This is a genomic window from Streptomyces sp. NPDC006393, from assembly GCF_040628575.1.
Lineage (GTDB): Bacteria > Actinomycetota > Actinomycetes > Streptomycetales > Streptomycetaceae > Streptomyces.
Window position 1 is genome coordinate 1 of the sequence record NZ_JBEXZD010000052.1, and the last position, 41,299, is coordinate 41,299.

33 protein-coding genes are annotated in these 41,299 nt (G+C 72.8%); 23 read left to right on the plus strand and 10 right to left on the minus strand.

The window, feature by feature from the left end:
* The 9 genes from ABZ484_RS21680 to ABZ484_RS21720 all read left to right on the plus strand — a co-directional run.
* Nucleotides 1-895 (plus strand): aminotransferase class V-fold PLP-dependent enzyme (locus ABZ484_RS21680; RefSeq protein ID WP_358867537.1); only part of this gene is annotated, 895 nt, incomplete at its 5' end.
* Between the two features lie 199 nt (nt 896-1,094).
* Nucleotides 1,095-1,976, plus strand: coding sequence for an alpha/beta hydrolase (locus tag ABZ484_RS21685; RefSeq protein ID WP_358867538.1), 882 nt, complete (start codon nt 1,095-1,097; stop codon nt 1,974-1,976).
* Between the two features lie 149 nt (nt 1,977-2,125).
* Nucleotides 2,126-3,274, plus strand: a complete 1,149-nt coding sequence (locus tag ABZ484_RS21690; RefSeq protein WP_358867539.1) for an alpha/beta hydrolase — start codon at nt 2,126-2,128, stop codon at nt 3,272-3,274.
* Between the two features lies 1 nt (nt 3,275).
* The gene (locus ABZ484_RS21695) at nt 3,276-4,472 is read left to right on the plus strand and encodes an acyltransferase (protein ID WP_358867572.1); all 1,197 of its coding nucleotides are present in this window, start codon (nt 3,276-3,278) and stop codon (nt 4,470-4,472) included.
* Nucleotides 4,472-5,962, plus strand: coding sequence for a sensor histidine kinase (locus ABZ484_RS21700; RefSeq protein ID WP_358867573.1), 1,491 nt, complete (start codon nt 4,472-4,474; stop codon nt 5,960-5,962). Before ABZ484_RS21695 ends, ABZ484_RS21700 begins: the two co-directional genes overlap by 1 nt.
* The gene (locus ABZ484_RS21705; RefSeq protein ID WP_189898304.1) at nt 5,959-6,633 is read left to right on the plus strand and encodes a response regulator transcription factor; all 675 of its coding nucleotides are present in this window, start codon (nt 5,959-5,961) and stop codon (nt 6,631-6,633) included. The genes ABZ484_RS21700 and ABZ484_RS21705 overlap by 4 nt, the downstream gene beginning before the upstream one ends.
* A gap of 127 nt (nt 6,634-6,760) precedes the next feature.
* Nucleotides 6,761-8,107 (plus strand): histidine kinase, encoded by a 1,347-nt coding sequence (locus tag ABZ484_RS21710; RefSeq protein WP_358867540.1) that lies wholly within the window; start codon nt 6,761-6,763, stop codon nt 8,105-8,107.
* The gene (locus ABZ484_RS21715; RefSeq protein ID WP_358867541.1) at nt 8,104-8,769 is read left to right on the plus strand and encodes a response regulator transcription factor; all 666 of its coding nucleotides are present in this window, start codon (nt 8,104-8,106) and stop codon (nt 8,767-8,769) included. The genes ABZ484_RS21710 and ABZ484_RS21715 overlap by 4 nt, the downstream gene beginning before the upstream one ends.
* Nucleotides 8,770-8,874: 105 nt before the next feature.
* Entirely contained in the window at nt 8,875-10,113 is a 1,239-nt protein-coding gene (locus ABZ484_RS21720) for a cytochrome P450 (protein WP_358867542.1), read from the plus strand.
* A gap of 23 nt (nt 10,114-10,136) precedes the next feature.
* On the opposite strand, the gene ABZ484_RS21725 is transcribed toward ABZ484_RS21720, so the two are convergent.
* Nucleotides 10,137-11,738, minus strand: coding sequence for an ABC transporter permease (locus ABZ484_RS21725; RefSeq protein ID WP_358867543.1), 1,602 nt, complete (start codon nt 11,736-11,738; stop codon nt 10,137-10,139).
* A complete protein-coding gene (locus tag ABZ484_RS21730) occupies nt 11,735-12,637 on the minus strand; it encodes an ABC transporter ATP-binding protein (protein WP_358867544.1) in 903 nt (300 codons plus the stop codon). Before ABZ484_RS21730 ends, ABZ484_RS21725 begins: the two co-directional genes overlap by 4 nt.
* 92 nt (nt 12,638-12,729) lie before the next feature.
* On the opposite strand from ABZ484_RS21730, the gene ABZ484_RS21735 reads away from it, so the two are divergent.
* Nucleotides 12,730-13,227 (plus strand): MarR family transcriptional regulator, encoded by a 498-nt coding sequence (locus ABZ484_RS21735; protein WP_358867545.1) that lies wholly within the window; start codon nt 12,730-12,732, stop codon nt 13,225-13,227.
* A gap of 73 nt (nt 13,228-13,300) precedes the next feature.
* The gene (locus tag ABZ484_RS21740; RefSeq protein ID WP_358867546.1) at nt 13,301-13,912 is read left to right on the plus strand and encodes a Uma2 family endonuclease; all 612 of its coding nucleotides are present in this window, start codon (nt 13,301-13,303) and stop codon (nt 13,910-13,912) included.
* Nucleotide 13,913: 1 nt separating this feature from the next.
* On the opposite strand, the gene ABZ484_RS21745 is transcribed toward ABZ484_RS21740, so the two are convergent.
* Nucleotides 13,914-14,783 carry a diacylglycerol kinase family protein gene (locus ABZ484_RS21745; RefSeq protein WP_358867547.1) on the minus strand — a complete coding sequence of 290 codons (870 nt, stop codon included), beginning with the start codon at nt 14,781-14,783 and terminating at the stop codon, nt 13,914-13,916.
* Nucleotides 14,784-14,979: 196 nt separating this feature from the next.
* On the opposite strand from ABZ484_RS21745, the gene ABZ484_RS21750 reads away from it, so the two are divergent.
* The 3 genes from ABZ484_RS21750 to ABZ484_RS21760 all read left to right on the plus strand — a co-directional run bounded on the left by ABZ484_RS21750 (nt 14,980) and on the right by ABZ484_RS21760 (nt 19,593).
* Nucleotides 14,980-16,263: an adenylosuccinate synthase gene (locus ABZ484_RS21750; RefSeq protein ID WP_358867548.1), complete on the plus strand. Its 1,284-nt coding sequence runs from the start codon at nt 14,980-14,982 to the stop codon at nt 16,261-16,263.
* A gap of 234 nt (nt 16,264-16,497) precedes the next feature.
* Complete coding sequence (locus ABZ484_RS21755; RefSeq protein WP_358867549.1) at nt 16,498-17,604, plus strand: hypothetical protein; 1,107 nt, start codon at nt 16,498-16,500, stop codon at nt 17,602-17,604.
* Between the two features lie 153 nt (nt 17,605-17,757).
* Complete coding sequence (locus ABZ484_RS21760; protein WP_358867550.1) at nt 17,758-19,593, plus strand: 5'-nucleotidase C-terminal domain-containing protein; 1,836 nt, start codon at nt 17,758-17,760, stop codon at nt 19,591-19,593.
* A 46-nt stretch (nt 19,594-19,639) separates the two neighbouring features.
* Here the strand turns inward: ABZ484_RS21760 and ABZ484_RS21765 are convergent, their stop codons facing one another.
* The 4 genes from ABZ484_RS21765 to ABZ484_RS21780 all read right to left on the minus strand — a co-directional run bounded on the left by ABZ484_RS21765 (nt 19,640) and on the right by ABZ484_RS21780 (nt 25,137).
* Nucleotides 19,640-20,290 (minus strand): hypothetical protein, encoded by a 651-nt coding sequence (locus ABZ484_RS21765; protein WP_358867551.1) that lies wholly within the window; start codon nt 20,288-20,290, stop codon nt 19,640-19,642.
* A gap of 80 nt (nt 20,291-20,370) precedes the next feature.
* Entirely contained in the window at nt 20,371-22,920 is a 2,550-nt protein-coding gene (locus tag ABZ484_RS21770) for a dolichyl-phosphate beta-glucosyltransferase (RefSeq protein ID WP_358867552.1), read from the minus strand.
* On the minus strand, nt 22,917-23,618 hold the full coding sequence (locus ABZ484_RS21775) for a GntR family transcriptional regulator (protein ID WP_358867553.1): 702 nt from the start codon (nt 23,616-23,618) through the stop codon (nt 22,917-22,919). The genes ABZ484_RS21770 and ABZ484_RS21775 overlap by 4 nt, the downstream gene beginning before the upstream one ends.
* 163 nt (nt 23,619-23,781) lie before the next feature.
* Nucleotides 23,782-25,137 carry an aspartate aminotransferase family protein gene (locus ABZ484_RS21780; protein ID WP_358867574.1) on the minus strand — a complete coding sequence of 452 codons (1,356 nt, stop codon included), beginning with the start codon at nt 25,135-25,137 and terminating at the stop codon, nt 23,782-23,784.
* A 296-nt stretch (nt 25,138-25,433) separates the two neighbouring features.
* Between ABZ484_RS21780 and ABZ484_RS21785 the strand changes: the two genes are divergently transcribed.
* Nucleotides 25,434-28,286, plus strand: coding sequence for a serine/threonine-protein kinase (locus ABZ484_RS21785; RefSeq protein ID WP_358867554.1), 2,853 nt, complete (start codon nt 25,434-25,436; stop codon nt 28,284-28,286).
* 28 nt (nt 28,287-28,314) lie between these two features.
* Here the strand turns inward: ABZ484_RS21785 and ABZ484_RS21790 are convergent, their stop codons facing one another.
* On the minus strand, nt 28,315-29,064 hold the full coding sequence (locus ABZ484_RS21790; RefSeq protein WP_358867555.1) for an SLATT domain-containing protein: 750 nt from the start codon (nt 29,062-29,064) through the stop codon (nt 28,315-28,317).
* 265 nt (nt 29,065-29,329) lie between these two features.
* Between ABZ484_RS21790 and ABZ484_RS21795 the strand changes: the two genes are divergently transcribed.
* The 7 genes from ABZ484_RS21795 to ABZ484_RS21825 all read left to right on the plus strand — a co-directional run bounded on the left by ABZ484_RS21795 (nt 29,330) and on the right by ABZ484_RS21825 (nt 35,971).
* Nucleotides 29,330-29,674, plus strand: a complete 345-nt coding sequence (locus ABZ484_RS21795) for a YbaB/EbfC family nucleoid-associated protein (protein ID WP_358867556.1) — start codon at nt 29,330-29,332, stop codon at nt 29,672-29,674.
* Nucleotides 29,675-29,754: 80 nt separating this feature from the next.
* The gene (gene recR, locus ABZ484_RS21800; protein WP_306188751.1) at nt 29,755-30,354 is read left to right on the plus strand and encodes a recombination mediator RecR; all 600 of its coding nucleotides are present in this window, start codon (nt 29,755-29,757) and stop codon (nt 30,352-30,354) included.
* Nucleotides 30,347-31,006 carry a DUF5063 domain-containing protein gene (locus tag ABZ484_RS21805; RefSeq protein ID WP_358867557.1) on the plus strand — a complete coding sequence of 220 codons (660 nt, stop codon included), beginning with the start codon at nt 30,347-30,349 and terminating at the stop codon, nt 31,004-31,006. Before recR ends, ABZ484_RS21805 begins: the two co-directional genes overlap by 8 nt.
* 315 nt (nt 31,007-31,321) lie before the next feature.
* Nucleotides 31,322-32,599: an aspartate kinase gene (locus tag ABZ484_RS21810; RefSeq protein ID WP_358867558.1), complete on the plus strand. Its 1,278-nt coding sequence runs from the start codon at nt 31,322-31,324 to the stop codon at nt 32,597-32,599.
* Between the two features lie 52 nt (nt 32,600-32,651).
* Nucleotides 32,652-33,704, plus strand: a complete 1,053-nt coding sequence (locus tag ABZ484_RS21815; RefSeq protein ID WP_030180202.1) for an aspartate-semialdehyde dehydrogenase — start codon at nt 32,652-32,654, stop codon at nt 33,702-33,704.
* A gap of 480 nt (nt 33,705-34,184) precedes the next feature.
* Entirely contained in the window at nt 34,185-34,790 is a 606-nt protein-coding gene (locus ABZ484_RS21820; RefSeq protein ID WP_306188746.1) for a SigE family RNA polymerase sigma factor, read from the plus strand.
* The gene (locus ABZ484_RS21825; RefSeq protein ID WP_358867559.1) at nt 34,787-35,971 is read left to right on the plus strand and encodes a hypothetical protein; all 1,185 of its coding nucleotides are present in this window, start codon (nt 34,787-34,789) and stop codon (nt 35,969-35,971) included. Before ABZ484_RS21820 ends, ABZ484_RS21825 begins: the two co-directional genes overlap by 4 nt.
* Nucleotides 35,972-36,014: 43 nt before the next feature.
* On the opposite strand, the gene ABZ484_RS21830 is transcribed toward ABZ484_RS21825, so the two are convergent.
* Nucleotides 36,015-36,803: an SURF1 family protein gene (locus ABZ484_RS21830; protein WP_358867560.1), complete on the minus strand. Its 789-nt coding sequence runs from the start codon at nt 36,801-36,803 to the stop codon at nt 36,015-36,017.
* 155 nt (nt 36,804-36,958) lie between these two features.
* Between ABZ484_RS21830 and ABZ484_RS21835 the strand changes: the two genes are divergently transcribed.
* A complete protein-coding gene (locus tag ABZ484_RS21835) occupies nt 36,959-38,821 on the plus strand; it encodes a prolyl oligopeptidase family serine peptidase (RefSeq protein WP_358867561.1) in 1,863 nt (620 codons plus the stop codon).
* Between the two features lie 332 nt (nt 38,822-39,153).
* On the opposite strand, the gene ABZ484_RS21840 is transcribed toward ABZ484_RS21835, so the two are convergent.
* The gene (locus ABZ484_RS21840) at nt 39,154-41,175 is read right to left on the minus strand and encodes an NAD-binding protein (protein ID WP_358867575.1); all 2,022 of its coding nucleotides are present in this window, start codon (nt 41,173-41,175) and stop codon (nt 39,154-39,156) included.
* Nucleotides 41,176-41,299 lie beyond the last annotated feature (124 nt).

Consider the following 41,299-nt stretch of genomic DNA (forward strand, 5'->3'; position numbering starts at 1 on the left):
CAACGTCTTCAAGGCACTCGTGGGCGCCGTACGGCTCGCGGGCGAGGGCCGGGACGAGATCCTGGTGGACGCGACGACGTTCCCCACGGACGGATACATCGCCGAGTCGGCGGCCCGGATGACGGGGTGCGCGCTGCGCCCGGTGACGCCCGCCGAGGTACCGGACGCGGTGAGCGACCGCACGGCGGCCGTGCTGCTCAACCACGCCGACTACCGCACCGGCCGGCTGCACGACCTGCCGTCGCTCACGGCGGCGGTGCGGGCGGCGGGCGCCGTGTCGGTGTGGGACCTGTGCCATACGGCGGGCGCGCTGCCGGTGGGGCTGGACGAGCACGGGGTCGACCTCGCGGTGGGCTGCACCTACAAGTACCTCAACGGGGGCCCGGGTTCACCGGCGTACCTCTACGTCCGCCGCGGCCTTCAGGACCGCTTCGACTCCCCGCTGCCGGGCTGGAACTCGCACGTGGAGCCCTTCGGGATGCGGCCGTCCTACGAACCGGCGGAGGGCGCGCTCCGCGGCCGGGTCGGCACCCCGGACATTCTCTCCATGCTCGCCCTGGAGGCGGCGCTGGAGGTCTGGGAGGGCGTGACGGTGACGGCGGTCCGCGCCAAGTCCCTCGCGCTGACGGACTTCTTCCTCGAGTGCGTCGGGGCGTACGTCCCGGAGGGTCTCGTCGAGTCCCTGACCCCGCGGGCGCACGCGGAGCGCGGCAGTCAGGTGGCGCTGCGCTGCCCGAACGCGGGCGAGGTGATGAAGCGCCTGATCGAGCGGGGGGTGGTGGGCGACTTCCGACACCCGGACGTGCTCCGGTTCGGCTTCACCCCGCTGTACGTGGGCTTCGGGGACGCGGAGAGGGCGGCTCGGGTGCTGGGGGAGGTGCTGGACTCGGCGTGACCGCGTGACCGCGTGACCGCGTGACCGCGTGACCGCGTGACCGCGTGACGGTGTGAAGGCGTGAAGACGTGAAGGCGCGTGGGGGTGCCGCCGAGGCAGCGGCACCCCCACGGCCGAACACCCACGTCACCGTCCTGATACCGTCACCGCCATCTCACCTGGTCCGCCGAACCCCGTTACGTCCCTGAGAGGTTGGAGCATGCCGGACGACGCCGCCGCCGCAGCCAGAGCCGCCGCCGAAGAGGAGTCCGCCTTCTCGCACGCGCCCGTGGACCCCGACGGCACCGCCGCGTACGGCGACCACCCCGACCAGGTGATCGACTTCTACGCCCCGCGCACCACCGAACCCGCCCCGTCCCCGCTGGTCGTCGTCCTCCACGGCGGAGCTTGGCGGGCACCGTACGACCGCCGGCACATCACCCCGTTCGCGGCCTTCCTGGCCCGCCGGGGCTTCGCCGTGGCCAACGTCGAGTACCGGCGTGGCGGTGCCGGCCCGGACGGCGAGGAGGAGACCGCGGTCGCGGGCCGCTGGCCGGAGACGTTCGACGACGTGGCGGCCGCGCTGGACGCCCTGCCCGCGCTCGTACGGGAGGTGCTGCCGCAGGCCGACACGCGGCGTACGGTGATCACCGGCCACTCCGCGGGCGGCCACCTGGCGCTCTGGGCGGCGGCCCGGCACGTCCTGCCCGCCGACGCGCCCTGGCGCACCGACCGGCCCGCGCCGCTGCGAGGCGTGGTGGCGCTCGCCCCGATCGCGGACTTCGCGGTCGCCGGGAAGCTGAACGTGTGCGGTGGTGCGGCCCTGCAACTGCTGGGCGGCGCCGATGAGTTCGACGTACGGCGGCCGTATGCCGACCCGGCCCTGCTGCTGCCGACGGGTATCGCGACGACGCTGGTGCAGGGGCGTGCGGACGTTGACGTTCCACAGGCGGTGGCCGAGTCGTACACGGAGGCGGCGGCCAAGGCCGGCGAGGTGGTCGGGCTGACCTTGCTGGAGGACGTCGGCCACTTCCCCCTGATCGACCCGGCGGCGGACGCGTGCGCGGTGGTGGCGGAGGAGATCGCGCAGCTGGCGTGGTGAGCCGCCGAACCCCTGGGTGTCAGACCCGTAGTACCTGAGAGCTACGGCGCCAAACAGCTCTCGGGCGGGACGCGGACGACGCGGCCGGATCCGTAATTTCCCCTCTGGACGAGCCCGACGGGCGGGCGGAGCGGAGGGGGAGACGGGCCATGGGGCTTGGGCGGACGACCGTCGTCGGGCAGGAGCAGGAGCAGGAGCGGGATCAGGCGCTGGAGGGGGAGCAGGGGGAAGAGCGGGAGCAGGAGCCGTCGGCGCTGAAGGCCTGGGAGCGCGGGGACGGTTCCGCGGGCCGGGCTCTTGACCCTGCCCCGGGTTCCGCCCGGCGGTGGCGCCGGGGGCTCCGTGCCCTCCGTGTCCTCCGTGTCTTCCTCGCGGTCCTCGTCGCCGCCGCCGTGGTGGTGCCGCTCTCGGCCGCGGCCCGCCCCCGGATCCCCGCCCCGGCCCCCGCCGTCCTCGCCGCCCCGACGCGGGCCGGCCTGGGCGCGGTCTACACGGCCAACCGCGCGAACGCCGAGCAGGCGGCCCGCATGGCCGCGGCGCACGGGGACGCGCACCGCGCGGCCGTGGACCGGGAGCTGGCGGCCCCCTCGCACCGGCTGCTCTCCTTCGACGGACGCGGCTCGGGCCGTGCCGTGGAGGTGATCGGCGACCTGGCGCACGCCGACCGCGTGGCGGTCCTCGTCCCCGGCTCGGACACCTCGCTGGACACCTACGACCGCTTCCGGGCGGGCGCGTCGGCGCTCTCCCGCGAGCTGACCCGCGAGGCCCCCGCCGCGACGCGCACGGCGGTCGTCGCCTGGCTCGGCTACGAGACGCCGGGCACGATCAGCACCACGGTCCTCACCACGGGCCGTGCCGAGCAGGCCGCCCCGCACCTGCGGCAGTTCATCCATGACCTGCGGGGCGTGACGGGCCGCGGCCCGCACATCACGCTGGTGTGCCACTCCTACGGCTCGGTGGTGTGCGGACGAGCCGCCGCCGGCCTGGACGTGAACGACATCGCCCTCCTCGGCAGCCCCGGCACCGGCGCCGACTCCGTGCGGGCGCTGCACACCCGGGCCCGGGTCTGGGCGGCCCGAGGCGCCGACGACTGGGTGGCGCACGTCCCGCACGTCCATGCGGATCTCTTCGGTACGACCGTCGGCTTCGGCACCGACCCCATGGCTCCGGCCTTCGGCGCCCGTACCTTCCCGGCCGGACAGGGCGGTCACAGCGCCTACTTCACCCCCGGCTCCCGATCCCTGACCAACCTGGCCCGGATCGTCCTGGGCGCCACGAAGGAGGTGCCGGGTGACTGACGTGCTGACCCGTGTACGAGCGGCGGCCCGGCACATCGACACCGCCACTCCCGCGCACCGGGACCGGGCCGTGGACGCGCTGCGGGCGCTGGCGATCCTCGGCGTGGTCCTGGGCCACTGGCTGGTCACGGCACTGGTCGCGGACACCGGCGGCGGAGCGCACCGCGCACTCCACACCGCCAGTCCCCTCCAGCACATGCCCTGGCTGGCCCCCATCTCCTGGGTCTTCCAGACCCTCGCCGTGTTCTTCCTGGTCGGCGGGCACGTGGCGACCCGGGGATACGCCTCGGCGCGCGCCCGGGGCACCGGCTATCGGCAATGGCTCCGCGCCCGCCTGTCCCGCCTGTTCAAACCGGTCGCCGCCGTCCTGACCCTCTGGACGGCCGCCGCGGTCGCCCTCCTCCTGACCGGCGCGGACCCGGGCACGGTGCGCACCCTCGTCAAGCTGGCCCTGTCCCCCATGTGGTTCCTCCTGGTCTTCGCCGTACTGACGGCGGCGACCCCGCTGCTGACCCGGCTCAACCCGCTGTGGCCTTTGGTGGTCGTTCTGCATGTGGACCTTCTCCGTTTCGGCCTCGGCGCGCCCGGCTGGCTCGGCTGGGTGAACCTGCCCGCCGGCTGGCTCGTGCCGTACACCCTCGGCGCGGCCTGGACCCGTGGTGAACTCCGGCGCCGCCGCGCCGGCTGGCTCCTGCTGACCGGCGGGGCGGCGGCCACCGCGGGCCTCGTCGCCTGGGCGGGCTATCCGGCGTCGATGGTCGGCGTCCCGGGCGCCACGGTCTCCAACCTCGACCCGCCGACCCTGGCCGCCGTCACCTTCGGGCTGGCCCAGTGCGGTCTGGCGCTGCTGGTGCGCGAGCGGCTGGGCCGTGCGATGCGGCGTCCGCTCGCCTGGGCGGCCGTGGCCCTGGTCAACCTCTCCGCGATGACGATCTTCCTGTGGCACCAGACGGCGCTGATGGCGACCACGGCCACGGGCCTGCTCGCGGGCCGCCTCCCCGGCTTGCACACCCTTCCCGACGGCCTGGGCTGGGTGGCAGCCCGGCTCGCCTGGCTCCCGGTGTTCGCGCTGGTCCTGACCGTGTGCTGGGCGGCGTTCCGCGGATTCGAGCAGGGCGGCGGCCGGCGCCGCTCCCTGGTGGTGCGCTCCCGTCGCCCCGGGACGGCTCCCACGTCCGGCCCTAGGGTGGACGTGTGATGCGAAGGGGGAGCCCCGTCCGGCGAGGGCTGCGGGTGCTGCGTGACGACCTGTGGACGGTACGGGCCGATCCGCTGCCTGCCTCGGTGTGGCTGCGCTGGCTGCCGCACGGGATCGTGTGGGTGGCCGCGCTCGGCGTCCTGATCGGTGCCATGGCGCAGCTCCAGGACAACGGTCATGTGGGCTCCGGGACGGCGTTCCTGATCGCGCTCGGCCAGGGTGGTGCGATGGCGCTGGCCCTGTGGCGGCCCATTCCGGCGTGGTGGCTGTCGATGGCGGCCATGCTGCTGGGAGCGATCGCGGTCCACGGCCCGTTGTTGTCCGGGCGGGCGAAGGACTTCCAGTGGCCGTGGACCGCCGCCGGGATCGTCGCCCACCTGTTCGTCCTGCTGCTGCTCTCCCTTCGGGTCCGCACCCGCGTCGCCGCGGAGGCGCTGGGGTTGACCGTGCTGGTCACCTACGCCCTCCAGGGCCTGTGGGGGGCGGCGAACTACGCGTCCACCGGCGTGCTCGGCGTGGTTCTGTCCGCGGTCGTGGTGGTGCTGGGCACCGCACTGCGCGGCCGCCGTGTGGCCCGCGCGGAACTGCTGCAGCAGACCACGCTCACCGCCGAGGAACGGGCCCGCCGCACCCTGCTGGAGGAACGCAGCCGCATCGCCCGCGAGCTGCACGACGTGGTCGCCCATCACATGTCGGTCATCTCCATCCAGGCGCAAGTGGCCCCGCATCTGACGGAGGACCCCTCCGAGGAACTGAAGGAGAACCTCGCCGGCATCCGGCAGAACGCCCTGGAGGCACTGGCCGAACTGAGACGGGTGCTCGGCGTGCTGCGCTCGGAGAACCCCGAGGACCCCTACGGCCTCGGCGAGTCCGGCGGACGGGCCGCGCCGCAGGCCCCGCAGCCCACCCTCGACCGCCTGGACGCCCTCGTCGAGAACACCCGCACCGCCGGACTCACGGTCGCCCTGGACGTCGAGGACACCCGGCGGGAGCCTCAGCCGTACCCGCCCGGCGTGGAGCTGTCGGCGTACCGCATCGTCCAGGAGGCGCTCAGCAACGCCCTGCGGCACGCCCCGGGCTCGGCGGTCCGCGTGGAGGTCACCCACATCCCCGACGGCCTGTTCCTGACCGTGGTCAACTCCCGTCCGCGGCACCCCGTACCGCCGTCCCCGGGCGCCGGGCACGGGCTGCTCGGGATGCGCGAGCGGGCGGCGATGCTGGGCGGCCACGTCACCGCCGCCAGGACACTGCACGGCGGCTTCGCGGTGTCGGCCTTCCTGCCCCGCGACGGCACCGCCCCGCTCACCACCGCGTCCGACGCGCGCGCCCTGCCCGTCCTGCACACCGACTTCACCGCCCTGGACGCCGCACCCGTCGTCGACGTCGAACCACCGGACGTGCCCCGGGCCCCCGAGGACCCGCCGGGCCCGCCGGCTCCCGGACCGCGCGCTCCCGGTTCACCACACTCGACAGGAGAAGACCACCCATGACGAGCGGCAGCATCCGCGTACTCATCGCCGACGACCAGCAGATGGTCCGGCAGGGCTTCACCGTGCTGCTCAACACCCAGCCGGACATCGAGGTGGTCGGCCAGGCCGTGCACGGTCTGGACGCCGTCGCCAAGGTCGCCGAACTCACCCCGGACGTCGTCCTGATGGACATCCGCATGCCCGAGCTCAGCGGCATCGAGGCCACCCGCCGCGTCACCACCGAGACGCCCGGGACCAGGGTCCTGGTGCTCACCACCTTCGACCTCGACGAGTACGTGTACGACGCACTGTGCGCCGGAGCCTCCGGCTTTCTGCTGAAGGACGCCTCCGCCGACCAGCTGGCGGAGGCCGTGCGGGTGGTCGCGGCCGGTGACGCCCTGCTGGCGCCGGCGATCACCCGCAAGCTGATCGCCGAGTTCTCCCGGATGAACGACAGACCCCGCGCCCCGCTGAAGGAGCGGGTCGGCGACCTGACCGAGCGGGAGACGGAGGTGCTGACGCTGATCGCGCACGGCCTGTCGAACGCGGAGATCGCCGAGCATCTCGTCGTCGCCGAGCAGACCGTGAAGACGCACGTCGGGCGCATCCTGGTGAAGCTGGGCCTGAGGGACCGCACCCAGGCGGCGGTGTTCGCCTACGAGTCGGGACTGGTGCGTCCCTCCGGGTACTGAGCAAGGGGCGGATGCGGGCGGGCGGACACGGACGGGCTCGGGCGTACCCGTAGTACCTGAGAGGGAGGCCGAAGGACCCCCCTCACTGGGGACGACCGCGACGCCGCCGGCGCCTACCGTTTTCAGCGTGACCGAGACGACGCACACGCAGACGACGCCGGACGGCGCGTTCGGCCCGCACGAGGGGCGCAGCCCCGAGTACCGGCTGGCCGTGAACGCGCTGCGCGGGCTGCGGCAGGACCTGTTCCACGACGCCTTCGCCTACCGCCCTCTGCACCGCAGGGGCGTCGACGGCCCCTTGGCCGGGCGGCTGCCCGGCCGCACCCGGGAGTACGCGGCCTGGGCTCCGCACCTGCTGGTCGCGGGGGCCGGCGTGCTGGCCATGTTCGCCGCCTGGTCCAGCGCCTACGACGGCCTGTGGGCACCGATGACCGCCCTGCTGGCCCTGGCGCCGGTGCTCCTCACCCTGGTCCGGCCGGTCGGTGCGTTCTGGCTGTCCCTGGCGGCGAGCGCCGTCACGTCGATGGCCGCCGGCACCTTCGGCGACTGGCCGTGGCAGCCCGGCAGCTTCCTCTCGCACCTGACGGTGCTCACAGTCGTGGCGATACGCACCCGGCCGCGCACGGCGGGATGGATGTGGGTGCTCACCGCCCTGTACGCCTTCGTCGTGGAGTCCGTGTTCGGCTACCACTTCAGCAACAACTCCGCGCCGATGCTGGTCGTGTCCGCCCTGGCCCTGCTGGCGGTCACCGTCTGGCACATACGCCGGGAGGCCGAGCAGACGGTGACGGCCCAGCAGACCGTGACCGCTCACGAGCGTTCCCGGCGCACCCTGCTGGAGGAGCGCACCACGATCGCCCGCGAGCTGCATGACGTCGTGGCCCACCACATGTCCGTGGTCGCCATCCAGGCCGAGGCGGCGCCCTACCGGGTTCAGGATCCTCCGCCGGAGCTGGAGAAGGCGTTCGCCACGATCCGGGAGAACGCGGTGGCGGCCCTCACCGAGCTGCGCCGTGTCCTCGGAGTCGTCCGAGCGGAGGACTACGAGGCCCCGGAGGCCCCGCAGCCCACCCTCGCCGACCTCGACATGCTGCTGGCCAACGTCCGGGAGGCCGGCCTGGCGGTGGAGAAGGTGGTGACCGGTGCGGTGCGGGAGCTCCCGCAGGGTGTGGAGCTGTCGGCGTACCGGATCGTCCAGGAGGCCCTGAGCAACAGCCTGCGGCACGCACCCGGCGCGAGCGCCCGGGTCGAGATCGGCTATGTGCTCGGCGGCCTCGGCCTGCGCATAGTCAACGGTCCGCCGCCCGAGCCGTCCCGGATCCAGCCCTCGCCCGGAGCGGGGCACGGCATCACCGGCATGCGGGAGCGGGTCTCGATGCTGAACGGTGAGATGACGGCCGGCCCGGCGGACGACGGGGGGTACGAAGTGGCGGTGTTCCTGCCGGTCCCGACGGTGATCGAGGGCGAGGCATGACCATCCGCGTCCTGATCGCGGACGACCAGATGATGGTGCGCGAGGGATTCTCGGTCCTGCTGAACGCGATGCCGGGCATCGAGGTCGTCGGCGAGGCGGTCAACGGCCGTCAGGCGGTGGACCGCGTCCGCGAACTGGCTCCGGACGTCGTCCTGATGGACATCCGCATGCCGGAGCTGAACGGTATCGAGGCGACGAGGGAGATCGTGGCCGCGGACGGGGCGGCGAAGGTGCTGGTGCTCACCACCTTCGATCTGGACGAGTACGTCTACCAGGCCCTGCGCGCGGGTGCCTCCGGCTTCCTGCTGAAGGACGCCTCCGCACGCCAACTGGCCGAGGGGGTGCGGGTGGTGGCGTCCGGCGAGGCGCTTCTCGCGCCCTCGGTGACCAAGCGGCTGATCACGGAGTTCTCGAAGCTGTCCGAGGCCCCGCGGCTCATGCCGTCCGCGCAGGCGGCGTACGGCGATCTGACCGAGAGGGAGACGGAGGTGCTGGTGCTCATCGCGCAGGGCCTGTCCAACGCGGAGATAGCCGGGCGCCTGGTGGTGGCCGAGTCGACGATCAAGACCCACGTCAGCCGGGTCCTGGTGAAGCTGGGCCTCAGGGACCGGACGCAGGCGGCGGTGTTCGCCTACGAGGCGAGACTGGTGACGCCGGGATAGGGCCCGGGGGAGAGGGACACATCTGGTCAGGGGGCGCCGCCGGTCAGGAGTCCCTGGTCACGGGACCTCTGGTCAGGCCGGGGGATGCCGGGCTAGCGTCCGTGCATGGCCGCTCCTTCCGCCCCCTCCGCTTCTTCCGGTCTCCCGTTCCACCCCTGGGACCCGGCGTTCGTCGCGGACCCCTATCCCGCCTACGCCGAACTGCGTGCCCGGGGCCGCGTGCTGTACTACGAGCCGAGCGACCAGTGGCTCGTGCCGCACCACGCGGACGTGTCGGCGCTGCTGCGGGACCGCCGGCTGGGCCGGACCTACCAGCACCGGTTCACGCACGAGGACTTCGGCCGTACGCCGCCCCCGCCGGAGCACGAGCCGTTCCATGTCCTCAACGACCACGGGATGCTCGACCTGGAGCCGCCGGACCACACCCGGATCCGGCGCCTGGTGTCGAAGGCGTTCACGCCGCGGACGGTGGAGCGCCTGAAGCCGTACGTCCACCGGCTGGCGAACGACCTGGTCGCCGGGCTGGTGGAGGCGGGCGGCGGTGATCTGCTGACGGATGTCGCCGAACCGCTGCCCGTCGCGGTGATCGCCGAGATGCTGGGCATCCCCGAGTCGGACCGCTCGCAGTTGCGGCCGTGGTCGGCGGACATCTGCGGGATGTACGAGCTGAACCCGTCCGAGGAGACGGCGAGAAGGGCGGTGCGGGCCTCGGTGGAGTTCTCGGACTACCTCCGGGAGCTGATCGCGGTCCGCCGCCGGGAGCCGGGCGAGGACCTGATCTCCGGGCTGATCGCCGCCCATGACGAGGGCGACCGGCTCACGGAGCAGGAGATGATCTCCACGGCCGTGCTGCTCCTCAACGCCGGCCACGAGGCCACGGTGAACGCGACGGTCAACGGCTGGTGGGCGCTGTTCCGCAACCCGGCCCAGCTGGCCGCCCTGCGCGCGGACCACGCCCTGATCCCGTCCGCCGTCGAGGAGCTGATGCGCTACGACACTCCGCTCCAGCTCTTCGAGCGGTGGGTGCTGGACGGGATCGAGATCGACGGCACCACGATCCCGCGGGGCGCGGAGGTCGCCATGCTGTTCGGTTCGGCCAACCACGACCCCGAGGTCTTCACCGATCCCGGGCGGCTGGACCTGACCCGGCGGGACAACCCGCACATCTCCTTCAGCGCGGGCATCCACTACTGCATCGGCGCCCCGCTGGCCCGGATCGAGCTGGCGGCCTCCATGGCGGCCCTGCTGGAGCGGGCCCCGGCCCTGACCCTGGCGGCCGAGCCGGAGCGGAAGCCGAACTTCGTGATCCGGGGGCTGAAGGGGCTGAGCGTGGCGGTGCGCTGACAACAGGGCCCGGCTGAGGAAGATCAGGTCGTCATGTCCCGCCGCCGCAGTCCCGCCAGTCCCGCCGCCACCAGGGCGACCGCGATCCCGGTCAGTGCCGCCACCGGCCCCCAGGCCATCCCCGCGCCGGGCAGCTTCGGGAGGTGGCCGAAGGGAGAGATGTCCAGGACCGGCTGCGGCACGTTCAGGGCCGGGCCGACCCAGCCCAGCAGCAGCACGGCGCCGGCCACTCCCCACGCCGCCGTCGCGCCCCGCGGGAGGACGCCGTACAGCAGGACGGCGATGCCGCCGATCACCCAGATCGCGGGGATCTGGACCAGGCAGGCACCCAGGATCGGGCCGATCTGCTTGCCGTAGCCGACGGCGAAGCCGAGGCCGGCGAGAAGCATGATCCACACCGAGCCGCCGAAGGCGACGGCGAGATGGCCGGCGGCCCAGCGAAGACGGCCGACCGCGTTCGCGAGGAGGGGTTCCGCCCGGCCGGAGGACTCCTCGCCGGACAGCCGCAGCACCGAGGCCACGACGTACAGCGCGGCGATCAGCCCGAGCATCCCCACCATCGAGGCGAGGAAGGCGTCCGTCAGCCCCGACTGGCCGCCCATCCGCTGGAAGATCTCACGGGCGCTGTCGTTGTCGCGGACCAGGTCGGCCGCCCCGTCCGTCAGCCCGCCGTAGACGATCCCCGCCACGAAGAAGCCGATGCTCCAGCCGAGGACGCCGCCGCGCTGGAGCCGCCAGGCCAGCGCGGCGGCGGTGCCGAGGCGGCCGGCGGCCGGTCCGGGCCGGGTGGGCAGGAAGCTCATGCCCACGTCCCGGCGGCCCGCCAGCGCGTACGCCAGCCCGCCCTGCGCCGCCGTCGCCGCCGCGAACAGCAGCAGCACCCACCAGCGTTCGTCGGCGAAGGACCGCTGGTTCTCCACCCAGCCCAGCGGCGACAGCCAGGTCAGCACCGATGATCTGTCGTCGGTGGCCGAGTCGCCGGCCGCGCGCAGCACGAAGGCCGCTCCCAGGACCGCCGCCGTCAGGCCGCGGGCCAGGCGCGCGCTCTCGGTCAGCTGGGCGGCGATCGCCGCCATCGTGGCGAAGACCATGCCGACCCCGGCGAGGCCGAGCCCGAAGGACAGGGCGCCCGCAGCCCCCTGAACGGCCAGGCCCGCCGTGACCAGCAGGGCCAGCACGGCGTTCGCCACGGCCGCCGACAGCAGCGCGGCCGTGAGGGAGGCGCGGCGGCCGACCATGCCCGAGGCCACCAGTTCCTGGCGGCCGCTCTCCTCCTCGTCGCGGGTGTGCCGCACGACGACCAGCAGGCTCGTCACGGCGGCGAGCGCGGCGGCGAACACGCCCACCCGCCAGGCGGTCAGCGCGCCGATCGAAGTGTCGAAGACCGGGCCGATCAGGGCGCGGAAGGAGGCGTTGGTCTCCATCTGGCGCACCAGGTCGGCGCGTTCGGCCGCGGTGCCGTACAGGCTCTTCAGGGTGCTCGGCATGGAGAGCACCATGAGCACGTTCACCGCGGTCCAGACCGGGATCATCACCCGGTCGCGGCGCAGGGCGAAGCGCAACAGGGTGCCGGTGCCCGCGAGGTGGCGGGAGCCGCGCGGTGCGGCGGTCGCGAGGGCGGTCATCGGGACACCTCGTCGAGGTCGTCCTGGTAGTGCCGCAGGAACAGTTCCTCCAGCGTCGGGGGTGTCGATGTCAGCGAGCGCACGCCGGACTCGCTCAACTGCCGCAGTACGGCGTCGAGTTTGTCGGTGTCCACCTGGAGGCGGACGCGGCGGCCCTGCACGTCGAGGTCGTGCACGCCGGGCAGGTGGGCCAGGCCGTTGGGCGGGCCCGCGAGTTCGGCGGTGACGCTGGTGCGGGTGAGGTGGCGCAGGTCGGCCAGCGAACCGCTCTCGACGGTGCGGCCCTTGCGGATGATGCTCACCCGGTCGCACAGCTCCTCCACCTCGCTGAGGATGTGGGAGGAGAGCAGGACGGTGCGGCCGCGCTCGCGTTCCTCGGCCACGCAGCGCTGGAAGACCTCCTCCATCAGCGGGTCGAGGCCCGAGGTGGGCTCGTCCAGGATGAGCAGGTCGACGTCGGAGGCGAAGGCGGCGACCAGGGCCACCTTCTGCCGGTTGCCCTTGGAGTAGGTCCGGCCCTTCTTGGTCGGGTCCAGTTCGAACCGTTCGATCAGTTCGGCGCGGCGCCGCTGGTCGAGGCCCCCGCGCAGCCGGCCGTACAGGTCGATGACCTCGCCGCCGGAGAGGTTGCGCCACAGGGTGACGTCGCCGGGGACGTACGCGATCCGGCGGTGCACCTCGACCGCGTCGCTCCAGGGGTCCCGGCCCAGCACCTGGGCGGCGCCGGAGTCGGCGCGCAGCAGCCCGAGCAGGACCCGGATGGTGGTGGACTTCCCGGCGCCGTTGGGGCCGAGGAAGCCGTGGACCTCGCCCCGCTCCACGTCCAGGTCGAGTCCGTCCAGCGCGTGGGTGGCGCCGAACGCCTTGTGGAGGCCGGAGACGGTGATTGCCTTCGTCATGCTTCGGAAGTTACGCTTCTTTCAGAAAATTGTGAAGTTAAGGAAGCGTATAAACTCGGGAGCGCGTCGGGACGAGGGGAGAGGATGCGGGCATGACGGACGAGAAGGCGCCTGAGCGTGACCCGGAGGCGGTGTCGAAGTTCGTGGAGAGCTTCGCGGCCCAACTGGTCGAGGCCGGGTTGCAGCGCATGCCGGCCCGCGTCTTCGCCGCACTGCTCTCCTCCGACACCGGCACGCTCACCTCCAGTGAACTGAGCGAGCAACTGAAGATCAGCCCGGCCGCGGTCTCCGGCGCGGTCCGCTACCTGGCGCAGGTCCACATGGTCTCGCGCGAGCGGGAGCCGGGCTCGCGGCGGGAGCGTTACCGGGTGCACGCCGACCAGTGGTACGAGGCGCTCACCAACCGCGAGGCGGTCATCAAGCGCTGGGAGTACGCCCTGCGCGAGGGCGTCGACAGCCTCGGCGCCGACACCCCCGCCGGGCGGCGGCTGGCCGAGACGCTGGCCTTCTTCGAGTTCATCGACGGTGAGGTCGTGGCGATGATGGAGCGCTGGCGGGTGCGCCGGGAGGAGCTCTTCGGATCTTCGTGATCAGACGTTGAGGGTGTAGCTGATCCGCTACTCTGAGTGGCGGGCTGGTCCGCATGCCAGGGGAGGGCGCATCATGACGTTGATGACTGAGCGACCGACGATGAGCGGCATCGAGCCCGATGGCTTCGAGGCGTTGCTGGACGCACTCGTTGCGGTGGATGAAGCCGTCGCGCCCACGGGCTTCAGGGCCGAGATCGTCAGGGGGAGCATCGTCTTGTCGCCGTGGTCGAAGGGCTGTTACACCCGCATCATGCGCATGGTTTCCGAACAGTTGACGCCGCACCTCCCCGAAGGGCACGTCATCGACCGGACTCCGAACCTGTTCGTATTTCCTGGAGACGAGAGCGCGTACGGCCCGGACATCTGGGCGGCGCATGAGCGAGTCCTTGAGTCGGACAGCTATCACCTGGACGGCGAAGCCCTGTCCTTCGTCGCCGAGCTGACGTCTCCCTCCACCCGCAAGGACGACCTGATCGGCAAGGTCGAGGTGTACAACAGGGCCGGCGTCCCCGTGTACCTGGTGCTCGACATGCAGAAGCAGCAGGCCACGGTGTACGGGTGCCCGGCGCCGGCGGGGTACCGGTTCCGGGCCAGCAAACCCTTCGGCGAGAAGCTCCCCATCCCGGAACCCTTCGACTGCATCCTCGACACGAGCGGGTTCCGTCCCCCCGAGGACCAGGCCTGACTCACCCCGCCGCGGGTACCACCAGCCCCCAGGCCCCCTCTCGCACCGTCCACGTCCGGGTCCGCACCGGCCCGGACACCACCGCGTCCGCCCGGTAGCGGAAGTGCGCTCCTGAGACGGTCACCGTGCGGCCCTCCGCCCGCACCGGGGATCCCGCGGCGCCCACGGAGAGCGGCCGCACCTCCACCTCGGCCACTCCGGCGGCCCCCGGCACGACCGACACCGCCTCCACGGGCTGGTCCAGGTCCACCACGAGTTCCCCGTCGACCTCCACCCGGAGCCGGGAAGGCTCGGGACCGGCGTCGGACGCCGTCCGGGGCGGGCGGGTCACCAGGGTCCGTACGAGCGACTGGCAGGTCCGCAGCCAGGGGTGGCCCGGCGCGGAGGGCACCTCGGCGGGCAGGGCCGTCGCGCCCGCAGGCGCCTCGTGCGGGCCGAGCGGCGGGATGCGCAGCGTGCCCAGCACCACCCCGTCGCTGTCGTCGACGAGCAGGTCCAGGCGCCGTACGACCCCGTCCAGCACGGCCCGCGCCGCCGCCACCGGCCCCGCGGGCACACCCAGCGAACGGGCCAGGGACATGACATCTCCGACCGGTACGACCGACAGCGCGCACGCGGTCAGCTCCCGCTGCCGGTGCAGCAGGGACACCGCCCGCAGCAGCGCCCGGTCGTCACCGACCACCACCGGCCGCCGCGAGCCGCGCCGCGCCAGTGCCCGGGCGAACTCCTCCGGGCCGTCCGGCAGGCACACCTTGGTGGCCGCACCCGCGCTGAGCACGTCTTTCGCGATCCGTACGGACTCCCCGTCCGTCCGCCGGGCGACCGGGTCGATGACCACCAGCAGCTGATCGGACGTCGCGAAGGTTGCCACCTCGGTCCTGCCTCACTTCCTCGGGTAGCATCTTTGTGCAAGAGCCCCTTGCGCTATTGCGCCAGGGGCTTCGTCTATTCCGGGGCATCCGGTCCGACGGTTTGTGCGGCCGACGACGGTCGCGCGGTGTACGCGGCGGTGAACCCGCGTACGCCCCTGACCTTGGACATGCCCCGCCCGGAAGGGGTGTACGCGCGTGCCCGCACTTGTGCTGCTCGGTGCTCAGTGGGGTGACGAGGGCAAGGGAAAGGCCACCGACCTGCTCGGCGGCTCCGTGGACTATGTGGTGCGTTACCAGGGCGGCAACAACGCCGGCCACACGGTCGTCGTCGGCGACCAGAAGTATGCACTGCACCTCCTCCCTTCCGGAATCCTCTCCCCCGGATGTACGCCCGTCATCGGCAACGGCGTCGTCGTCGACCCGTCGGTCCTGCTCTCCGAGCTGAGCGGTCTGAACGAGCGCGGCGTCGACACGTCGAAGCTCCTGATCAGTGGAAACGCCCACGTCATCACGCCGTACAACGTCACCGTCGACAAGGTGACGGAGCGCTTCCTCGGCAAGCGCAAGATCGGCACCACCGGCCGCGGCATCGGCCCGACCTACGCGGACAAGATCAACCGCGTGGGCATCCGCGTGCAGGACCTGTACGACGAGTCGATCCTCACCCAGAAGGTCGAGGCGGCGCTCGACGTCAAGAACCAGATCCTGACCAAGCTGTACAACCGGCGCGCGATCGCCGTGGGTCAGGTCGTCGAGGAGCTGCTGGGCTACGCAGAGCAGATCAGGCCGTACGTCGCCGACACCGTCCTGGTCCTCAACCAGGCCCTGGAGGAGAACAAGGTCGTCCTGTTCGAGGGCGGCCAGGGCACCCTCCTGGACATCGACCACGGCACGTACCCCTTCGTGACCTCCTCCAACCCGACGGCGGGCGGTGCCTGCACCGGCGCGGGCGTCGGCCCGACGAAGATCAGCCGGGTCATCGGCATCCTGAAGGCGTACACGACCCGTGTCGGCTCCGGCCCGTTCCCGACCGAGCTGTTCGACGAGGACGGCGAGGCGCTGCGCAGGATCGGCGGCGAGCGCGGTGTGACCACCGGCCGTGACCGCCGCTGCGGCTGGTTCGACGCGGTGATCGCCCGCTACGCGACCCGGGTGAACGGCCTGACGGACTTCTTCCTCACCAAGCTCGACGTCCTCACCGGCTGGGAGCAGATCCCGGTCTGTGTCGCCTACGAGATCGACGGCAAGCGGGTCGAGGAGCTTCCGTACTCCCAGACCGACTTCCACCACGCCAAGCCGGTCTACGAGTACCTGCCCGGCTGGCAGGAGAACATCTCGAAGGCCAAGAGCTTCTCCGACCTGCCCAAGAACGCCCAGGCGTACGTCAAGGCCCTGGAGGAGATGTCCGGCGCCCCGATCTCCGCGATCGGCGTCGGCCCGGGCCGCGACGAGACGATCGAGATCAACTCGTTCCTGTAGCCCGGCCCGTGCGGTAGATCCTTGCCGGGAACGGCGGCCGACGCCTCGCGCGCCGGCCGCCGTCCGCCCGATGCCGCTGCCGCCCGCATGTCCCGCATCCCCCGCATTGCCGGTGTCCGGCAACGGGAGCCGGTTCCGTTTGCCCGCGTCCACCCCTGTTCGCCCGCGATGGCCCGCCGCACGATGGTCCACGGACAGTGCGGTGAGCCGTCGGGACCGACGGGGGGTGGCTCGATGAAGCCGGTCAGGGCGTCCTGGGGCAGGTGCCTGGCGTACGGGTTGATCAGCGGAACGGCCGCCTTCGCCGTACTGATGCTCGCGGTGGGGCTGCTGCCGGTCGGCGACGGCGGCGCCGCCCTTCTCATGTACGCGGCTCTCGTCGTGCCGCCGGCGCTGGTGGCCCGCCGGTTCGGGTCCAGGCCGACGGCGAGACCCAGGAACGGACGGGCACTCAGGTCGGCGTCGGCGCACGCTCCGAAGCCCGAGCTACGGACCGAGCGCGACTCAGGACTCGAGCCCGAGTCACGACTCACCCCCGAGTCACGACCCGCCCCGGCGCGGAGAGCGGACGCCGTCCGCGCCGCCGAACAGGCCGTCACCGAGTACGGCGAGCTGCTGACGGACCACCCCTACACGCCCCGCCCCTCCAGCGCCCCGGACGACCTGGCGGACTACGCCACGGCCCTCCAGGCGTACGAGGACGCCAAGGCGAGCACCCCCGACCGGGTTCCGGAGATCCTGGAGCGAGGGCGGGCGGCCCTGGAACGGCTGGACGTCGCCGCCCGCGCCGAGGGGCAAGGCCTCACCTGGATCCACGGTTCCGGGACGACCCGGGTCCGGGTGCACAGGCCCGGGACGGGCGGCCGGGTCCTCCTGGTCTTCGAGGCCGAAGGCCGGGAACGCGACGCCTACGCGGTGTCCGGTACGGGGTTCGGTCGCTCGACCGAGCTGGTGAAGGGCGTGTGCGGCCGGGACGTCACGCGTGCCCGGGTGCTGGTGCCGCCGCAGCGAGGCGCGGTGATGCTGCTGGAGGTGTCGGCCCCGGGGCCGTGGCGGCTGGCGCTGCGCCCGGCCGGCGAGGCACGGCAGCTGCGCCGGGGCAGCCGGCTGACGGGCCGGGGCATCGAGAGCGTGGTCAAGGCCGCGGGGCTGCGGGCCGTGCGGTTCGAGCACCATGGCGACGGTCCGTTCCGCCTTGTCACGGTCACCCGTTCGCTCCACTCGGGTCCGGTGCTGGCCGACGGGCGCGGCGAGGCCCGGCTGACGGTACCGGTGCCGGACCGCTGCCTGCTGCGCGTCGAGACCACCGACCGCTGGAGCCTGCGCGACTCCGGAACCTGAACCTCCGCTGCCGAGCACCTGATGACCCAGGCTTGACCCGGGCATGGCCACTTCCTGGTTTCCGGCGGACCGGACAGAGGCCACGCTCTACGCGAGTAGTTCCGTACGGCACCGATATCTACACGCGTCACGTCAGCCTTTCAGGAGCCCTGTATGCCCGTCAGTCCCATGAACCGCCGGGAGTTCGTGAAGAAGTCCGCCGTCACGTCGGCGGCCGTGGCCGTCGCGGGGACGGCCGGCGCCCCCGCCGCGCAGGCCGCGCAGGCCTCGCGGGCCGCCGGCCGCAAGCCCGAAAAGGCGCCGAAGACCTGGTCGTTCTCCATCCTGGGCACCACCGACCTGCACAGCCACGTCTTCGACTGGGACTACTACACCGACGCCGCCTACAAGGACGCCAAGGGCAACTCCGTGGGCGTCGCACGCGTCGCCACGCTCGTCAGGCAGCAGCGTGAGGCGAAGGGCGAGGACCGCGTGCTGCTCGTCGACGCGGGCGACATCATCCAGGGCACCTCACTGGCGTACTACTACGCGCGCGTGGACCCGATCACCGGCACGGACGGCCGCAAGGGTCCCGTCCACCCCATGGCCGTGGCCATGAACCAGATGCGCTACGACGCCGCCGCGCTCGGCAACCACGAGTTCAACTACGGCATCGACGTCCTGCGGAAGTTCGAGAGCCAGTGCGACTTCCCGCTGCTCGGCGCCAACGCGCTCGACGCGAGGACGCTGCGGCCCGCGTTCCGGCCGTACACCGTGAAGCGGATCCGGGTGCCCGGAGCGCCCGACATCAAGGTCGGCATCCTCGGCCTGACCAACCCCGGCATCGCGCTGTGGGACAAGGACAACGTCAGCGGCAGGATGGCGTTCACCGGCCTGGTGGAGCAGGCGAAGAAGTACGTGCCGAGACTCAGGGCGCTGGGCTGCGACGTGGTCTTCCTGACGGACCACTCGGGCCTGGACGGCTCGTCCTCCTACGGCGACGAACTCCCCTACGTGGAGAACGCGTCGAACCTCGTGGCCGAACAAGTCCCCGGCATCGACGCGATCCTGGTGGGCCACACGCACGTGGAGGTCCCCTCCTACACGGTGAAGAACGCGGAGACCGGCGAGGACGTGCTCCTCTCGGAGCCGTACTGCTGGGGCTACCGTCTCAGCGTCTTCGACTTCGAGCTCGAACTCCACCACGGCCAGTGGAAGGTGACGGGCAAGACGGCGCAGACCCTCAACCCCGACACGGTGGAGGAGGACCCGGAGATCACACGGCTGCTCCGGGCGGACCACGAGCTGGTGGTGAAGTACGTCAACACCCCGGTCGGCACCTGTACGCAGGACCTCTCGGCGGCCGAGTCCTGCTGGAAGGACGTACCGATCATGGACTTCATCCACGAGGTCCAGACGAAGCACGTGGCGGCAGGCCTGTCGGCGTCGGACGCGGCACTCCCGCTCGTCTCCGTCGCGGCACCCTTCAGCCGGACCGCCGACATCCCGGCCGGCGACGTCACCATCCGCGACATCGCCGGGCTCTACATCTACGACAACACCCTCTACGGCAAGAGGCTCACGGGCGCCCAGCTGAAGGAGTACCTGGAGTACGCGGCGAAGTACTACCACCAGGTCCCGGCCGGCACGACGGTCGACACCGCGACCCTGACCAACGCCAACGACTTCTGGGACTACATGTACGACACCGCCGCCGGTGTCGACTACGAGATCGACATCGCCCAGCCGGAGGGCTCCCGGATCAAGAACCTCACGTACCAGGGCGCGCCGGTGGCCGACGACCAGCTCTTCGTCGTCGCGGTCAACAACTACCGCGCCAACGGCGGCTCCGGCTACCCGCACATCGCGTCCGCCCCCATCGCCTACAGCTCCACCGACGAGATCCGCCAGCTGATGATCGACTACGTGACCTCGAAGGCCACCCTCGACCCCGCCGACTTCGCCACGGCCAACTGGAAACTGACCCAGGCCGGAACGCCGGTGTTCTGACCACCGATCCCCAAGCGGCCGGCCCGCCGACCCGGTCCGGCCGCTCTCAGCTGAAGACGATCATCGAGCCCTGGGCCAGGCTGCGGGTCGCTGCCGCGTGGAGGCCGAGCCAGACGTGGCGTTCGCGGGCGAAGGGGCTGGGGTCGTAGGGGGCGGGGGCGGCCGGCTGTTCGAGTTCGGTGGGGGCGGGTGGGGGTGACGGGGCGGCCGGGGGGTTGGCCGGGTCGATGCCGATGGCCGGGGCGACGTGCTCCAGCTCGCGCAGCAGGGCCTGGGAGGAACCCAGTGGGCCGCCGCTCGCCAGGAGTTCGTCGTTGGACAGCGGGTGGGGGAAGTCCAGGGGGACGTACGCGCCCGCGTGGTCGTAGTGCCAGACCAGGTGGGACTGCTGGGCCGTGGACTCGAACATCTCCAGCAACTGCTCGTAGTCGCCGCCCAGTTCGTCGACCGGGGTCAGCGGCAGGCCGCAGACCTGGAGGAGGTAGGAGCGGCGCAGGAAGTGCAGTGCGTCGTAGTCGAAGCCGGCCACCGGCGCGACCTCCCCGGACAGGCCCGGCATGTACTGGTACACCGGCACCGGCGGGAGCCCGTTCTCGGCCAGCACCTCGTTGTACTGCGCGAGTTCCTCGGCGAACGGGTTGTCGGGGGTGTGGCACAACACGTCGACGAGCGGTACCAGCCACAGGTCACAGGCCAAAGAGGGCTCCTCATCCAGTGCGAAGCACACGACACGGTCGGGAAAACGCGGTCAGGGAAGGGTAGTCGGTGCGGGTCCCGTCAGCTCCCCTCGTGCAGGTCCCATACCCACACCCCGCCCGTCCACTTCCCCGGGTGGCCCACCAGCGCGGTGACCGCCTTGCGCAGCGGGCCGTCGTTGGGCTGCGGGGCGAGGACCAGGGCGCCCGCGTGCCAGTAGGCGAAGTCCTGCCGGGCCTGTGTGCGCCAGTTCTCGCCGATGGTGGGCACCACGCCGGTGTAGCGCACGTCCCGCAGCAGGTTGGAGGTGTAGCGCGGGGAGGCGCCGTAGATGCCGATGCGGTCGGGGCCCCAGGGGCCGTTGAAGTAGCCGCCGGGGAGCTTGAAGCCGAGGTGGGCCGCCGTCTGCCAGTGCAGGGCCTCGGCCGCGCCCGGGTCGGGCAGCGGCACCGGGACGAGTGACTCGCCGTCGCGGACGTACGGCTTCCACATGCCGTCCGCGATGAACGCCGGCACCGGAGCGCGGTCCACCGCCTTCAGCGGGGCGGGCACCAGCGGCAGCAGCGCGAGGGCGACGGCCATCAGACCGGCGTAGAGCGTGCCGACCTTGCGGGCCGACGCCAGCCGGGCCAGGGCGAGCGCGAGCAGCATGCCGAGCGCGGGGGCGCAGATCATCGCGACCCGGCCCTCGATGACCGACTCGAACAGCGGCTTGTGGGCGAGCAGGGCCCATGGGCCGGGATAGACCGTGTCGGTCATCGGCAGGCGGAACTTCGGGCCCAGGGACAGGAACGCCGCGCCGACCGCCGTCACGGCCAGCGCCTTCACCAGGGTCCGCTCCCACAGCCGTACGGTGATCCCGAAGGCGAGCAGGACCAGCGGCCAGCCGTAGAAGGCGTTCTGCTCGGTGGTGTTCAGGGACAGGGCGTTCGCCCGTGCCGCGTCGCCCGCGAACAGGGAGCGTTCGGCGAAGGAGAGCAGGGCCAGGGGGCTGTTGCCCGCGTTGTCGCCGTGCAGCACGCTCTTGTAGCTCTGCGGGCCCGCGAACTGCCAGTACAGCGGGAAGGCGACGATCGGCAGACAGACCGCGCCGGCGATCAGCAGGCCCTTCAGCAGTGGCCGCCAGGCCGTCTTCGCCGCCTCCCTGTCCGCCACCCCGTAGGCGGCGGCGAACAGCGTCATGCCGATCGCCGCGAGCAGCAGCGGCTCTTCGCCCAGGAAGATCTGGTACGCCGTGAGCAGCCCCAGCACGATCCCGTCCCGGCGGACTCGGGTGCCCTCGCACAGCCGCAGCGCCCGGTCGACGATCAGCGGGATCATGAACAAGATCACGAAGTTCGGGTGCGCGTTGGCGTGGCTGACCATCGGCGGGGCGAACGCGGCCAGCGAGGCGCCGGTGAAGGCCGCTCCCCGGTTCCGTACGACCCGTTTGACGATCAGCCAGTACCAGGCGGCGGCGGTGGCGGCCAGGCCCAGGGTCATGCAGACGCTCAGCGAGACCGCAGGGCCGAAGGCGAGCGTGATCGGGGCGAAGGGGACGGACAGACCCAGCATGACCGTGTTGGCCATGAGGTTCACGCCGTCGGGAAAGCCCTGGAGGTCGGTGAAGAGGGGGTTGCGCAGATGGGCCACGCTGTCGGCGGTGACCGCGAAGAACCACTCCCACTGGTTCTGGTCCTGGAGCGAGTCGGGCAGGTAGCGGTGGCCGGGGCCGGCCAGCCGGCCGGAGTACAGCACCACCGCCATCACCAGGAAGGCGAGGACCGCGAGGACGTCGGCGGGCCGGGCGGTGCGCGCCTTGAGGCGGGCGAGCTCGGCGAGGACCCGGCCGTAGTCGAGCGGGCCGACCTTGGAGCCGGACTGGTGGGACCAGCGGACCGGGACCTCGGTGACGGGCCAGTCGGCGCGCCGGAAGTGCTGGAGCACCTCCACGTCGATGCCCCAGCCGTTGAGCCGGGAGGCGGCGAAGGCCGTGCGGGCCCGCTCGCCGTCGAAGAGTTTGAAGCCGCACTGGGTGTCGCGTATGCCGGGCACCGCGACCCGGCGTATGAGGACGTTACCGGCGCGGCCCATCAGTTCGCGCACCCGGTGCTGGCGGCTGCCTATCGTCGCGCCGGGCACCGAGCGGGAACCGATCGCGGCGGCACCGCCCTCGCCCATCGCCTTGTCCAGCCGCTCCAGCTCCTCGATGGGGGCGGCGAGGTCGGCGTCGGTGACCAGCACGCGCCGGCCCCGGGTGGCGGCGACGCCCAGGCGCAGGGCGTGGCCCTTGCCGCGGTTGCGCCCGCCGCCGACGAGCCGGACCCGCGGGTCCCGGCGGACGGTGACGAGGCCGCCGGTGCCGTCGGTGGAGCCGTCGTCGGCGACGACGACCTCCCAGCTGCCGAAGCGGCTCTCGTTGTCGGCGAGATACGTGGTGACGGCGTCCAGGGTGGGGCCGAGGCGCTCGTGCTCGTTGTAGGCGGGGATGACGACCGACAACTCGACCGGTGGCGCGTCGGCGGACCGCTCCCCGGCGGCGTACGGGGCGGCGGAGTGCGGCTCGGGGGCGGACGGGGCAGCGGAGTGCGGCTCGGCGGAGTGCGGCTCGGGGGCGGACGGCTCCTCGGCCCCGGGGGCGGATCTGCTCATGCTCTTGCCATCCGGTCGGCCAGGGCGAGGGAGTGCGCGTTGTACGCGGCGAGGATCGCCCGGGCCGCCGGTGCGTCACGTCTCACCAGTGCGTCGACGAGTTCGGTGTGGCCGCACCACAGCACCCCGCGCAGATCGTCGAGCCGGCGCAGATGCTGCACCGCGCACACCCAGGACTGCACGCGCAGCCGGTGCAGGAAGTCGGCGAGATGGGAGTTGCCGAACAGCAGGCCGAGCTCGCGCCAGAAGCGGAGGTCGTAGCCGATCAGCACGGTCAGGTCACCGGCGCGGGCCGCGCGCTGGGCCTCCTCGCCACGCCGCCGCACCCCCGCGAGGGTGGCCGCCGTCCGTGGGTCCAGCGGGTCGCGCAGGGCCGCCCGCCCGGCGGCCATGGCATGAAACATGCCGTCCGTGACCAGGCTGCGGGCCTCGATCATCTCGCGGAAGTCGGCCGGCGAGTACTCGTGCACATGGAACCCGCGGTGCTGGTCCGCCTCCAGCAGGCCCTGTGCGGACAGATCGACGAGCGCCTCACGCACGGGGGTCGCGGACACCCCGTACTGCTCGGCGATCTCCTTGACCGTGAACTCCTGCCCAGGCTGAAGCCGCCCGGCCAGCACCTCGTCCCGAAGCGCCTCCGCGATCTGCTGCCGCAGGGTGCTGCGCGTCACGGCTGGAGTGCCGCTGATGCCGGGCATGGTCGGGCCGTCTCCCTTACGCGTGCGGTGGCGTGCTCGTCGTCCTCGAACATACGTCCACGGGGTCGCGTGCGTACGTATGTCTACGAGCACGCCACCTTACGCGTTCGGGTTCCCGCAGCCGCCCGGTGAGGCGGGAACAGGGTGTCCCGGATCCGGTGGGCTACTTCGTGTACTCGTCGGCCACCGACAGGGCGGCGTCCAGCGCGGCCAGGCCTTCCTTCAGCTCGGCCTCCGTGGTGTTGCACGGCGGCACCACATGGGTGCGGTTCATGTTGACGAAGGGCCACAGGCCGTGCGCCTTCGCGGCGGCGGCGAAGGCCGCCATCGGCGCGTTCGCCTCACCGGCCGCGTTGTACGGCACCAGGGGCTCGCGGGTCTCGCGGTCCTTGACCAGCTCCAGCGCCCAGAACATGCCGACACCGCGCACGTCGCCGACGCTGCTGTGCCGCTCGGCCAGCTCGCGCAGCGCCGGCTCCACGACCTCGGCGCCCAGCCGCCGCGCGTTCTCCACGACGCCCTCCTCGGCCATCACGTTGATCGTCGCGACGGCCGCCGCGCACGCCAGCGGGTGCCCGGAGTACGTCAGACCACCGGGGTAGGGCCGCTTGCCGAACGTCTCGGCGATCTTCCCGGAGATCGCCACACCGCCCAGCGGCACGTACCCCGAGTTCACCCCCTTGGCGAAGGTCATCAGGTCGGGCACGACGTCGAAGAGCTGCGCCGCGAACCACTCACCGGTCCGCCCGAACCCGGCCATCACCTCGTCCAGGACGAACACGATCCCGTACTTGTCGCACAGCTCGCGCACCCCGGCGAGATAGCCGGGCGGCGGCACCATGATCCCCGCCGTGCCCGGGATCGTCTCCAGGATGATCGCGGCGATGCTCGACGGCCCCTCGAAGGCGATCGTCGTCTCCAGGTGCTCCAGGGCCCGCGCGCACTCCTGCTCCTCGGTCTCGGCGTAGAAGCGGGAGCGGTAGAGGAAGGGCGCCCAGAAGTGCACCACCCCCGACGTGCCGTTGTCGGAGGGCCAGCGGCGCGGGTCGCCGGTGATGTTCACGGCCTGCTGCGTGCCGCCGTGGTACGAGCGGTACGCCGAGAGCACCTTCGGCCGCCCGGTGTGCAGCCGGGCCATGCGCACCGCGTGCTCGACGGCGTCGGCGCCGCCGTTGGTGAAGAAGATCTTGTCCAGGTCGCCCGGGGTCCGCTCGGCGATCAGCCGGGCCGCCTCCGAGCGCGCCTCCAGGGCGAACGCCGGCGCGAACGTGGCCAGCCGGGCGGCCTGCTCCTGGATCGCGGCGACGACCTTCGGGTGCTGGTAGCCGATGTTCGTGTAGACGAGCCCGCTGGAGAAGTCCAGGTAGCGCCTGCCGTCGTAGTCCCAGAAGTACGACCCTTCGGCGCCGGCCACGGCCAGCGGGTCGATGAGCTCCTGCGCGGACCAGGAGTGGAACACGTGCGCCCGGTCGGCGGCCTTCACGGCGGCACCGGCCTCGGGGTTCGGCTGGGGGCTCAGCGAGGGCTGAGAGGGCTGGGGGGACTGAGGGGTCATGGCCGCGAGCGTAGATGTCCGGGATACGGACCCGGCATGGGCGTCCTGTCTGCGCTCGGGGGGATTTAGCGACAGGTTGTCGGGGAGCGACGCGGTGGCGGGCGCAGGGCGCGGCGGGCGGTACGGCGGTCGCTGTTACGGAACCGTAGACACCGGGCCGCTCCGTCACTCCCGGTCGCGGCACTATCCTCGGGCTGTTGGGCAGGGGTGTATCGGGGGATGTCGGACATCGGTCGGGCATCGGGGGGAGGCGCTGAGCCATGGAGAAGCTGGGGCCCGGCGATCCGCAGGGGATCGGTGCGTACCGGTTGCTGGCGCGGCTCGGGGCCGGCGGCATGGGGCAGGTGTACCTGGCCCGGTCGGACCGGGGGCGCACGGTCGCCGTGAAGCTGGTCCGGCAGGAGCTGGCGCAGCAGGAGGAGTTCCGGGCGCGCTTCCGGCAGGAGGTGCGGGCCGCCCGGCGGGTCGGCGGCCACTGGACGGCACCCGTGCTGGACGCGGACACCGAGGCCGCCGTGCCGTGGGTCGCCACCGGGTACGTCGCCGGGCCCAGCCTGCAACAGGTGGTCGGGCACGACCACGGCGCGCTGCCCGAGCGTTCGGTACGGATCCTCGGAGCCGGTCTCGCGGGCGCGCTGAAGGACATCCACGCGGCCGGGCTCATCCACCGCGACCTCAAGCCCTCCAACGTGCTGGTCACCATCGACGGCCCGCGCGTCATCGACTTCGGCATCGCGCGGGCCCTGGAGACCGTCACGGACGGCGGCCTCACCCGGACCGGCGCGCTGGTCGGCTCGCCCGGCTTCATGGCGCCCGAGCAGGTGCGCGGCGACCGGGTCACGCCCGCGGCGGACGTCTTCTGCCTCGGCTCCGTGCTCGCCTACGCGGCGACCGGCTCGCTGCCGTTCGGCACCGCCGACAGCGGGGTGCACGCGCTGATGTACCGCATCGCCGAGCAGGAACCCGACCTTCAGGCGCTGCCCGAGGGCATCGCCGACCTGGTCCGCGCCTGCCTGAAGAAGGACCCGGCGGCGCGGCCCACGCTCGACTGGATCCTCGACCGCACCGGCGCCGAGGACACCCTGGCCGACGGCCGCTTCCGCGACCCCTGGCTGCCGAGCGCCCTGGTGGCCCAGCTCGGCCGCCACGCGGTGCAACTCCTGGACGCGGAGAACCCGGAGGAACGGGAGCCGCAGGGGGCGCCGGGGGGTGCGGCGGGTGCGGCGACTCCGGCGGGGCCGGGGTCGGCGGGTCCGGTGGGGCCCGGCGGTGCGGTGGGTTCAGCGGGGCCCGGCGGGGCGGTGGGCCTGGCGGGTGCGGCGGGTGCGGCGGGTGCGGCGGGTGCGGCGGGTGCGCCTGGTCCGGTGGCGGGCTCCGCGGGTCCGGTGGCGGGGGAGGGTGCCGCTGCCGTTGCCGGAGCCGGGGCGGGCGCGGGGGCCGGGAGGCCCGAGCTGACCAAGGGAGCGCAGGCGGGTGCGGCGGGGGCCGCCGCCGACTCCGGCGAGTCGGGAAGCGCCGGTGCCGGGGCTGCCGCCTGGGCCGACGCTGGTGCTGGTGCTGGTGCTGGTGCTGGTGCTGGTGCCGGAGCTGGAGCTGGAGCTGGAGCTGAAGCCGGTGCGAGTGCCGGCGCGGGAGCCGATGCCGCAGCCGCAGGGACGGCCTACTCCGCCGCTGCCGGGAATCCGGCTGCGGCTGTGCCGGGCGCCGCCGCGCCTGGATCTACGGCCGCTCCAGCCGCTGCCGCGGCCCCGGCTGCTCCCGGCGTTGCTGCCGGGCCTCCGGGTGTTCCCGGCGTTGCTGCCGGGCCTCCGGCGGTTCCCGGTGTTGCTGCCGGGCCTCCGGCGGTTCCCGGTGTTGCCGGGGCTCCCTCTGCTCCTGCCGTTGCTGCCGGATCTCCGGCGGCTCCCGCCGTCGGTGGCACTCCGGGTGTTCCCGGCGGTGCCGCCGGGACCCCGCCCGGCCCGCCCGCCCCAGGCGCTGCTGGAAATCCCGCCGCTCCCGGTGCCGTTGCCGGGCCGTCCGCCGCTCCCGGCGTCGCCGCCGGGCCGTCCGCCGCTCCTGGCGCCGTTGCCGGGGCTCCCGCTGCTCCCGCCTCCACCCTCACCCCCACCCCCACCCCGCAGGACCCCGCCGCGGTCCATCCCACCCCGACTGCCCCGTCCGTCGCTCAGCCTCCGGCCGAGGCTTTCGGGCCGTCCCCCGGGCACGCCCCACCTGCCCCGGCCTCCACCCCGCCCGTTCCCGGGCAGCCGGGTGGCGGCGGGGCGCAGCCGCCCGTCGATCACCTGCCCACCATGGTCGCGGGCCGGACGCCCCCGCCCGGGCCGGCGCCCGCCCATCCGGGCTACGGCTACCCGCAGCAGCCCGCACCCGGCCCCTACGGCTATCCGCAGCAGCCCGGCGGCTGGGCTCCGGCCGGGGCGCACAACCCCTACGGCGGCCTGGGCGCGACCCCGCCGTACGGGCCGCCGCCGGTGGGGTCCACGCCGCCGTACGGACCGAGCCCGCTGCCCGCGCAGCACGAACCGCGCCGGGGCGGCCGCTCCACCGCCGCGCTGGTCGCGATGGCGCTGGTCGTCGCGCTCGTCGCGGGCGGCTCGGTGTACGCCCTGATGCGCAGCGGCGGCGACCACGACGACAAGGGCGGCGGCCCCGGCTCCTCCCCGGCCGTCACCGCACCCACCACGCCCGCCGACTCGACGGACCCCGGCCCGTCGCCGGAGACGTCGCCGCCCGACTCGCCCACCCCGTCGGACGGTGTCGTGCCGGTCGCGTACCTCGGCACCTGGACGACGACGATCGACAACGCCTACGGCGCCAACCCGCGCCGCCTGACCATCAGTCAGGGCGAGGTGGGCGACACGGTCCTCACGCTCGTCGCCGACGGCCCGCTGCAAGGCGGCGGCACCTATCACTGTGTGTTCCGGGCCGACCTGACCAGGAAGCCGGCCGACGGCGGCCCGCTGGAGATCGGGCCGTCCTCGCTCACGGTCGGCCAGGGCACGCAGGGCTGCTCTCCGGGCGCGGCCACGCAGGTCAGCCTCCTGTCGGACGGCAGCCTGCGGCGCGTGAACACCACCACCGGGGAGCAGCTGACCTACACCAAGGAGTGACGGGGGCGACGGCGGCGACGGCGGGCGGTCAGCGCGGCTCCGGGGGCCGTTGCCGGGGCATGTTGGGCCGTGCGCTCCCCGGCGGCAGCGGAAGGCGCCCGCCTCCGGCGGCCCCCACCTCCGACCGGGCGGCGCCGGGCACCGCCGACTGGAGGCCCATCGGCGCGGAGCCGATCCGGAACTCCACCATCCAGTCGGCCGTCTCCGTCCGCACCAGCTCGGTCACGTCCTCCGAGAACCGCCGCAGCACCGTCAGGCACCGCTCGGCGGCCTCGCTCGCCGTGCCCTCGGCCGGCCCGAGCACCTCCCGTACGTTCTCGGACGCCCAGTCGAACTGGAGTGCCTGCAACCGCCGCTGCACGGCCTGCGCGGTCGCCACGTCCCTTATCCAGCCGGAGGTCACCCCGAAGTACCGGTCGATGCCGACGCACGCCACGGACAGCAGCAGTGCCAGATATCCCCAGGGCGCCACCCCGTCGACGGCCCGCGTCAGGTCCAGCAGCGGCAGCGCCGCCCCGGCCACCGCCCCAGCCGTCGCCCCGCACCGCAGCACCCGCGCCCCGCGCCGCTTCCACACCCGCTCGGTGAGGTACCAGGACGCGGTCTCTAGCGCGCCCCGCTCCACCCACCGGTACAGCTCGTCCAGCCGCTCGGCCGGCTCGCCCCAGTCGCCGAGCGGGAACGGCCGCCCGGTCAGGTCGCCCGGCCGCAGCCTGGCCGCCCCGTCGCCGCGCCCGTCCTGTCGCGAACCCTCGGGCTGCATCTCCGGCTGACCCACCCGGCACTCCCTACTGATCACGGTCTGTGACGCTGGCTGACGCGCCGGCCCCCTTCCTACCCCCCAATGGGTGGCGAAGAGGCGGGAAGCATCGCTTTTCCGCCCGGAAGGGGGCCTTGATCAGGTATAGGGCCCACCCGTGACTCACCCGAAAGAGTGGCAGGGCGCCACCTCCCCGGACCACGTAGGCTCATGCCAGCGGGGATACTCCGCCCGGACATCCGGCCGGACATCCGGACATGGCGTAGGAAAGCAGGAGCTGATCGTGATTCCCGATGGTGGCCAGCCCAACATGCAGCAGCTGCTCCAGCAGGCCCAGAAGATGCAGCAGGACCTCCAGCGGGCCCAGGAGGAACTGGCGCAGACCGAGGTCGACGGGCAGGCGGGCGGCGGCCTGGTGCGGGCCACCGTCACCGGCGCCGGCGAGCTGCGCGCGCTGAAGATCGACCCCAAGGCGGTGGACCCGGAGGACACCGAGACCCTCGCCGACCTGATCGTCGCGGCCGTCCAGGCGGCCAACGAGAACGCCCAGACGCTCCAGCAGCAGAAGCTCGGCCCGCTCGCCCAGGGCCTGGGCGGCGGCACCGGCATCCCCGGGCTGCCTTTCTGACCCCCGGGGTGCCTTTCTGAGGGGCCGCCCGGCCACTACGGTTACCAAGCGAAGCAACACGCGGGAAGGGACGGCAGTCCGTGTACGAAGGCGTGGTCCAGGACCTCATCGACGAGCTGGGGCGGCTGCCCGGCGTCGGTCCCAAGAGCGCCCAGCGGATCGCCTTCCACATCCTCCAGGCGGAACCGACGGACGTACGGCGGCTCGCCCAGGCCCTGATGGAGGTGAAGGCGAAGGTCCGCTTCTGCGCGACGTGCGGCAACGTGGCGCAGGAGGAGCTGTGCGCGATCTGCCGCGACAGCCGCCGCGACCCGTCCGTCATCTGTGTGGTCGAGGAGCCGAAGGACGTCGTCGCCATCGAGCGCACGCGCGAGTTCCGCGGGCGGTACCACGTCCTGGGCGGGGCGATCAGCCCGATCGAGGGCGTGGGCCCGGACGACCTGCGGATACGGGAACTCCTTGCCCGTCTCGCGGACGGCACGGTCACGGAGCTCATCCTGGCCACGGACCCGAATCTGGAAGGCGAGGCGACAGCGACGTACCTCGCCCGCATGATCAAGCCCATGGGCCTGAAGGTCACCCGCCTGGCCAGCGGCCTCCCGGTGGGTGGCGACCTGGAATACGCGGACGAGGTGACCCTCGGCCGCGCCTTCGAGGGGAGACGACTCCTAGATGTCTGACGCCACGCTGCACGCGACCAGCCAGAATCCGGACGACTTCGCGGTCCAGATCGCCGATCAGGTCGAGAGCTTCCTGGTCGCGGTCGCCGAGGTCGCCAGGGGCGACGAGCCGGACTCGGCGGTGCCGTTCCTCCTGCTGGAGGTCTCCCAGCTGCTGCTGGCCGGCGGCCGGCTCGGCGCGCACGAGGACTTCGTCCCCGACGAGCGCTACGAGCCCGACTCCGGCCCGGAGCAGGACGTGGACATCCTGCGCGAGAACCTCGCCCGCCTCCTGGAGCCGATCGACGTCTACTCCGAGGTCTTCGACCCCTACGAGCCGCGCCGGGCCCCGGTACCGGCCCGTATCTCCGACGACCTCGCCGACGTCGTCACCGACCTGCGCCACGGCATGGCCCACTACCGCGCGGGCCGCACCACCGAGGCCCTGTGGTGGTGGCAGTTCTCCTACTTCTCCAACTGGGGCTCGACGGCCTCCGCCGTATTGCGCGCCCTCCAGTCCATCGTCAACCACGTCCGCCTCAACCAGCCCCTGGAGGAACTGGACGGCCTGGACACCGACCAGGGCATGGGCGACGAGACCCTGGAGTTCGAGGCGGGCAAGGTCATGGCGGAGGAGATCGCGGCGCCGCTCGGCCTGCGCGGACCGCAGTGACCTGACGTCCTCGCCCGAGGCGAACCGCCGCGCCCGGAAGGCGCTTCTCTCCGCTGTCTCCGCTCACTTGTCTCCGTTCACTCTCCCTTCTTTCCGTGGTCTCTCTCGTCTTTCCGTGGTTTCTCTCGGGGTGCTGTGACCCCGGCCACGTTCCGAGTGCGGTTCCGTCCCCTGGGCATGAGCCGTCCTGAGCAGCGGGCGCCGGAGATCTCACCATGCGATATCGCAGGGGGAAAATTCGGACGCTCGATAGACTGAGCCGACCGCACTGCATCTGCGTAAGTGCGATACACACGGACTGAGCGAGGAGCGCACGTGGGCCTTGTCGTGCAGAAGTACGGAGGCTCCTCCGTAGCCGATGCCGAGGGCATCAAGCGCGTCGCCAAGCGAATCGTGGAAGCGAAGAAGAACGGCAACGACGTTGTCGTGGTCGTTTCCGCGATGGGCGACACGACGGACGAGCTGATCGATCTCGCCGAGCAGGTTTCCCCGATGCCTGCCGGGCGCGAGCTCGACATGCTGCTGACCGCCGGAGAGCGGATCTCCATGGCCCTGCTGGCCATGGCGATCAAAAACCTGGGGCACAAGGCCCAGTCGTTCACGGGCAGCCAGGCAGGTGTCATCACCGACTCGGTCCACAACAAAGCCCGGATCATCGACGTCACGCCGGGCCGCATCCGGACCGCGCTGGACGAGGGCAACATCGCGATCGTCGCCGGTTTCCAGGGCGTCAGCCAGGACAAGAAGGACATCACCACGCTGGGGCGTGGCGGCTCCGACACCACCGCGGTCGCGCTGGCGGCCGCCCTCGACGCCGAGGTGTGCGAGATCTACACCGACGTCGACGGCGTGTTCACGGCCGACCCGCGGGTGGTGAAGAAGGCCCGGAAGATCGACTGGATCTCCTTCGAGGACATGCTGGAGCTGGCCTCGTCCGGGTCGAAGGTGCTGCTCCACCGGTGTGTGGAGTACGCCCGGCGCTACAACATCCCGATCCACGTCCGCTCCAGCTTCAGCGGGCTTCAGGGCACGTGGGTCAGCAGCGAGCCGATCGAGCAAGGGGACAAGAAGGTGGAGCAGGCCATCATCTCCGGTGTCGCGCACGACACCTCCGAGGCCAAGATCACGGTGGTCGGCGTGCCCGACAAGCCGGGAGAGGCCGCCTCCATCTTCCGTACGATCGCCGATGCCGAGATCAACATCGACATGGTCGTGCAGAACGTGTCGGCCGCCTCCACCGGTCTGACGGACATCTCCTTCACGCTGCCGAAGACCGAGGGCCGCAAGGCCATCGACGCGCTGGAGAAGAACCGCGCCGGCATCGGCTTCGACTCCCTTCGCTACGACGACCAGATCGGCAAGATCTCCCTGGTCGGCGCGGGTATGAAGACCAACCCCGGGGTCACCGCGGACTTCTTCACCGCGCTGTCCGACGCGGGCGTGAACATCGAGCTGATCTCGACATCCGAGATCCGTATCTCGGTCGTCACCCGCAAGGACGATGTGGCCGAGGCCGTGCGCGCCGTGCACACCGCCTTCGGACTCGACTCCGACAGCGACGAGGCCGTCGTCTACGGCGGCACCGGGCGATGACCGTCCCCTCGGCCGCCGTCGCGCCGTACGGATGTGACGGAGGCGTGCGACGATGACCGGTCGACCGACGCTCGCGGTCGTGGGAGCGACCGGAGCCGTCGGCACGGTCCTGCTCCGGATCCTGTCCCAGCGCGCGGACATCTGGGGCGACATCCGCCTGATCGCCTCGCCGCGCTCGGCCGGCCGCAAGCTGGCCGTGCGCGGTGAGGAGGTCGAGGTGGCCGCGCTCGCCGAGGAGGCCTTCGACGGGGTGGACATCGCCCTGTTCGACGTCCCCGACGAGGTCGCCGCCCGGTGGGCGCCGGTCGCCGCCGCCAAGGGCGCGGTCGTGGTCGACAACTCCGGGGCCTTCCGAGCGGACCCGGACGTGCCGCTCGTCGTGCCCGAGGTGAATCCGCACGCGGCGCGGCGACGCCCGCGCGGAATCATCTCCAGCCCCAACTGCACCACCCTGACCATGATCGTGGCGCTGGGCGCGCTGCACGCCGAGTTCGGGCTGCGTGAGCTGGTCGTCTCCTCGTACCAGGCGGTGAGCGGGGCCGGGCGCGCGGGCGTGGAGACGCTGCGCCGTCAGCTGTCCCTGGTGGCGGGCACGGAGCTGGGGACAAGCCCCGGTGACGTGCGGCGCGCCGTGGGCGACGACACCGGTCCGTTCCCCGAGCCGGTGGCGCTGAACGTGGTGCCGTGGGCCGGGTCGCTGTGCGACGACGGCTGGTCGTCGGAGGAGATGAAGGTGCGGGACGAGTCCCGCAAGATCCTCGGGCTGCCGCAGTTGCCGGTCGCCGTGACCTGCGTACGCGTCCCGGTGGTCACCACCCACTCGCTGACCGTGCACGCCCGTTTCGAGGGCGAGGTCACCGTCGGCAAGGCGCGGGAGATCATGGCCACGGCACCCGGTGTGGTGCTGTGCGACGACCCGGCCGCGGGCGAGTTCCCCACGCCCGCCGACGTGGTGGGCACCGACCCGACGTGGGTGGGCCGGGTGCGGCGGGCGCTGGACGATCCGACGGCGCTGGAACTCTTCGTCTGCGGTGACAATCTGCGCAAGGGCGCCGCGCTCAACACGGCGCAGATCGCGGAGTTGGTGGCGGCCGAGGCCGACTGAGGCCGCACCGAAGCCCTGTTACCGGGGGGAAACCTCTGGCCACTGGTCTGCTCCTTTGTAGGATCTGTGTAAGAAATGTGGTCGGATCAATGGTCCGTACCGCTTGTACCGTGCTGCCTCGGCGTCCGAAAATTCTCCTCCCCGCCCTCCGCAACCGCGCGCAGGGCGGGGAGCGTCTTTGCGGTCGCCCTACGGGGGCGTGGGGACGCCGCGAGGGCGTGGGACGCCCTCGTCATTTCACACATAGGGAAGAGCGGGACGCATGAGGGCATGTGGGGCGCCGGACGGGGTGCTGCCTGACGCGAGAACGTGGTCGGCCGCGTCGCTCGGCACACTCGGCGCGAAAGTGACGCCCGGCACGTACAACCCCCGAGGGGGGCGGCGTGTCCAACTGGCGTGGCAGAGGTACTCGACTTCCAAGCGGCGACCCGCGGCGGCCTGCGGCCGAGCCGCGCGGCGCTCCGACCACTCACGCCTGGAATGTCCGGCTTGCCCGGCTCGTCCGGTGGCCTGCCGGTGATCGCCCCCATGCCCGCCGCGCGGCCCGCCCGCATACCGAACCAGCGTGACGGCGCCGAGGAGACCGTGGCGGCCGGCACCACCGTCGACCATCTCACCGAGACCTACCGCGCCCACTACCGCTCTCTGCTGGGCCTGGCCGCGCTCCTCCTCGACGACACCGCCTCCTGCGAGGACGTCGTCCAGGAGGCCTTCATCCGGGTCCACTCCGCCCGCAAGCGGGTCCGCGACCCCGAGAAGACGCTCGCCTACCTGCGGCAGACCGTCGTCAATCTCTCGCGTTCGGCCCTGCGCCGCCGCATCCTCGGCCTGAAGCTGCTCTCCAAGCCGATGCCGGACATGGCGAGCGCCGAGGAGGGCGCCTACGACCAGCTGGAGCGCGACTCCCTGATCAAGGCGATGAAGGGCCTCCAGCGCCGCCAGCGCGAGGTGCTGGTGCTGCGCTACTTCGCGGACATGACCGAGGCGCAGGTCGCCGAGACCCTCGGGATATCGCTCGGATCGGTCAAGGCGTACGGCTCACGCGGCATCGCGGCGCTCAGGGTCGCGATGGAGGCGCGGGCATGAGCGAGAACGCCGAGGGACGCGACTCGCATGAGCGCCACGAGCCGTACGCGTGGCACGAGCCGACGCGGCCGGAGCAGGACGACACGCAATCGCACGCTGGGAACGGACACGTGAACCACAGCCCCGACGAAAGGGACCCCGAGGGGCTCGACCCGGACGAGCTGGCACTGCGCAGGATGCTGCACCAGGCGGTCCAGGAGGTCGAGCCGCGTGAAGGCACGCTGGACCACCTCCGGCGCGCGGTTCCGGCGCGGCGCGCCCGCAAGCGGCAGGCCGCCGTCGGCATGGCCGCCGCCGCCCTGTTCATCGGCACCGCCGTCCCCGCGCTCGTGCACGTCTCCGACGCCGGCGGCTCCGGCGTCGACCCCGCCATCGCCGGCCAGGCCTCGCAGGCCCAGGGCGGCACCGGCCAGGGCAAGGGCCCGGGCGGCGGGGAGGGCACCGCGAGCGGCACCTCCGGCCGGACACCCGGCAAGGGCAGCAGCGGAAAGCCGGACGACCGCAGGGGCGACGGCAAGAGCGTCCCCCCGGGCAGCGGGACCGCCGGCGCCGGCACGGGCGGCCCCTCGGCCTCCGCCGACACCGGCGCCCCCGTGTGCACGGCGCCCCAGCTGGGCTCCGCCACCGCGACGATCGGCGCGCCCGACACCTCCGGTGCCGTCTACGGCACCTTCCGCGTCACCAACATCTCCAAGGGCAGCTGTACCGTCGGCGGGCCCGGCACGGTGACGACGCTGGCGCAGGGCGCCGCCGACACCAGCAAGATCACCGTCACTCAGCACATCGCCGGCGATCCGGCCACCGCCCTGCCCGACCCCTCCACCGAGGTCTCCGGGCTGGTCCTGTCGCCCGGCTCCGCGTACGAGGTGAAGTTCGCCTGGGTGCCCTCCGAGACCTGTCCGACCACCGGCGGCGGCACCGGCAACGGTGGCACGGAGACGGGCGCCCCCTCACCCGACCCGTCCTCCAGCCAGGACTCCGGCACGACGGGTGGCACGTCCGCCGGCACGGGCACCGACGCCGGCACCACGACCCAGTTGATGACGGAGGACGGCGGCACGGCCGAGGGCAGCGTCGTGGTCTCCCACACGCCGGAGGCCGGCTCACCGGCGGTCTCGGCGACGGTGCCGAAAGCGTGCGCGGGCACGGTGTACCGCACGGGGGTGCTGGCCGCGTCGTAGGGGCGCGGCGGCGGGCTCGCGCGGGCGCGCCGGCCGCGAGCGGTCACACCGCGGCGGCCTGCTCGCCCTTCTGCTCCGGCACCAGTCCCAGCTCCGCGTCCCGTACGGCCTCCACCTCGCGCCGTACGAGCCGGAACCACATGAAGACCACGAACCCGGCGAAGACGAACCACTCGCCGGTGTAGCCGAGGTTCTGGAAGGCCTTCAGATCCAGCCCGGTGTTGTCGGGGGCCTTGGCCGGCACCGCCTTCATCCCGGAGTCGGCCCTGTCGAGCGTCACCCAAGCGTCGTACACGTCGTACGGCACGAGGTTGACCAGCGAGGCGGCGCTGATCGCCGAGGTCTGCCCGGCAGGCAGGCCGCCCTGTGCGCTGACCCCGTTGTCACCGGGCGTCTCGGACGCCTGGAGCGCACCGGTGACGGTGACCTCGCCCGCGGGGGGCGCCGGGGCCTTCGCGGCGTCCGCGTCGCCCGGCAGCCAGCCCCGGACGACCGGGAGCGCCTTGCCGGAGTCGGTGCGCAGCAGCGTCAGCACGTAGAAGCCGCGCTTGCCGTCCAGCTCACGGCCGGGGACCAGCAGCTGCTTGCCGTACCGGCCGGTCGCGGTGGCCCGCATGCCGGAGGTCCGCTTGTCGACGGGCAGCAGCCGGGTCAGCGGGCGGGGGGCCTGAGTGCGGTCCGAGGCGGCCTGGGCGTTCGCGGTCCGGTGCTCCTGCACCCGCGCGTCGAACCGGCTCAGCTGCCAGGACCCCATGAAGACGCAGAAGGGGATGGCCAGCAGCACGAAGATGTTGATGCCCCACCAGCGGGGCGTCAGCAGAAACCGGTACACGCCCTCAACGGTACGGCCCCCGGCCGGGCGGTCCGGTCGCGGGGTCGGCGTGGGGCGGAGTTTTCCACAGGCTGCCCGGGGCCGGACGGGCCCGTTGTCCACAGGCTGGGGAGCGGGGGCGGCGCGTTGTCGGTGCGGCCAGGCACTATGGGGCCATGACTGAGAGCAACGGGTCCGCGGTGCGGGACCAGCGGGACGGGCAGGGCCGGGACGCGGCCGGGCGGGACCGGCAGGAGCGGATGCCGGACTGGGAGAAGCGCTTCCGGGCGCCCCGCGTCTCGCTGCCCGACTGGGCGGAGGACGCACCGGACCGTTCCCTGTTCGTGTCGAACGCGACGGGGACGTACGAGCTGTACGCCTGGGATCGCGGGAGCGGTGAGCAGCGCCAGGCGACGGACCGGCCGAACGGCACGACGGAGGGCGTGCTGTCCCCGGACGGCGAGTGGATCTGGTGGTTCGACGACAAGGACGGCGACGAGTTCGGCGTCTGGCGCCGCCAGCCGTTCACCGGCGGCCCCGACGAGGCGGCCGTGCCCGGCCTGGAGCCGTCCTACCCGGCGGGCCTCGCGCTCGGCCGCGACGGGCGTACGGCGGTGGTGGGCCGCTCCACGGACGAGGACGGCACGACGATCCACCTCACGCGCCCGGGCTCCGGCGAGGACCCGGTGGAGATCTACCGGCACCGGGAGTCCGCGGGCGTCGGCGACCTCTCCCACGACGGCTCGCTGATCGCGATCGAGCACACCGAGCACGGCGACGCCATGCACTCGGCGCTGCGGGTGCTGCGCCCGGACGGCACACCGGTGGCCGAGCTGGACGACACCAAGGGCGGGACGCTGGAGCTCGGCCTGGAGGTGCTGGGCTTCGCCCCGGTCGTCGGCGACACCCGGCTGCTCGTCGGCCACCAGCGGCGGGGCCGCTGGGAGCCGCTGGTGTGGGACGTGGCGACGGGCGAGGAGACGGACCTGGAGCTGGACCTGCCCGGCGACGTGAGCGCCGAGTGGTACCCGGACGGCAGCGGACTGCTCGTCGCGCACAGCTTCGAGGCCCGCAGCGAGCTGTTCCGCTACGACCCGGTCGGCCGCGAACTGACGCGGATCCCCACCCTGCCGGGCACGGTCTCCGGGGCGACGGCCCGTCCGGACGGCAGCGTGGAGTACCTGTGGTCGTCGGCGGCCGAGCCGTCCGCCGTCCGCTCCACGGCCGGCGGGGTGGTCCTGGACCCGCCCGGGATGACGTCCCCGGGCTCGGTCCCGGTGGAGGACGTCTGGGTGGACGGCCCCGGCGGTCGCATCCACGCCCTGGTCCAACGGCCGGCGGGCGTGACGGGCCCCCTGCCCACGGTCTTCGACATCCACGGCGGCCCCACCTGGCACGACAGCGACTCCTTCGCCGCGGGCCCGGCCGCCTGGGTGGACCACGGCTACGCGGTGGTCCGCGTCAACTACCGCGGCTCCACGGGCTACGGCCGCGCCTGGACGGACGCCCTGAAGCACCGGGTCGGCCTGATCGAGCTGGAGGACATCGCGGCGGTCCGGCAGTGGGCGATCGACTCGGGCCTGGCCGACCCCGAGCGGCTGATCCTCAGCGGCGGCTCCTGGGGCGGCTACCTCACGCTGCTGGGCCTGGGCACCCAGCCGGAGGCGTGGACGCTGGGCATCGCGGCGGTCCCGGTCGCCGACTACGTCACGGCGTACCACGACGAGATGGAAGCCCTGAAGGCCATGGACCGCACCCTGCTGGGCGGCACCCCCGAGGAGGTCCCCGAACGCTTCGAGGCGTCCTCCCCGCTCACCTACGTGGACCAGGTCAAGGCCCCGGTCTACATCTCCGCCGGCGTCAACGACCCCCGCTGTCCCATCCGCCAGATCGAGAACTACGTCAAACGCCTCCAGGCCCGCGGCGCCGTCCACGAGATCTACCGCTACGACGCCGGCCACGGCTCCCTCGTCGTGGACGAACGCATCAAGCAACTCCGCCTGGAACTCGACTTCGCCGAGCGCCACTTGCCGAGGTAGGGCGGTCGGCCGCCGTCGGGCGGGAGCGGCGCACCGGGACCTTGAGCGGGCCGGCCCCCTTGGGGCGCACGGGGGCGGAGCTCCCGCCGGGGTCCGGGGCGAAGCCCCGGCCGGGTTTCGGGCCGGGCACGCACCGGGGGGGTGCAGGGGGCGGAGCCCCCGGCGGGGTCTGGGGCGGAGCCCCAGGGGGGTGCCCTCTTATCCCACCGAGACGGGTGGGCGGGTGGGAAACGGGGTCCGGGGCGAAGCCCCGGCGGGGTCGAAGGGGCGGAGCCCCTGGAGAAGGGACGGGTAGGGGCGGCGGGGGCGAAACCAGGGCCCGCGCCCGCCGCCTAGGTCACCGTCCGCTGCCGGGACCGCCGACCGAGGAGTTCCGCGAGTCCGCGCCGCGTCGCGGCGAGCACCACGCGGTCCTCCTTGCGGAGGACGTACGTGGCGGGCAGGTTGAAGACCAGGCGCGAGGTGCGTCGCCCGTCCTCGGCCGCCTCCTGCGCGGCGGGCTCACGACGGTCCTGCGCCGCCGCCCCCGCCCCTGTCCCCGGCCTCGCGTCCGCACCCGCACTCGCCGAGGCGTCCGTGTCCAGCGCCAGCACCCGCCAGTACCCGGCCCGGAAGGCCTCCGCGACCGTCCTGCCCTCCAGCTGCGGATGCCCGTCGACGTCCACCGACGCGAACAGCAGGACCCGCCGCTCCACCGGGATCGCCCCCAGGATCTGCCGCCCGAACATCGCCCCGGCGAACGCGGGCGCCGCCAGGTGCGACACGCTCCGGCTCCGCGTCTGCGCGTGCGGGTGCGCGGCCCGCAGGGTGCGGTACACCGCGGTCGCGAAGTCGTCGTCGTACAGCCGCAGCACCACCCGCAGATCGGACCGCACCGACCGGGCGTACAGCACGGCCTCCAGGTTCGTGGTGTCCGCGCTGGTCACCGCGAGCAGCGCCTTGGCGCGGTGGATCTTCGCGGACTCCAGCACGCCCTCCTGCGTGACGTCCCCGAGCACCACCGGCACCCGCAGCCGCCGCGCCGTCGCCAGCCCCCGCGCATCGGGGTCCGACTCCACGCACACCACCGGAACGCCCAGTTCCCGCAGTCGCGTCAGCACCCGGGTGCCGATCTTTCCCAGTCCCAGCAGCACCACATGCCCGCCGAGCCCGCGCGGCGGCTTGCGCAGCGCGGACGCCGACCGGAACGTGCCCAGCGCCTCCAGCACCGCCGCCAGCAGCACCGGCAGCAGCAGCAACCCGACCAGCCCGGACAGCAGTTGCAGCACCTGGCGTCCGGCCGGCGCCCCGATCGCCGGATCGTCGATCGCGAACAGGTCCAGCAGTGTCAGATAGAGGGCACCGAGCGGATGGACCCCGGTCACCAGCCACAGCGCCACCGCGAGCGCGAACACACACCCCACCAGCCCCGCCAGCGACCAGCGCAGCCGCCGCGAGAACAGCGAGGTCAGCGGGGGAACGACCCCGACCCCCACTCCGCGCCCCGCGGCACCCCGGCCGGCGGCGTACGACACCTGCTCCAGCACCACGGTTCCGCGGCCGGTGGCCTCCCGTACCGCCGTCTCGTCCGGCAGCAGGTGGGGCCGCTGGTCGCCGCCTCCCTCGGACCCGTCCGCGCCGGCCGGATCACCGCTGGTCGCCGACAGCAGCGCGAGCGTGCACAGCCCCGGGTCGGCGACCTGCCCCGGTGCGGGCGGCTGCCGTTCCACCGCGCGCAGCAGCAGTCTGTCCGTCTGCACCACCTTGGTGGTCCCCACGGCCGCGCTGGCGGCGAGCGCGGGCGCGGCCGTGTCGGCGTCGGACAGCACGGTCGTGGAGGCGTCGGCGCCCAGCCAGGTGTCGCCGTCACCGGTCGCCAACGCGGCGGCCTGGTCGAGGAGTTCCTCGATGTGCTGTCCCAACCGCCGGTTGTACAGGCGCAGCACGAGCCGCAGCCGCGGGTTGAGCCGGCGCACGGTCAGCGCGGCACGGATGTTGGTCTCGTCGTCGTCGTACACCAGCGCCATCGCGGTCGCCCGGTCCACGCCCGCCTCCGCGAGCACGGCCTCGGTCGGCTCGGCGGCCTCCAACACCCGGTCGGCGGGGAGCGCTTGACCGTCCTGACCGCCCTGGCCGCCCTGACCGGCCTCACCGTCACGGTTGCCGTTGCCGCCGCCCCCGTTGCCGCCGGCCCGGCTCACGGCCGCGCTCACCACCCGGTCCAGCAGCGCCGAGGCCGCTCGGACGCGGCCCACCACCGGCGGCCGTACCGACCGCCCGGAGGGCGGCACGACCAGCGTCACCTGCTCGCCGTACACACCGCGCAACTCGGCGGCCAGCCGGTACGCCAGGCCGTCGTCACCGCAGACCACCATGTGCGCGCCGCCCGCGTCACCGGGCGCACCACCCTGATTCGGAACGCTCCCCACGAGGGGACAGACTGCCGCACCGGGACAGGTGGTTCCACCGACGGACACCGCCCGCCCCGTACGCCCGCCC

Excerpts from the sequence above, each read along its gene's own strand:
- ABZ484_RS21685 (WP_358867538.1), top strand. The coding sequence starts at position 1,095 with ATGCCGGACGACGCCGCCGCCGCAGCCAGAGCCGCCGCCGAAGAGGAG.
- ABZ484_RS21690 (WP_358867539.1), top strand. The coding sequence starts at position 2,126 with ATGGGGCTTGGGCGGACGACCGTCGTCGGGCAGGAGCAGGAGCAGGAG.
- ABZ484_RS21700 (WP_358867573.1), top strand. The coding sequence starts at position 4,472 with ATGCGAAGGGGGAGCCCCGTCCGGCGAGGGCTGCGGGTGCTGCGTGAC.
- ABZ484_RS21705 (WP_189898304.1), top strand. The coding sequence starts at position 5,959 with ATGACGAGCGGCAGCATCCGCGTACTCATCGCCGACGACCAGCAGATG.
- ABZ484_RS21715 (WP_358867541.1), top strand. The coding sequence starts at position 8,104 with ATGACCATCCGCGTCCTGATCGCGGACGACCAGATGATGGTGCGCGAG.
- ABZ484_RS21720 (WP_358867542.1), top strand. The coding sequence starts at position 8,875 with ATGGCCGCTCCTTCCGCCCCCTCCGCTTCTTCCGGTCTCCCGTTCCAC.
- ABZ484_RS21725 (WP_358867543.1), bottom strand. The coding sequence starts at position 11,738 with ATGACCGCCCTCGCGACCGCCGCACCGCGCGGCTCCCGCCACCTCGCG.
- ABZ484_RS21730 (WP_358867544.1), bottom strand. The coding sequence starts at position 12,637 with ATGACGAAGGCAATCACCGTCTCCGGCCTCCACAAGGCGTTCGGCGCC.
- ABZ484_RS21735 (WP_358867545.1), top strand. The coding sequence starts at position 12,730 with ATGACGGACGAGAAGGCGCCTGAGCGTGACCCGGAGGCGGTGTCGAAG.
- ABZ484_RS21740 (WP_358867546.1), top strand. The coding sequence starts at position 13,301 with ATGACGTTGATGACTGAGCGACCGACGATGAGCGGCATCGAGCCCGAT.
- ABZ484_RS21755 (WP_358867549.1), top strand. The coding sequence starts at position 16,498 with ATGAAGCCGGTCAGGGCGTCCTGGGGCAGGTGCCTGGCGTACGGGTTG.
- ABZ484_RS21760 (WP_358867550.1), top strand. The coding sequence starts at position 17,758 with ATGCCCGTCAGTCCCATGAACCGCCGGGAGTTCGTGAAGAAGTCCGCC.
- ABZ484_RS21770 (WP_358867552.1), bottom strand. The coding sequence starts at position 22,920 with ATGAGCAGATCCGCCCCCGGGGCCGAGGAGCCGTCCGCCCCCGAGCCG.
- ABZ484_RS21775 (WP_358867553.1), bottom strand. The coding sequence starts at position 23,618 with ATGCCCGGCATCAGCGGCACTCCAGCCGTGACGCGCAGCACCCTGCGG.
- ABZ484_RS21785 (WP_358867554.1), top strand. The coding sequence starts at position 25,434 with ATGGAGAAGCTGGGGCCCGGCGATCCGCAGGGGATCGGTGCGTACCGG.
- ABZ484_RS21805 (WP_358867557.1), top strand. The coding sequence starts at position 30,347 with ATGTCTGACGCCACGCTGCACGCGACCAGCCAGAATCCGGACGACTTC.
- ABZ484_RS21815 (WP_030180202.1), top strand. The coding sequence starts at position 32,652 with ATGACCGGTCGACCGACGCTCGCGGTCGTGGGAGCGACCGGAGCCGTC.
- ABZ484_RS21820 (WP_306188746.1), top strand. The coding sequence starts at position 34,185 with ATGTCCGGCTTGCCCGGCTCGTCCGGTGGCCTGCCGGTGATCGCCCCC.
- ABZ484_RS21825 (WP_358867559.1), top strand. The coding sequence starts at position 34,787 with ATGAGCGAGAACGCCGAGGGACGCGACTCGCATGAGCGCCACGAGCCG.
- ABZ484_RS21835 (WP_358867561.1), top strand. The coding sequence starts at position 36,959 with ATGACTGAGAGCAACGGGTCCGCGGTGCGGGACCAGCGGGACGGGCAG.
- ABZ484_RS21840 (WP_358867575.1), bottom strand. The coding sequence starts at position 41,175 with ATGGTGGTCTGCGGTGACGACGGCCTGGCGTACCGGCTGGCCGCCGAG.